Consider the following 56,822-nt stretch of genomic DNA (forward strand, 5'->3'; position numbering starts at 1 on the left):
ACGGAGGACCTGCGCCGACGGCACCGGGGCGTGCCTCGGCGGCAACGGGGCATCCGTCGACGACACCCGGGCGTCCGTCGACGACACCGGAGCGTCCGTCAGCGCCACGAGGACCTGCGCCGGCGGCACCGGAGCATCCGTCGACGACACCGGAGCGGGCGCAGACGACACCCCGGCGCGCGTCGGCGGCACCGGAACATCCGCCGGTATCACGGGGACCCGTGTCGGCGGCACCGGAACATCCGTCGACGTCCGCGGGGCCCGTGTCGGTGGCACGGGGGAATTCGTGGGTGCCGCCGGAGCGTGCGTCCGCGTGATCAGGGCGTCCGCGTGCGTCACCGGGGCATCCGTCGATGTCGGCGGACCGTCCGGTGGTGCGAAGGCCTCGGGGTTTCCGGGGGCGTCGGGCGGCCGCGGGGCCGCCGGGGTGCCGGTGGCGTCCCGGTCCGCGCGGCCGAAGCGGGTGCCGCGGGCGAACGCGCCCATACGCCGGGCGTTCTCCTCGGCCGACCGCGCGCTGACGTCCTCGGCGGACACGGCGGGCTCGGCGGGCACGGCCGGTGCGGCGGCTGGAGCCGCGGGAGCGGCGGCGGACGCCTGCTCCGGTCCGCGGCGCCGCCGCTTCGGCAGACCACCGGCCGTCGTCGTCTCGACGGGCTCGGCCGCCCGACGCGTGGGACGCAGCGGCGCCCGGGACGCCACCCCCGGACCCACCGGCCGCCCGCCCGCCCGCGAGGGCTCCGCCCGCGGCGGCACCTCCATCGCGGGGGCCAGATGAGTGAGCAGGTTCGACGGCAGGAACACCACGGCGCGGACACCCCCGTACGGGGACCGCGTGTCCACCGAGACGCGGAATCCGTACCGTGCGGCGAGCACGCCGACGACGGCGAAGCCGAACTGCGGCGGATCGTCGAGCCGGGTCACGTCCACCGGGTCACGGCCGGTCAGCAGCGCGGCGGCCCGCTCGGTCGCCTGGCCGTCCATACCGACACCGGCGTCGTCGACGACCACGCAGGCGCCGTTGTGCGCCGACTGGACGGTCACCTCGACGGTGGTGTTCGGCTGCGAGTGGCGTGCCGCGTTGTCCAGCAGTTCGGCGACGGCGAGGACCACCGGTTCGACCGCGCGGCTCTCGACGGCGACGTCGACCTGACCGTTGACGCGGACGCGCCGGTAGTCGCGGACACGGGAGGTCGCGCCGCGCACCACCTCCGTCAGCGCGGAGGTGCTGCGCTGCCGTCCGGGCCAGGAGCCGCACAGGACGGCGATGGCCTGCGCACGACGGCCGAACTGGGCGTTGGTGTGGTCGATTTCGAGTAGGTCGCGCAGCACGTCGGGGTGGTCGTGCCGGTCCTGCATCTCCGCGATGGACACCTGCTGCTCGTTGGCGAGGGCCTGGATCGAACGCATCGACGCCTTGAGCGCGGACTTCGCGGACTGGTCGGCGCGCGCCTGGGCGTGTCCCACCGCTTCAGAGAAACGTTCGAGGACGGTGTCGAGGTGCTTCGCGAAGTCCGTGCCGGTCAGCCGGACATCGAACGGGCCGGAAGCCGGGACACCCGCGGGAACGTGCTGGTGAGGGGCGTCCTCCAGGGCGGGCAGACGGATCTCGGCCAGGTGGCGCAGCTCCTCGTCGCGGACCCGCAGGTCCTCCGCGAGCCCGGCGGCCCGCCGGCGCTGTCGCCTGCTGATCCCTCGCTGGCGCAGCAGCAGCACGGTGACGGCGAGCAGGCCGGCGGCCAGGCACCAGGACACGGCCTCCGGTATCCGATCGTTCATGGTCCTCAAGTCCTCTTATCCAGAGACGCATTGCTGGGGTGGAAGCAAGAAAAGTGAGGGGTGGGGCGCGAGTTGGCGCGGCGCATGACGGTAGCCCCACGACGCTCTCCGCGCTTGCCGCGGTGCGCAAGGAAGTTGCCCTCATGCGCACCGGCTGTGTGCACTAGGCTGACACCGCGTGACTACCCTCACCCATGCGGGAGTTGATGGTGTCGTTGCCTGCGGGAAACTACCTGGTGGAGACCAGGTCGACGGGTGCGGTGGAACCGTGGGAGCGGACCGACTTCTGGAGCGCGCACATCGGGTCGTACCAGTCCCGGATGGGCTACCGGTACAGCGGTACCGCCGACTTCCGCGGTGAGACGGTGCGTCAGCGTACGGAGGCGTATCAACTCGTCAGGTTCCGGTCGGACGAGATCGAGTACAGCAGGACCGCACGGCAGATCCGTGAGGACCCCGACGGGGACTACCGGTTACTGCTCCCGCTGAGCGGGGAGATCGTCCTGCGTCAGGAGGGTCACGAGGCCCGGCTGACCCCGGGGACGGGCACGCTCGTCTCCTTCGGGTCGCCGTTCCAGTGCCTCCAGGATGCCTCCACCCAGGCGTTCGTCCTCACGATCCCGGCCCGCGAACTGGACGGCCCGCTGAACCGCAAGTCGCCGCTGGCCACCGGCCTCGACCTGAGCAGGGGCCTCGGCCGCGTCGTCCGCTCGATGCTCGACGGTCTGTACGCCGAGCGCGACGACCTCACCGACTCCCAGTTCAACGCCGTGTCCGACCGTGTGGTCGAGCTGCTGTGCATGCTCACCGCGGGCGACGACCGCCCCGACGGCGCCCGCCATCTGGCGGACGTGGAGACGGCCGTCCGCCGCCATGTCCGCGAGAACGCCGCCGATCCCGGCCTCACCGGCACGTCCATGGCGCACGCCCTCGGCTGGTCGCTGCGCCAGATCCAACTGGCCCTGCAGCACGCGGGCACCACCCCCCGCGACCTGATCCGCGAGGAGCGTCTGCGCCTGGTCCGCGAACGCCTCCGGTGCGGCGACTGCGAACGTCTGACCATCACCGATCTGGCCTACGCCTCGGGGTTCTCGTCGGCCAGCGCCCTCAGCACCGCGTTCCGGCAGCGCTTCGGGGTGAGCCCACGGGAGATGCGCAACGGCGTCCGTGGGACATGACAGGGCAGGGCCGCCCAGCCCGCCCCAGCCCGTACGTCCCTACGCCTGCCCGCCCTTCGCATGTCCGCCTGCCTGCCGTCCCGCCTGTCCGCCTGTCCGCCGACGGCATCTCGTCGGAACCCCTCCGACGCTCCCGGCCTGGGACAATCGACACAGGACGGGATCTCGGACGGAGACGGACTGCTTCTTCGGGAGTGGAGATGGATCTGCGGCAGATGGAGGTCGTGGTCGCGGTGGCCGAGGAGGGCGGTTTCACCGCGGCGGCCCAACGGCTGCACGTGGTGCAGTCCGCCGTGTCGAGCACGGTCCTCGCGCTGGAACGGGAGCTGGGCACCCCCCTGTTCGACCGCACCACGCACCGGGTGTTCCTGACCCCGGCGGGCGAGGTCTTCGTCCCGGCGGCGCGCGCCGCGCTGCGGGCGGCGGAACAGGCGCGGGCGACCGTCGACCTGGTCCGCGGACAGCTCCGGGGCAGGATCACGATCGGCACGACGCAGGGTGTCTGGGCCGACCTCCACCGGCCGCTGGCCGCGCTGCGCGCCGAGCACCCCGGCGTGGTCGTGCGCTTGCGGCAGACGTCCGTGACCGACATCCGGCACGCGCTGCGCGAGGGCACCGTAGACCTGGCCGTGGTCGCGCTCGACCGGCAGCGGCAGCGCGGTCTGGTGACCCGGCCGCTGTCGTACGAGGAGATGGTGCTGGTGTCCGCCCCGCGGCGGGCTCTCACCGGAACCGGCCCGGACGGCACGGTCACGCTCGCCGAGACCGCCCGGCTGCCCCTGGTGGACTTCACCCCGGGCTGGGCCATCCGCTTCGCCGTCGACCGGGCGTTCCGTGCCGCGGCCGTGGAACGGGAGACGACCTTCGAGGTCGACGACATCGTCGCCGCGGCCGAACTCGTCCGGAGCGACCTGGGCGTCTGCGTCATGCCCGCCTCGATCGCCGGACAGTTCCCCGACCTCAGCACCCACGCCTTCGCCCGGCACGCACCCCACTGGAAGATCATGATGGTCCACCCCCGCGGCGACACCCCGCCGGCGGTCACCGCGCTGCTGCGGCACATGCCCTGAGGACGTACGCGCTCCGTCGGTCCGGTGGCGGTGGTACGCACGCCGGTCAGGCGGATCCGGCGGGGTGGGCGGGCTGAGGGGTCAGGCGGGTCAGGCCCTTGCGGTCGTAGTAGCGGGTCATCGCGAAGCCGAAGACAAGGGCGAGCACGGCGCCGACGCCGATCATGAGCCAGGCGCGGCCCAGCCCGGCGTCGGCGCGCGCGTCGAAGAAGAGGATGGCGCGCACCCCGTCGCTGAGCTGGCGCATGGGCTCGAAGACCGACAGGAAGCGGTAGAAGCCGGGGACCGCCTGGAGCGGCACGGTGGCGCCCGAGGACGGCAGGCCCAGCACGATGAACACGAACATGGACACGAGCTGCCCGATCCCGCCGAAGGCCGCGTTGATCGCCTGGACGCCCAGTCCTACGGCCAGGCTGGCGCAGTAGGAGTAGATCCACAGCAAGGGCAGGTGGGTGGCGTCCATGCCGAGGATCGCGACGGTGGCCAGCATGACCAGGGAGACCGTGAGCACGGTGATCCCGGCGGTCATGACCATCTTCAGGAGCAGGGTCTGGGTACGGTTGATCGGCACGGTCGGGCGGCGGGTGTGCCAGGGGCCGATCTCGTTGTCGGCATAGCCCAGGGCCGTGTCGACGCCGGTACTGATGAGGTTGCCGCCGAGGAATCCGGCCAGTACCAGGAGCAGGGTGTAGTAGAACGCGCTCAGCCCGAGACCGCTGTGTGCGCCGATGGGGTGGCCGACCCGGGTGACGACCTGGACGGGATCGGCGAGGAGCAGTCGCGTGGTGGAGTCCGCCTTGGCGGTCACGGGCGACGCCGACAGTTCCTTGCCGATCGTCGTGGAGGCCTGCTGAGCGGCCGCTGTGGTGATCCGACTGGCCAGCGACGAACCGAGGCTGCCCGTACCGGGGTTGGTCAGCACCGTCATCGTGGGCCGGACCGTGGCGTTCGCCGTGGTCAGCGCGGTCAGGGAGTCGGTGAAGTTCCTGGGGACGACCAGGGCGCCGTAGATCCTGCCGGAGGAGAGTTCGTCCTGGGCCTGCGCGCGGGTGAGTCTGCGCCAGTCGGCCGTGCCGGAGGTGTCGCTCGCGACGATGGCCGCGGTGACCTGGGTGCCCACGTTCTGCCGCTGCCCCGGAGGCGGTTTGCCGGTGTCCTCGTTGACCAGTCCGATCGGCAGGTCGTGCAGATGCCGGCTCGGGTCGACGATGCCGCCCATGTAGAGCAGCGACAGCAGCAGCGCGAGCAGCCCCGTCAGCACGGTGGGCACCAGCCACAGCTTCGGACGGCGCAGGAGCGCTGCGGCACGCGCCTGGGCGGGCGCACCGACGCGGGCACCCCGGCCGGCGTCCGGGCCGCCAGGACCGCCGACGCGCGGGGCGTCACCGCTGCCCGTCGCCTTGGCGTCCTCGTCGCCGTCGTCCGCGGGCTGATTGCTGTCGGCGTCCATGGATCTCCGTAGGTTCCGGGGCGGCGCGGGAGCGGCGGTGGGCGCGCGGCCCGGCCGGGGAGTCCGGGGCCGCACGTCAGGTCAGGATCGGCTGTACGCGCGTCTCATGGACGGCGACTCGCCGAGTCCCCGGCGCCGGACGGCTCCACTCCCGGGTCCTACGGCCGAATCGGTACGGCCGAGTCGGTACGGCCGAGTCGTACGTACGGCCACACGGGAGGTGCAGAAGGCGCTCGCCCGCACGACGACCCGAGCACGGCCGCGTTCCCGCCCCTGCGGACCTCCGTCACCCGGGCCGGACGTCCCTCGTCCGGGTCAGCCGTTCGACGCCCCGGCCGACATCTCCGGCCGTGTCGCTCACACGCTGGCCCCACTTCCCCTCCCGGACACCGTGGCGTCACACCGAACGGGCACGTTTCCCCCGTCCCCGTTGCAACGCCTCGGATTCCGTCCGTCCGTACGCGGGCGTGACGCGGAAGGACGACGTGCGCCGTGTCCCTGCCCCCGCTCGACAGTCTCCCCGCCCCCACACCCACACCCACCTCCGTCGCCACCTCCGTCCCCGTCCCCGTACCCGCACCCGCACCCAGCGATTCACCTGGCGATGCGCCTGGCGCGGCCCACCCCCTTTCCGCGCATCCCCCTTCCCCCACCAGCTCCCCCTCCGCCACCCGGCGCACGGCCCTCACCCGGCTCGTCCGCCTGGTCCTGGCGCTGCTCCCCCTGCTGTTGATCGGAACGTGGGCGGCGCTGGACTGGCGCGCGCTGCGCGACGGCGTCACCCGTCTGGGTGCGGCCGATCCCTGGTGGCTGCTCGCCGGGGTCTTCTTCACCCTGCTGGGTTGGGTGGCCGCCGCGTGCGTCCGTCAGGGTGCCCTGCCGGAAAGGCTGCCGCCCGGCCTGCTGCTGGCGTCGCAGTTCGCCGCCGGCGCCGCCAACCACGTACTTCCGGCGAGCATCGGCGCCCATGCGGTCACTCTGCGCTTCCTGCAGAACCAAGGCATACCGCTGCCCCGCGCGACCGCCTCGCTCGCCCTGTACTCGCTGGTCAAGCCGGTGGCGAAGATGCCGGTGCTGATCCTCTTCCTGGTGGCCTTCGAGGACACCCTCCGGCTCGGCGAACTCGCGCCGGACCGCTGGACGCTGTTCCTGGCCGGAGGAAGCGTGGTGCTCGGTCTCACGACCGCCTGCCTGCTCCTGAAGATCGTCCGTCCGCTGCGCCGCCCGGCCGTCGACTTCCTGCGCACCGCGCTGACCGATGTCCGGATCCTGCACACCCGGCCCAGTCGCGTACTCGCCCTGTGGGGCGGGTCGGCCGCCACCCCGGTGCTCCAGGGAAGCGTGATCGCGTCGGTCGGCTTCTCACTCGGGCTGCCGTTGTCGTGGGCGCAGGTGGTGTTCGCGCTGCTGATCGCCAGTACCGCCGTGGGCGCCGTACCCGCGCCGGGCGGAATCGGCCCGGTGGACGCGGCCCTGGTGTTCACCATGGTCGCGCTGGGCGCCCCGATGGGCCTGTCGACGGCCACCGTCATCGGCTACCGCGTCCTGACGGTCTGGATCCCCCTGCTCCCGGGCACCCTCGTCCTCTCGGCCCTCGTCCACCGCAAGGTGCTCTGACTCCTCGTTCGCCCCCGGGGAGTCCCGTACGGCGAGCGGCGAAGCAGCGCTCGGGGGTGCCGCGGAGAAGACGGCACGCGACAAAGTCCTCGTCCACGCCTGGTGGGTCGTACGGATCGCCCGGGCCTGGTGGCGCCCCCAACCCGACCTAACCCGCACCCGAGCGAACGGCCGCCGTAAGGCGGCGGCCGTCGCGGTCCGGTGTGCGGGCCCCGGCCGGCCCCGGCTCAGCCCTCGTCGGGCGTCAGCCGCAACGAGATCGAGTTGATGCAGTACCGCTGATCCGTCGGGGTCGCGTACCCCTCACCCTCGAACACATGGCCGAGGTGCGATCCGCAGCGGGCGCAGCGCACCTCGGTGCGGGCCATGCCGTGCGAGCGGTCCTGGATCAGCTCGACGGCGTCGGAGTCCTTCGGGTCGTAGAAGGACGGCCAGCCGCAGTGCGACTCGAACTTCTCCGTGGAGGTGAAGAGTTCGGCGCCGCAGGCGCGACAGGAGTAGACGCCCTTCGCCTTGGTGTCGGTGTACTCGCCGGTGAAGGCGGGCTCGGTGCCCGCCTTGCGCAGCACCGTGTACTCGGCCGGGGTCAGCTCCGCGCGCCACTGCTCGTCCGGCTTTTCGATGTCGTACGACATGAAGCTCAACCCCTCACGCTCAAGGAGGCCCCGCTGGGGGCCATGGTCACTCGGACAGCCGGGCGAGGATCTCCGGTCCGAGATCCGTCACGTCGCCCGCGCCCATGGTGAGAACGAGATCACCGGGCTTCGTCATTCCCGCGACGACCGACGGCACCTCGGCCTTGTCGTGCACCGGCGTCACCTCCGCGCCCGCGGCCCGGGCGGCCGTGAGGATCAGTTCGCTGGTGACACCCGGGATCGGGTCCTCGCGGGCCGGGTAGATGTCCAGGACGACGGAGGCGTCCGCCAGCGACAGGGCCTCGCCCATCTCCTTGCCCAGCTCCTGGGTGCGGGAGAACAGGTGCGGCTGGAAGACCACGAGGATGCGGCCCGAGGCGCCGGCCCGCATGGCCTCCAGGTCGGCGGTCATCTCGGTCGGGTGGTGCGCGTAGGAGTCGATGACCTGGACTCCGGCCGCCTCGCCCTTGAGCTGGAGGCGGCGCTTCACGCCGGTGTACGAGGCGAGCGCGGGGGCCAGTTCGGCGGCCGGGATGCCGAGGGCGACTCCCGCGGCCAGCGCGGCGACCGCGTTGTGCGCGTAGTGGCGGCCGGGGACGGAGACCGTGAAGGTCAGCTCGGCGCCGTCCAGCAGGACCGTGACCTCGCTCTTCAGGCCGTGCGGGACCACGGAGAGCACCCGGACGTCCGCGTCGGCGGCATCGCCGTACGTCACCACGCGGACGTCCCGGCCCGTGACCCTGCGGGTCAGCTCGCGGGCGCCCTCGTGGTCCGCCGAGATCACCAGCGTGCCGCCCTCGGTGACACGGTCCACGAACGTCTCGAAGGACTCGTAGATCTCTTCCATGGACGCGTAGTTGGCGTGGTGGTCGAGCTCGACGTTGAGGATGATCGCGACCTCGGGCGCGTACTTGTGGAAGCTGCGGTCCGACTCGTCGGCCTCGGCGACGAAGATCTCGCCCTCGCCGTGCAGGGCGTTCGAACCGGGGGCGTCGAGGTCGCCGCCGATGGCGTACGACGGGGAGAGGCCGAGCGACGACAGGGACACGGCCAGCATCGAGGTGGTGGTCGTCTTGCCGTGGGTGCCCGCGACCGCGATCGGGCGCAGGTCGTCCATCAGGCGGGCGAGGGCGTCCGAGCGGTGGACCACCGGGATGCCGAGCTCGGCGGCCCGGGCGAGCTCCGGGTTGTCCGCGCGGATCGCGGAGGAGACGACGACGCAGGTGGCGTCGGGGGCGAGGTGGTCCCCCGCGTGCCCGATGTGGACCGTGGCGCCCAGCGCTCGCAGCGCCTCGGCGGTGGCGGACTCCTTCGCGTCGCTGCCCGCCACCTGGGCTCCGCGCTGCGCGAGGATCTTCGCGATACCCGACATCCCGGCGCCGCCGATGCCGATGAAGTGCGGTCGGTCCATCGCGGTAGGAAGGCCGGGTGCCATGCGTGTATCTCCCCAAGATCCGGTACGAAGGTGGGCGCGCTCTCCCGAGGAGAACGCGGACCCAGCCTATGGGGTACGGCGGACAGTGCCTCACAAGGGACACCGGCGTACCGGCCCCGGCCACCCGGGGCGGACGCCCAGCCGTCTCCCGAGGAACGCCAGGACAACGGACCACCGGCCGCACGCCCTGGGACGTCCCTGGACCGGATTCGCGCCCGCGCCGCTCATTCCCCGGGAACCGGCAATGGCGGAGCCGCGCCCCGCACCACTCCGGGGCAGCGGGGGCTGCGCCGCACGCGGCGCCCTCACGCCCCCGGACGCGACCCCGTACCCGCCGCGCCCCCGGGGCCCGGGGCTCGGGGCCCGCTCACGCCTTGCTGTGCGAGAACAGCTTCAGCACCGGGACGCCCACCTTGTGGCGGGCCCGCGAGGCCCAGTCGCGGTGGAAGAACTCCTCCACGTAGTGGGGGTCGGTCAGCACGATGACCTCGTCGGCCTCCACCTCGTCGACCAGGCTCTTCAGCGCGTCGAGCGGGTGGTCCTCGATGAGCCGCCCCTCGGCCGCGCTGCCGGACGAGCGCAGGGCCAGCAGCGACACCTCCAGCGCCTGCTCACCCTGGCTGGCGGCCGCCTCGCCCTCCGGTGTGTCGCCCTCGCGGGCCGCCTCGTCGATCTCGCCGAGCGCCACGTCGTCGATGGCCCGCAGCAGCCGGTCCGCCTGGTCGCCCCGGGGCTGGAGCAGTACGTGGAAGGCGACCGTCTCGTCACCGTGCAAGGTGGTGACGAACTCCACGTCGGCGGACGTCAGGGCCTTCTCGATCATCAATACGCTTGTGAACACGACAGGCGCCCTTCTCGTCCGTGGGCCGTCCCGGCCCCTGCGGAAACCATCCTGCCCCGTGACCGCACGGGTACTGCGCGATTTAGTGTGCCCACCGGAAGAGAAACGGAACCAGCCATTCCGACGGCTTGTCAGGGCCGACGGTATCGGCTGTACAGGAACCCGGCCTCTTCCAGCAAAGACACCAGTTCGAGCTGTCGCGGGACCGGCACCGAGGGTCCACCGGCGATCCGCTGGGCGTCGCCCGCGGCGAGCATCGGGGCCAGGGTCAGGCACATCTCGTCCAGCACGCCGGCCGCGATCAGCTGGCCCAGCAGCCGGGGCCCGCCCTCGGTCAGCAGCCTGGTGTGCCCGAGGTCGCCCAGAGCCCGTACGGCGCGGGCGGGATCGATCCCCCTGCCGTCCCCGGCGATCACCACCTGCGCGCCCGCCCGCTCGGCCGCCGCGATCCGGTCCGGGGCGGCCGCGGCACCCGTCAGCACCAGCGTGGGCACCAGGGGCGAGGTGAAGAGCGGCAGCGAGAAGTCGAGGTCGAGGCTCGCCGTGACCACGGCGATGGCGGGCGCGGGGCCCTGTCCGGCGGCCTCCCGGAGTGCCGCGAAGGCCTCACGCGCGCGTGCCGGCCGGTAGCCCTCCTGCCGCGCCGTCTCCGCCCCGACGACCACGACGTCCGCGAGACCGCGCAGGACGCCGAAGATCCGCATGTCGGTGGCGTTCGAGATGGGCTGCGAGCGCCCGTCGTGCTGGGCCGCGCCGTCGAGCGTGGACACCATGTTGGCCCGCAGCCAGGGCCCCTGGACCTGGGGGTAGGCGTAGGCCTCCGCCAGTTCGCCGAGTTCCCACTCGCGCTCCGCCACATCCGTCACGGAGGCCTCGGCGGAGGCCTGGGCTGCTGTTTCGTAGGTCACAGGGAACAGGCGTCGCATGACGAGCAGTGTGGCACGGCGCATAGAGTGGGGAACCGTGTCGTCCACCTCCACCGCCTCCGCGATCGACCCGATAGCCGAAGCGGCACCCCTGTCCCTGTGCGCCCGCGAGCCGCACGTCCCCGCCGACCGGCTCGTCGCCGAGATGGTGCCGCCGCCGCGCTTCGACTCGGTCCGGTTCGCCACGTACCTCCCGGACCCGAACCAGCCCAGCCAGACCGAGGCCGTGGGCGTCCTCGAAGGCTTCGCCGCGGGGCTGGGCGGGGCGCACGCCGTGGGCGCGCCCAAGCGGCGGCTGTTCGGCTTCGGCAAGGCGCCGAAGACACAGGCCGGCCCCCGGGGCGTCTACCTGGACGGCGGCTACGGCGTCGGCAAGACCCACCTCCTGGCCTCCCTGTGGCACGCGACCCCGGCGGAGCCCTCGCTCAAGGCGTTCGGCACCTTCGTGGAGCTGACGAACCTGGTGGGCGCGCTCGGCTTCCAGAAGACCGTGCAGACCCTCTCCGGGCACCGCCTCCTGTGCATCGACGAGTTCGAACTCGACGACCCGGGGGACACCGTCCTCGTCTCCACCCTGCTCGGCAAGCTGGTCGACGCGGGCGTCGCCCTGGCGGCCACCTCGAACACACTTCCTGGCAAGCTCGGCGAGGGCCGGTTCGCGTCCGCCGACTTCCTGCGGGAGATCCAGGGCCTGTCCGCGCGCTTCCGTCCGCTGCGCATCGACGGTGAGGACTACCGCCACCGCGGGCTGCCCGAGGCGCCCGCCCCGTTCTCCGACGAGGAGGTCACCAAGGCGGCGTACGCCACCGACGGCGCCTCCCTGGACGACTTCCCGCACCTGCTGGACCATCTCGCCCGTGTCCACCCGAGCCGGTACGGCGCCCTCACCGACGGGATCGGGGCGGTCTGCCTCACCGACGTCCAGCCCGTCCCGGACCAGTCGACGGCGCTGCGGCTCGTGGTCCTCGCCGACCGGCTGTACGACCGTGAGGTGCCGGTCCTCGCCTCCGGAATGCCGTTCGACCGGCTGTTCAGCGAGGAGATGCTGAACGGCGGGTACCGCAAGAAGTACTTCCGCGCGATCTCCCGGCTGACCGCGCTCGCCCGTGACGCGAAGGGCCTCGTGGAGGGCCGGGGAGTCTAGGACCTCGTTCAGGGCACCCCCTTCCGGGCACCTCCTCTTCCAGGCACTCCGCCGGCCCGCTACCCCGCGGGCGGATCCGGCAACAACCGTGCCTCCGCGACGTAAAGTGGAGATGTCAGACAGAACGGGCACCCCGGAAGGGGGTCGTCATGATCCAGGAAATCATCGTGGGGATCGTGGCGGCCGGGTCCGCCTCCCTGGTCTACGTCGCAGCCAGCGCCCGGGTCATCAAACAGTACGAACGCGGAGTGGTCCTCCGTCTCGGACGGCTCGCGGGAGAGGTCCGCCGCCCCGGCTTCACCATGGTCGTGCCGTTCGTGGACCGGCTGCGCAAGGTCAACATGCAGATCGTGACCCTGTCCGTGCCGGCCCAGGAGGGCATCACCCGGGACAACGTCACGGTCCGGGTGGACGCGGTCGTCTACTTCAAGGTGGTGGACGCGGCGAACGCGGTCATCCAGGTCGAGGACTACCGCTTCGCGGTCTCCCAGATGGCACAGACGTCACTGCGCTCGATCATCGGCAAGAGCGACCTGGACGACCTGCTGTCCAACCGCGAAATGCTCAACCAGGGCATGGAGTTGATGATCGACAGTCCGGCGATCGGCTGGGGTGTACAGATCGACCGGGTCGAGATCAAGGACGTGTCGCTGCCGGAGACGATGAAGCGGTCCATGGCCCGGCAGGCCGAGGCGGACCGTGAACGCAGGGCCCGGATCATCAACGCCGACGCGGAGTTGCAGGCTTCCAAGAAGCTGGCCCAGGCCGCCGAGGTGATGTCGGAACAGCCGGCCGCGCTCCAGCTGCGCCTGCTGCAGACGGTGGTGGCCGTCGCGGCCGAGAAGAACTCCACACTCGTCCTGCCCTTCCCGGTGGAACTGCTGCGCTTCCTGGAACGCGCGCAGTCCGGACAGCCTCCGATGCCGACGGAGCCGCAGCGGGCGCGACAGCCGGACGTACCGCCCGCGGAACCTCCCACCGTGCCGGACCGGATCAACGGAGTTCCGGAGGCGCTCGGCCTGTCGGAGGCGTTCACGGACACGGACGGGCTCGGGATCCCGGACGCGTTCGGAATCCTGCGCGCACCCGGAACACCGACGGATCCCGGGGAGCCGGACGGGTCCGGGGAAGCGGAGGAATCCGGGACGGGGCCGGAGCGCGCGGAGCCGGAGGCGCCCACGGGATAGATCCCGTGCCCGCCCCGGGTCTGCTCGACCCGGCCGACCCGGCCGCCCCGGCCGCCCCGGCCGAGCAGACCGACCCGGCCGAGCAGGCCCAGCAGGCGGACTGAGCACGCGGCGCGGCCCCGGAGAGACGCGGGCGGGTGACTCCGGGGCCGCGGACGGGCGGCACACCCTCGGCAATGACCGCATCATCACATTTATTCTCATATCGTCACACAATGAATCTCTCTCTACGGAGCGTCGCCGTGACCTGCACCGTGGGAGCACTCGGTGCCGCCCTCACCGCGTGCGGCGGGCCGGCGAGTCCGGCTGCCGCCCGCCGGGGACACCACGCGCCCACCACCGCCACCGCCCTCGCCAGCTCCGGCGCCACCGCCTCGCGACCGCCCACGCTCGCGCCCGGACCCGCCGGGCTGACGCCCGTCTTCAAGAACGGGCCGCGCACACGGGCCAAGACCGTCGCACTGACCTTCGACGCGGACATGACCGCGGACGAGGGGGCGCGGGCGGCGGCCGGTGAGCATTTCGACAATCCGCGGCTGATCGCGACGCTGCGGAAGTTCAAGGTGCCCGCGACCGTCTTCATGACGGGCCGGTGGGCCGACGAGTACCCGCGGGAGGCCAAGGACATCGGGCAGGACCCGCTGTTCGAGATCGCCAACCACTCGTACAGTCACTACGCCTTCACCAGCGACTGCTACGGGCTGCCGACCGTGCCCGAGGACAGGATGCGCGCGGACGTGGAGCGGGCGTACGACGCCTTCAGGAAGGCCGGGGTACGGAACGCGATGCCCTACTTCCGTTTCCCCGGCGGGTGTTACGACCAGCGGTCGCTGCGCGCGCTGAGCGCGGCCGGGGTCACCGCCGTGCAGTGGGACGTGGTGAGCGGGGACGCTTTCGCGACGGACGCCGACGCCGTGGCACAACAGGTCCTCGAGGGTGTGCGGTCCGGGTCCGTCGTCGTCATGCACTGCACCCGCAGCGCGGCGCCGACGACCGAGCGGGCCCTGCGGACGGTCGTTCCCGAACTGCGGCACAGGGGCTTCCGGTTCGTGAAGGTGTCCCAGCTCATCGGCGCGGCGGACGCACGGCACTGAGCATCCCCCGGTCCACCCGCCCCTCGTACGTCCCGGCACGCCCGTCCCCCGTACGTCCCGGCACTCCGCTCCTCCTGTGTCCCGGCCGCCGGTCACTCGTAAGCTGCGGGCATGAGCGACGACTACTGCGCGATAGGCGCCGACGGGCCGGCCGGAGAGTCCGTCGGCGGCCCCGACGCGGCGGGACAGGGCGGGCCGCCGTACGCGGAGTGCGTGCTGTGCCGTGAGCCCACCGAGTACCCGGAGTCACACAAGGGGATCACGCTGTGCCCCGTCTGCGCCTGGCAGGAGGCCCAGCGCACCGCGTGTTCGGGCTGACCGACAGGGGCGCGGCCTCGGGACGGGCGGCCGCGGGACCGGTGGACGGCCGCGAGAACCGGCCGTCCGTTCGGAACGGATCTTCCGCCTGGCAGACTGGTGGGCGTGAGCAGCGACCCGACCTCCGCCGAGGACAGCCCGTTCCGTACCGAGCCCACCGTGCGTGACAAGGCGCGGCAGTTCGTGCTGCCGCTGGTCGTCCACATCGAGAAGGCCGCTCCCCCGGCGCGCACCGACGCGCTGGAGACCGCGGCGCGGGCCGTACTGACCATCCTGAGCGACGAGCGTTCGCTCGGGGAGGGCGAGTGGGCGCAGGCGATGCGGGACTGGCAGGACGCCCGGATCCGCAAGGTCGTACGGCGGGCGCGCGGTGCCGAGTGGCGGCGGGCCGAGGCTCTGCCCGGCATCACGGTGACCGGGGGGTCCGCGGAGGTGCGGGTCTTCCCGCCGGTACCGCTGGACGGCTGGCCGAAGGATCTGGCGCGGCTCCAGGTGTCCGGTACGGACCTCGACGATCCGGAGCCGCCGGCACCGGCCGATCCGGCGGCGCCCGTGCTGTGGCTCAACCCGGAACTCGAGATGTCGGCCGGCAAGACGATGGCGCAGACGGGTCATGGCGCCCAACTGGCCTGGTGGGAGCTGTCGGAGAAGGAGCGGGCCGCCTGGCGCGACGCGGGTTTCGCGCTGTCCGTGCGCACCGCGGATCCGGCCCACTGGAGTGAACTGACGGCCTCGGAGCGGCCGTTGGTCCGTGACGCGGGGTTCACGGAGATCGCCCCCGGACTGACCGTCGCCGTCGAGGGGCACGACCGCGTCGGCGCCCTGCCGGAACGCACACCGGACTCGGCGGGCTGACAGCGGGCTGACGCCCAGGTGCTCTGCCCGGCTCCGGGCGCGGTCGACGTGGTGCGGGTGCGCACCTGCGCCCGGCCCGTGGGTCCGGAGCCTCAGTCGGCCAGCGTGCAGGCGAGTTCCGTGGTGACCCGGACGAGTTCGGTGTCCGGCTCGGCGAGCAGGTGCTGCAGGGTGCCGCGGTGGGCGCGTACGGCCTGGCGGGCTTCGCGTTCCCAGCCCACCCAGTTCTCGCGGCGGTTGAGGAGCTTGGGGTAGGCGGCGGCCGTGCGCTCCCACTGCCGGGCGTCCGCGATGTCCTTCAGGAGCTGGATTATCTGCACACGGCAGGTGACCTGGGGAAGTTCGGCGAGTTCCCAGAGGAAGGGGACGGTCGCGGCCGTCGCCTGCTCCACGACGAATCCGTACTGGCAGATTCGCTCCCGCAGGTCCTGGAGCGCGGCCCTGGCCGTCGCCGCGTCACCCCAGGCAACCGTGTTGAGCAGGAACGGGATGGCCTCCGCCGACCCCTTGGAGTCCTTGATCTCGTCCCACGACACGCGTTCCAGGTTTTTGAGTGGTGTTGCCATTTCCGCTCCCTCCGAAGGCGTCGGACAGTGTCAGGTGCTCGGGCGGGACCGACAGCCCGTCCGGACGATCACGCCCCCGAGGGAGGCTCCTGAGATGACGTCAGCACTCACCGCTGGCAACGAGGTTGACGCCACGGCTATTATCCACGCCGACAGCGTCTTCGTGCAATTGCACGAGAAATTGCACGAAGACGAGAGGCAGGGGCCGCGTGAGGTCCGGCCGGGGCCCGCGAGCGGGTGGCCGTCCGGGCGCACGGGCGGTGGAACGTCAGCAAGGAGAGTGCGCGTTGGTGCCATCAGTGCCGAACGGAGTGCGGGCGAGCTCGCTGAGCGTCCGCTGGATCAAGAGCAGGCACAGCAACGCCGAGGGCAACTGCGTCGAGGTGGCCTCTCTGGGCGACGGAGGCATCGCGGTGCGCAACTCCCGCGACCCCAATGGTCCGGCGCTCGTCTACACCCCGGCGGAAGTGGCCGCGTTCCTGGCCGGCGCGAAGGAGGGGGAGTTCGACCACCTGCTGTGAGACGGTCCCGGACCCGCCGAACTCCGTTGAAGCGGAAGGCCAGTTGTCCACTTCTGCCTCCCCCTGCGGCAGAGTCCGGCGCAGTGCGATAATTTTGACTGTCTTCTGCCGGTCGACTGGGAGTCAGGATGTCCGTCGAGTCACCCCGCGCCTCCCGCCTCGAACCGTATCTGAGCCGGCCGGAGCCCGCCCCCACTCTGCTGAAGATGCTGGTCGGCGTGCAGCTCGCCGGGGCCCGCGAGGACGCGGGCCTCTCCCAGGAACAGGCGGCGCGTTCCCTGGGGTTCAGCGGGGCGAAGCTGTCACGCATAGAGGCGGGCAAGGGCCGCAAGCCCCCCACGGAGGGCGACGTCCGGGCGCTGCTCGAGCTGTACGGGACCGACGACTACGAGGTGTCGGTCCTCCTCAGACTCCTGAAGCGCGCCGGTGAGCCGGGATGGTGGCAGCGCTACGACAAGCGGTTGATGCCCGAGTGGTTCGACCGGCTGGTCGGGCTCCAGGAGGCGGCCACCACCATCCGCACCTTCGAGATCCAGTACGTTCCGGGACTGTTGCAGACTCCCGACTACACCCGCGCCGTGGTGGAACGCGGCCTGCCGACGGCGCCGGCCGGTGAGGTACAGCGCCGGGTGGAACTGCGGATGCGCCGGCGGGAGCTGCTGAACCGGGCGGACCCCCCTCATCTGTGGGCCGTCGTCGACGAGTCCGTTCTGCTCCGGGTCCTGGGCAGCCGCGAGGTGATGCGCGCCCAGCTGGAGCACCTCATCGCGATGGCTCAGCGTCCCCATGTGATCGTGCAGGTCGTGCCGTTGGACGTCACGAACGCCTCGGCACCGGCCATCCCCGTCACCTATCTGCGCTTCGGCGGTGTCGAACTGCCCGACATCGTCTACCTGGAGCACATCAGGAGCGCCAACTTCCTGGAGGACCGCGACGAGACGGAGGAGTACCGCGTGGTACTGGACCGGCTCGCCGACGAGGCCCTCAGCCCTCGCGCATCCCTCGCGTTGCTGCGCGACACGGCGGACCGGCGCTACAACGCCTCGCACTGACGGGGCATCGCACCGGGTCACCCTTGGTCGATCCGGCGAGGACCCGCGGGGTGGGGCGCCGAGTGCGTGTCGCGCCCACGAAGACGCCGGCGGACCACCCGCCGCCACGGCGCCGCGAAGGGACCCGCCCCGCGGATCACGCGGCACACACAGGGACGGACGGGGAGCGGGCTCCGCCGGACCGGCCTAGCGGATGCGGCCGACCCCGCCGAACTCGATCCACTCCTGGGTGAGTTGGCGCGGCACGACGTCGGTGTCCGGACGCCAGGTGGACACTTCCACGAGTCCGGGTTCGAGGATGTCCATGCCGTCGAAGAACTCCGCCACGTCCTTCTCCTGGCGCACCCGGCCCCAGTGGCCCTGCGTCGCGGTGGCCATGAAGTCGGTGACGAACTTCCGGACCTCCGCGTCCTCGCTGACCAACTGGCACATGACCATGAAGCTGCCGGGCGCGAGCCGTTCGGCGACACGGCGGATCACGGGGAGGGGCCCGTCCGTCTCGCTGTCCGGGATGCAGTGGAACACCGAGTTGAAGAGCACGGCCACCGGCTGGGAGAGGTCTATCAGCCGCCGGGTGTCGGGGTGGTCGAAGATCGCCTCGGTCTCCCGCAGGTCGGCGTGGATGACGGCCGTGCGATCGTTCTGGTCCAGCAGGGCCCGGCCGTGCACCAGCACCATCGGGTCGACGTCGACGTACACCACCCGGGAGGCCTCGTCGATCTCCTGGGCGACCTGGTGCACGTTGTTCTGGGTGGGCAGGCCGGATCCGTGGTCGAGGAACTGCCTGATTCCGTATCCGTCCGCCAGCGTCCTGACCACCCGCTGCAGGAAGCGCCGGTTGTTCAACGCCAGCGCGCGGGTGCTGGGCACGACCTTGTCCAGCTCTTCGCAGGCCGCCCGGTCGGCGGCGTAGTTGTCCTTGCCGCCCAGGTAGTGGTCGTACATGCGCGCGGCCGTGGGCACCGTGGCGTCGATGGACGTGGACAGCTGCTCGCCAGGCTGCATCGTTCCCCCAGATCCGTGTCGCGCCAACCCGACTGGCCCGACCGGCAACCCATACTAGGGAAACGGAAGTTGGCCTTACCAGTCCTCGAAGGGAGGACGCGGTGAGGATCCCGTGCCGGCCCGCGCTCCCGGGTCAGCGGGGTGGCGTGAAATGGCCGATCAGCAGGGACAGCCGCCGCTCGTGGCCCGCCCGGGGCATGCGCCCGCCGCGCATCAGGGTGACCAGGCCGTGCAGACCGCTCCAGTAGGTCTCGGCGAGGACGGCCGGGTCGTCGTCCCCGGCGAGCGGCAGGATCGCCTCCCGCAGTTCGCCGAGGGCGTCCCGCAGGGCGGACGGCGCCTCGGCCATCACCAACGGCAGGTCGATGACGTGCGTGAACATCGCGTCGTACAGCGCCGGCCGGCGCTCGCCGAAGCCGGCATAGGCCGCGCCCACGGCGGCCAGGGCCGCGCCGGGGTCGGTCACCGCCGTGCGCGCGGCACGCAACTCCCTCGCCAGTTCGGCGAAACCCCGCACCGCGACGGCCGCCATGATGGCGCCCCTGCCCTTGAAATGGTTGTAGAGCACCGGCTGGCTGTACTCGATCTCGGCGGCCAGCCGACGCATGGTCACCGCGTCCCAGCCCTCGGTTTCGGCCAGTTCGCGGGCGGCCGTCACGATCAGCCCCTCGCGCTCAGCTCGTTCGCGCTCTCGGCGTGTCTGGATCGACATGGCTTCGATTCTAGCATCGCTAGCATTCATATCGTCGATACGCTATCGTCGCTCCTGTCCCTAGCGCCGCTAGCAAGGAGATCCGACATGCTCACTCCCACGGCCTACGGCCTGGCCATCGTGCTCGACCTCCTGGTCCTGTTCATCGGGGCGCGATTCCTGGTGCGGCCCGTGGCGGCCGCCACGGGTTACGGCGTCCCGGCCAAGCCGGGCGGCGACGCCGCCTATCTGGAGATCAAGGGGCTGCGCGACACCGTCTTCGGCGTCATGGGCCTGGCCCTGCTGGCCTTCGCCGGCGCCGGGGCGGAGGCCTGGTTCATGCTGACCGTGGCCCTGGTGCCGCTCGGCGACACCCTGATAGTGCTGCGCCACGGCGGCACGAGGGCCGTCGCCTTCGGCATCCACTTCGCCACGGCCGCACTCGTCCTCGTCAGCGCCGGCCTTCTCTTCGCCGTCTGACGCAGCCCGGCGGGCCCCCGAGCGCGCCGGGCTACGCTTGGCCCCCAAACGTGAAGGTGGGAGGTCCGGATGACCGGCACCCGGCTGGACGGCAGGGTCGAACGCGGCAACCGCACACGGCAGTCGGTCCTCCGCCGCACGGTCGACATCGCCTCGGCCGAGGGACTCGAGGCGCTGTCCGTCGGACGCCTCGCCACCGAGCTCGGGCTCAGCAAGAGCGGCGTCTTCGCCCTCTTCGGGTCCCAGCAGGAGCTGCAACTGGCCACCGTGCGCGAGGCCTCACGCATCCACGTCGAGCGCGTGAACCGCCCCGCGGCCGAGACCCCGGCCGGCGTCGCCCGCCTCCGGCGGCTGTGCGAACTCTGGCTGGAGTACTCGCGGAGCCGGGTCTTCCCCGGCGGCTGTTTCTTCTACGAGGTCGTCGCCGAGTTCGACGCCCGGCCCGGCCCCGTCCACGACGCGGTGGCCCGGGCCCAGCGGGCCTGGGCGGACCACGTCGAGCACACCGTCGCCGAGGCCCGCGACCTCGGCGAACTCCGCTCCGACACGGACGCCGCCCAACTCGCCTTCGAGCTCGTCGCGTTGGTGGAGACGGCCAACGCGCTCTCCGTCCTGCACGGCGAATCGACCGCCTACCGCAGGGCCGGCGTCGCGATCACCTCGCGGCTGCGCGCGGCGGCGACCGATCCGGGCCAGGTGCCCGAACTCCTCTGACCCGCAAGAGAACTGACGCCACGGCACACGTCATGACGTTCGGCGGGGTTCCGTGAAGACAAGTAGCACGATCGTTCGCTCAGTTTTATGCTCAGGGCGACCGGAACCCGGTCGGGGCGTCGACCGCCGGCCCACCAGTCCTCCGCCCCGGTCATCGGCGTGCCGGTGGTCTCGGCCCCGGCCGGCCCGGCGACGGCGTCGACGTCTCGTCGAGCCCTTCGGCGTTGCCGCCGGGCGAGGGGAACACCGCCCGGCCGCAGCCCTCGGACCCGGACGACGTGCTCCGGTAGCGGGCGCCCGAACCTCAAATGTTGCTCTGAACGTCCGCCCCGGTTGGTTCGGCCCACGCTTCCGGGGCCATGACTCCGTCACGCCGGAACACGGGCCGTCGTGGGGGAGCGACACGCAGGCGGGCCCGGTCGAGGCCGTGACGGAGGAGGGGACATGCGACAGCCGACGCGGCTGGGTACGGGAATCGGATGGCGGCCGGAGATCGCCGAGGCCGTGGAGCGCATGCCCGGCATCGACTGGGTCGAGGCCGTGGCGGAGAACGTGTGCCCCGGCCATGTCCCCGCGTCGCTGCTGCGGCTGCGCGAGCGCGGTGTCACGGTGGTGCCGCACGGGGTCTCCCTGGGCCTCGGCGGCGCCGACCGGCCCGACGAGTCCCGGCTCGTCGCGCTCGCGGAGCGCGCCGAGGCGCTGGGTTCCCCGCTGGTCACGGAGCACATCGCGTTCGTCCGGGCGGGCGGCCCGCTCACCGCGTCACCGCTGCTGGAGGCCGGGCACCTGTTGCCGGTTCCGCGCACCCGGGACGCGCTGGACGTCCTGTGCGAGAACGTCCGCGCGGCTCAGGCCGCGCTGCCCGTCCCCCTCGCGGTGGAGAACATCGCCGCACTGATCTCCTGGCCGGGCGAGGAGATGACCGAGGGCCAGTTCCTCTACGACCTGGCCGACCGCACCGGTGTCCGGCTGCTCATCGATGTGGCCAACCTCCACACCAACCAGGTCAACCGTGGCGAGGACCCCGCCAAGGCGCTCGACGAACTGCCCGTCGAGGCCATCGCCTACGTGCACGTCGCCGGCGGCTTCGAACGGGACGGTGTGTGGCACGACAGCCACGCCCACCCCGTTCCGCGACCCGTGCTCGACATCCTCGCCGACCTCGCGTCCCGGGTGACCCCGCCCGGGGTCCTCCTCGAACGGGACGAGAACTTCCCCGAACCGGCCGAGCTGGAACGCGAGCTGACCGCGATCCGGGCGACGCTGGAGCGGGCCTCGGCCGGAGCGTCCGAGCGTGCCGTGACCGTCCTGGTGGGCAGTTCGGTCGCTTCCTCGGCGCCGGTCCGCGCGGCCGCGCCGGTCGGGGCCCCCACGGTCGTCCCGCCGGTCACCCCAGCGGCATCCCGGACCCCGGGCGAGGCCGGAACCGGGCCCGACACCCCGGCCGGCACGAGTTCCCCCGCAGGATCCGGCAGGGGATCCGGCACCCGTGCCGAAGGCGCCGCCCGGCAGCGGCTGGCGCTGGCGCAGACGGCCCTGTTGTCCTCGCTCGTCGCGGGGACCCCCGTGCCCGAGGGCTTCGACCGGGTCCGGCTCGGGGTGCAGGCGCGGGCCCTCGCCGCCAAGCGGGCGGACGTCGTGGCGAAGGTGGCTCCGGAGCTGCCGGAGATCCTGGCGGACGGCTACCGGCCGGCGTTCCTCGCGTACGCCCAGAAGCATCCGATGACCGGCGGATACCGGCGCGACGCCCTGGATTTCGCCGAACATCTCCTGCTCGCGGGCCGCCCGGAGGGCGCGGAGACCCGGCGGCTGCGCGACTGGTGGCTGGAGCGATCGGGTCCGGCCCCGCTCCCGGGGCATGCCGTGGCCCGGCTGGCCCGCGCCACCCGCAGGGCGCTGCTGGGCCACTGAACCAGCGCGCCGACCGGGTCTCCACCCGCGCATCGGCCGGGTCTCCACCCGTGCGCCCGCAGCGGCGCGCCGCCTTGACGGGGCACCCCGACACACCTCGTCCGCAGAATGTGCCCGGAGTAACACCGCCACTTGTGAAGATGATGTGCGCGTCCGTTTCCTGTGATTTCAGGGCGGTATGACGTACGCCCGAACCACCGCAACCGGCGCCTTCCACCCTGCGCTCAATCCAGTCTTCCCGTACGGCAGTTGGCGTAGCGCCCGCAGTAGCATGCCAACCCGCGCCCGAAGCGCAATAGCGTGCGGTGCCGCAACAGGAGGCACCATGCGATCCGACAAGCGCACCGGACTGGTCAGTGGAACAGGGCTCATCATCGCCGCTCTGGTGGCGACCATGGTCGCGCTGGCCTTTCCGATCTGGTCGTACGCGGACCGTTCCGGCACCGGCCTGGACACACTGACCGCGCAGACCGTGCCGACCGCGTTCGGTCCGCTCTCGGCCCTGGACCGGGAGTTCGTCACCAGGGTCCGGCTGGCCGGGCTCTGGGAGCTGCCCGCGGGCCAGCAGGCCCAGGAGCGCGGCACCACCCCGGCCGTACGGAGGGCCGGCGAGCACCTCATCGAGGGGCACACGTTCCTCGACGCCCGCGTCCGCAACGTCGCCGCCCGGCTCGGCCTGGAACTGCCCAACCAGCCCAATCCGCAGCAGCGTCAGTGGCTGACCACGCTGAGCGCGGCGCACGGCATCGCGTACGACCAGGACTTCGCGAACATCCTGCGCAGGGCGCACGGCAAGGTCTTCGCCCTGGTGGCCCAGGTCCGCGCGAACACCCGCAACTCGCTCGTACGCGATCTCGCCGACGACGCGAACACCACCGTGCTCGACCACATCAAGGTCCTGGAGGCGACCGGTTACGTGGACTTCGACGCGCTCGCCGTGGACGCGGCGACCGCGAGCCCGCCGCCGCTCACCCACTCCGCCGCGCCGCCCGGCCCGGTCCGGTCACCGTCGTCGCCGGTCCCGGTGACCCCGTCCTCGGGCTATCCGCTCCCGCCGGCCGCCGCACGCCCCAACCCGACCGCCACCTCCTGAGCGCGCGTCCGTGCGGCTTCGGCCGCGCCGGGAGGCGCGGCAAACGGAACGTCACATACCCACAACGGCTCCGTCCCACATAGTGAATAGGGCATGGCGCCCGCCCGGCCCATCGCATAGAAAAACGCCATGTTCTGGGTCCTTCTCCTCCTTCTGGCCTGGGCGGCCGCGGGTGTCGCCTGCGCCCGGCTGTGCCTGGCGGCCGTCCGTGCCGCGACGCTCGACGCCGACATCGCGCTCGGGCACGACCTCACGCTGTACGAGGCGGCGTTCCTGTCCGGCGGCCCGGCCCGGGTGGCCGATCTGACCCTGGTGTCGATGGCCCGTCAGCATCGGCTGCTGCTCGCGCACACCGGCTGGGCGACGGTGGTCGATCCGCGCGGGCGCGACGACATGGAGCGCTCGGTCATCGGGGCCATCGGCCCGGAGGGCCAGTCCCGGATAGCGCCGGTGCGGGCGACCACCGCCGCCGCCGATTCGGTACGCCGACTCGCGGACCACCTGGTCGCGGCCGGCCTCGCCGTCCCCGACGGCGCCCGCACCACGGTGGCGGGGGCCGTCCGCCAGGTCCAGGCCGCCGCGGCAGCGGTCCTCGCGCTGGCCGCCGCGTCCCTGCTGCTGCCGGACCAGTCCCCCGGGAGCGAGGTCCCGGTGGCCGTCTGGTTCATGCTCCCGCTCATTCTGACGGTGAGCTGTCTCGCCATCGCCCGGATCGAGGTGCACCCGTACACCCGCTGGGCCTCTCCGGCCGGGCAGCGGCTGCTCGGCACCCTGGCCCGGCACTGCGACGTGTCCGGCGACGACCGCGCGTATCTGACCTCGGTCGCCGTACGCGGCGTTCGCGCCATCGGCGAGCCGGGGGTGCGGGCGGCCCTGGCACACCGGGACCGCGGCACCGGCCACGGCACTCGACGGCAAGGGGCTCACGAGGGGGGCTGAAGGGCGCCCCCGGGGGGCGCATCGGGGTCATTGGCGCCGACACCGGCGGCCGGTGCTTTACTTCGCCAACTGCCCGACGAAGCATCCCTTTTGTCGCTGCCGTGCGCTGAAGGGATTCGCGATGAGAGCTGCTGTCCTCCACGGAACCGCAGGGTCCATGCTCCTGACCGGCCTCGTCGCCGCTCCGGCGGGCGGCGCACCGGCCTGGCCGGGCCCGGCCGTCTCCGCCGAGGCGCGCGGCACCGCGATCGCCGCCCAGCGCGCCGGGGCCGCGGGCATCCGCTTCGGCACCTGCCCGAAGGTGGAGCATCTGCCGGCCAGCCTCCAGTGCGGCACGGTCACCGTGCCCCTCGACTACGCCCTCCCCGACGGCAAGCGGATCAGACTGACCGTCAGCCGGGTCAGGGCCACCGCCAAGGACCCGCACAACGCTAAGCACAAGGTGCCCCGGCAGGGCGCGCTCGTCTACAACCCCGGCGGTCCCGGCGCCTCCGGCATGTACTTCCCGCTGGTCGGCTTCCTCCCCGAATGGAAGCGGATCGGGGCCGCGTACGACCTCGTCGGCTACGCCCCGCGCGGTGTCGACCGCTCCGCGCCGCTGTCCTGCCAGGACCCGAAGCGCCCGCCGAAGGCTCCCTCGCAGTCACCGACGGTCCCCTCGGAGTCGTACAAGAAGGCGCGGATCGCGGAGGCGAAGGCGTACGCCCGCGGGTGCGCCCAGCGCTCTGGTCCCGCCCTGCGCCACTACACCTCGCTCAACAACGCCCGTGACCTGGACGTGCTGCGCGCCGCGCTCGGCGAGCGGAAGCTGACCTTCATGGGCGCCTCGTACGGAACGTACTTCGGCTCCCTGTACGCGACGCTGTTCCCCTCGCACGTACGCCGGATGGTCTTCGACTCGGCGGTGAACCCCGCGCCCGGGAAGGTCTGGTACCAGAACAACCTGGACCAGTCGGCCGCGTTCGAGGTCCGCTGGGGGGACTTCCGCGCGTGGATGGCCCGGCACGACAAGGTGTACGGGCTCGGCCGTACGCCCGAGGAGGTCCAGCGCTCCTACGAGAGGGCGCGGGCGCGGCTCACCGCATCCCCCGCGGGCGGCAAGGTGGGGCCCGCCCAGTTGCAGGGCGCGTTCCTGCAGGCGGGGTACTACGACGACTACTGGCCGCAGCGCGCCCTGGCGCTGTCCGCCTATCTGAAGGGTGACCCGAAGCCGCTGATCCAGGTGGCGGGACCGCATCCGGAGGCGGCGGCCGAGCAGGAGAACGGCAACGCGGTCTACACCGCCGTGGAGTGCAACGACGCGCCCTGGCCGACCGACTGGCGCACCTGGGACCGCGACAACACCCGTCTCGCGCGGGTCGCTCCGTTCGAGACCTGGGACAACGTGTGGATGAACCTGCCGTGCGCGTACTGGTCCGCGCCGCGGCAGAAGCCGCTCGATGTACGGACGCTGCCCGGGGAGCTGCCGCCGACCTTGATCCTGGCCGCCGAGCGGGACGCGGCGACCCCGTACGAGGGTGCCGAGGAGCTGCAGCGGCGGCTGTGGGGCTCGGTGCTGGTGACCGAGAACGGCGCCGGTACCCATGGGATCGCCGGCGGCCCCAACCAGTGCGTCAACGGCTATCTGGACGCCTATCTGCTGGAGGGCAGGCTCCCCGACCGGAACGCGGGGTGCGCACCGCACCGGGAGCCGACGCCGCAGGCACCGGACAACCGCGCCCGGGGCGCCGAGGGGGCGAAGAGCGCGAAGTCGGCGAAGGGCACGGCTTCGTCGACGGGCTCCGCGCGCCCGGGGACCGCGAAGAGCGTCCGGCGGGCGCCCTGACAGGGATCGCGACAACGTGAAGGCGGGCGTCCCCCACGGGGGCGCCCGCCTCTTGTGCCGGGACGGTCAGGCGAGGCCCGCGACCAGCTCGGCGACGTCCTTGCGGCGGCCGGTGTAGAACGGGACCTCTTCGCGGACGTGCATCCGGGCCTCGGAGGCACGCAGGTGGCGCATGAGGTCGACGATGCGGTGGAGCTCGTCGGCCTCGAAGGCGAGGATCCACTCGTAGTCGCCGAGCGAGAACGAGGCGACCGTGTTCGCGCGCACGTCGGGGTAGCCACGGGCCATCTTGCCGTGGTCGGCGAGCATCCGGCGGCGGTCCTCGTCGGCCAGCAGGTACCAGTCGTAGGAGCGCACGAAGGGGTAGACGCTCACGTAGTCGCGGGGCGTCTCGTCGGCGAGGAACGCCGGGATGTGCGAGCGGTTGAACTCGGCGGGCCGGTGCAGCGCCATGTTCGACCAGACCGGCTCCAGGGCGCGGCCCAGCTTCGTCCGACGGAAGAGGTTGTACGCCTCCTGGAGCTGGTCGGCGGTCTCGGCGTGCCACCAGATCATGACGTCGGCGTCCGCGCGCAGCCCCGACACGTCGTAGGTGCCGCGGACGGTGACGTCCTTCGCGGCGAGCTGGTCGAACAGCTCCTGGACCTCGGCGGCGTAACCGCCGCGGTCCTCGGGCAGCACGTCCTTCAGCCGGAAGACGGACCACAGGGTGTAGCGGATGGCCTCGTTGAGGTCCTTGGCCAGCTTGCCCTTGTTCGGGACCCTGCCGGACTCGGTGGTGGGGGCGTCGTCACTCATGGGGCTATTCTCCCGCGCCGCCGTGCAGGCTCTGCACCGGGTCGGCCCGCAGCGCGTCCAGGGCGCGGGTGTCGCCCTCGATCCGGTCGACGGCCGCGTACGCGGACGCGATGCAGGCGGGGATGCCGACCCCGTCGTACGCCGCGCCGCAGACCGCGAGGCCGGGCAGCTTGCCCACGTGCTCGCGGACGCGGGCCACGCGCGCGTGGTGGCCGACGGGGTACTGGGGCAGCCCGTCGTCCCAGCGCGTCACCCGGGTCTCCACCGGCTCGGCGTCGAGCCCGGTCGCCTCCCGCAGGTCGTGCCGGGACACCCGGACGAGGTCGGCGTCGGACCGGCCGAGCACCTCCGTCTCGCCGTACCGCCCGACGGAGGCGCGCAGCACCAGCAGACCGGGGTCCTGGTCGGCGATCCAGCCCCACTTGCGGGAGGCGAAGGTGGACGCCTTGATGGTGTGCCCGTCGACCGGCGGCACCAGAAAACCGCTTCCTTCGGGGAGGGTGATGCCCTCGCTCCGGTAGGCGAGGGTCACCAGGGCCATCGAGGCGTACTCCACGGCGGCCAGCTCGGCCGCCGCGGCGGGGGCCTCGGCCCGCAGCAGCGCGGCGGCGGCCGGGGCGGGCAGCGCGAGGACGACCGCGTCGGCGTGCAGGACGCGGTCTCCGGCGACGAGGCGCCAGGCCGCGCGGGGCGGCTCTCCGCTGCCGGGCCCGGCCGCCGCGGTCCTGCGCAGCTCGGTCACCGGCGTCCCGGTGAGGATCTCGCCCCCGCGTGCCGTCACCGACTCGGCGACGGCCGGCGGCAGTCGGCCCACTCCCCCGTCGATGCCCATGAACACCGGGCCGGTCTGCCCGGCGGCGGCCGCCTTGGCCTGGATCTCGCGGACGGCCTCGGTGAGGGACGTGTGCGTGCGGGCGGCGGCGTAGAGCTGGGGGACGGCGAGGCGGAGCGAGATGCGGTAGGCGTCGCCCGCGTACACACCGCCGAGGAGGGGTTCGACGAGACGGTCGACGACCTCGCGGCCGAGGCGTGCCGCCACGTACTCACCCACGGCGATGTCCTCGCCCACCTCCGTGCGGGGCAGGTCGGCCTCGCGCTCGATACGGCGCAGGCCCTCTTCCGAGACGACGCCGGCGACGGCGGACGCGCTGCCGGGGACACCCATGACGTGGCCCTTCGGCATGGGGCGCAGCGCTCCGCGGGTCCACAGGGAGGCCGTCGCGGTGGCGGGCGGCTGGAGACGGTCGCCGAGTCCGGCCTCGCGGGCGAGGTCGACGGCCTCCGGACGGCGGGCCAGCATCGACTCGGCACCGAGGTCCACGCGGGCGCCCGCGATCTCGCCGGTCAGCAGCTTGCCGCCGATCCGGTCCGACGCCTCCAGGACGGTGACGCGCGCGCCCCGCCCCAGCAGACGGTGGGCGGCGGCCAGTCCCGCGATCCCTCCGCCGACGACCACGACGTGTCCCGAACCGGTACGAGTGTCCTCTTCGCGCATGACTCCACCTTCTCAAACGCCTCCGCCACCCGTGGCAGGGAGCCCGGTGTCCCGCGTGAGTCCGGACCGTGATCGCATTGGGACCCGATCACGCCAACGTCCCGCACCGGCCGGGCGTCGAAGAACCGTCAGTCGTCACCACCCTGGGGGAGACCCGCATGCGCACAGACAGTCCCGGACATCCGCTCCGGCCCGTGTCACCCGTCCCGTCCGCCGCGTCCGCGGCGCCGGTACCGCCCGTCCGCCCGGTCGGTCGCGTCCGTCCCGCCCGGGTCTTCGCGGGGGTGTTCCTCGTCGCCGCGCTCGCGCTGACGGGATGCGGCTCGAACAACACGGAGACCTCCGGCGACAGCAAGGCGGCCGACCAGGCCGCGGGGAGCGCGAACGGCGCCGGGAAGGTGGCTCCCGGTGCCGCGGGGAGCGGCGGTTCGAGCAGCCGCAGGGCCGCCCCTCCCAAGGTGACCGCGAACAGCATCATCCGCACCGCCTCCCTGACGGTCGTGGTCAAGGAGGTGCCCAAGGCTCTGGACGACGCCCGCGCGACGGCCGAGAACGCCGGCGGCTACGTCGGCGACGAGACCACCACCCGCGACGGGCGGGGCCGCGAGCGCACGCGCCTCGTCCTGCGGGTGCCCAGCGAGCGGTACGACCAGGTGCTCGCCGATCTGGAGGGCACCGGCAAGGTCGTGGAGCGGACGGCCAAGGCGCAGGACGTCACCGATCAGGTCGTGGACGTGGGGAGCCGCGTCACGTCGCAGCGCGCGAGCGTGTCCCGGATCCGCGAGCTGATGGGCCGGGCGACCAAACTCAGTGATGTGGTCGCCCTGGAAGGGGAGTTGAGCACCCGGGAGTCCGACCTGGAGGCGCTGCTCGCCCAGCAGGCGTCGCTGAAGGACCGTACGAGCCTGGCCACGATCACGCTCTCGCTGTCCGAGACACCGGTGAAGAAGGCCGCGAAGAAGGACGCGGACCCGGGCTTCCTGGACGCGCTCTCCGGCGGCTGGAACGTGCTGGTCACCATCGTGCGCTGGCTGGTTCTGGTGATCGGGGCGGTACTCCCCTTCGCGGCGGCCCTGGCCCTGCTCGCCCTGGTGTGGTTGCGCGGGGTGAGCCCCAGGCTGCGTCGCCGCCCGGCCCCGGCGCCGGCTTCCGGCCCCTCCGGCGTTCCTGCCGCGAGTCCGTCACCGGCCCCGGTTCCGGTCTCCCGCCCGGCTTCGGACCCGGCTTCCGGACCGGTGCCGACGACCCCGGCCACGACCGCGCCGAAGCCCGTCCCGCCCACCCGTGACGGGTCCTCGGGCGGTGGCGGGGAGGACTGAAGTGCCGTGTCCCCGTAGCGTGTTCGCATGAGCATGAGCGGTACGAGCGGTAGGAGCGGGGCCCGGGAGCGGCTGGTCGTGATCGGCGGTGACGCGGCGGGCATGTCCGCCGCGTCGCAGGCGCGCCGGCTGCGCGGTCCTGACGAGCTGGAGATCGTGGCGTTCGAGCGGGGGCACTTCACGTCGTACTCGGCGTGCGGCATCCCGTACTGGGTGGGCGGTGACGTCCCCGAACGCGACCGGCTGATCGCGCGGACCCCCGAGGAACACCGTGAGCGCGCCATCGACCTGCGGATGCGTACGGAGGTCACGGAGATCGACGTGGCGGGTGCCCGGGTGCGCTCCCTGGACCTCGGGACCGGGGCCGAGGCGTGGACGTCGTACGACAAACTGGTGATCGGGACCGGCGCGCGTCCGGTCCGCCCGGATCTGCCGGGCGCCGACGCGCCGGGCGTGCACGGCGTGCAGACCCTGGACGACGGGCAGGCCCTGCTCGACACGCTGGCGGTGACGGAGGGCCGCCGTGCCGTGGTCGTCGGCGCGGGCTACATCGGCGTGGAGATGGCCGAGGCCCTCATCAACCACGGGTACGAGGTGACCGTCGTCAACCGGGGCAAGGAACCCATGTCCACGCTGGACCCGGACATGGGCCGCCTGGTGCACACGGCCATGGAGGGGCTCGGCATCACCATGGTCGACGACACCGAGGTCACCGCGTTCCTCACCGGTGCCGACGGGCGGGTCCGCGCGGTCGTCACGGACGACGCCACGTATCCGGCGGACGTGGTGGTGCTCGGGATCGGCGTGCGCCCCGAGACGACGCTCGCCCGCGCGGCGGGGCTGCCGCTCGGCGAACACGGCGGGCTGCTCACCGATCTGGCGATGCGGGTGCGCGGGCACGAGAACATCTGGGCGGGCGGCGACTGCGTCGAGGTGCTCGACCTGGTCTCGGGGCGCGAGCGGCACATCGCGCTGGGCACCCACGCGAACAAGCACGGGCAGGTGATCGGCTCCAACGCGGCGGGTGGGTACGCCACGTTCCCCGGTGTGGTCGGCACGGCGGTGAGCAAGGTCTGCGATCTGGAGATCGCCCGCACCGGGCTGCGCGAGAAGGACGCGCACCGGGCCGGCCTGCGGTTCGAGTCCGTCACCATCGAGTCGACGAGCCGCGCGGGCTACTACCCGGACGCCGCTCTGATGACGGTGAAGATGCTCGCGGAGCGCCGCACGGGCCGGCTGCTGGGCGTGCAGATCGTCGGCCGGGAGGGCGCGGCGAAGCGGGTGGACATCGCGGCGGTGGCGCTGACCGCGGGCATGACGGTGGAACAGATGACGATGCTGGACCTCGGCTACGCGCCGCCCTTCTCCCCGGTCTGGGACCCCGTCCTGGTGGCGGCGCGCAAGGCGGTGGCGAAGGTACGACACGGCGACCGGTGACGAGTCCCGCCCTTCATGGGCGACGGGGGTGCGACACGGCGGCCCGTCCCGGGCGCGGAAACAGGGAACGGCGCCCTGTCACGGGCACGCGAACATACGGCGCGACACCCTTTCCCGGACACGGGAACACACCCCACGGCGCCCTGCCACAGGCGCGGAACCGCACGGCACGACCCCCGTCCCGGGCGCGGGAAGCACAGAGCACGGCCCGCCGTCACGGACACGGCACCACACACGGCACGGCACCCTGTCCCGGGAACACACGGCACGACGCACCCTCCCGGGCGCGGGAACTACGGAGCACGGCGCACCGTCACGGGCGCGGGAAGGCGCGTCGGGCCGGCCTGCCCGGCGGGTGCCGCAGGGGGCCGACGGCGCGTGCAACCGGCCCGCGCGTCGGTTACGCGGACTCGTGTCCGGCCGTCCCGTTGATCCGGTCGATCGCCTGCCGGGCCTGCTCGGCCGGGGGCCGGGGCGGCAGCGAGGAGACCGAGGCCGCCGCCGTGACCGCGGGCGGGGTCTGGGCCGGCTTCGCGTGCGCCGCCGACCGGGAGGAGCGCAGACGGTGGCTGACGGCCTCGTCCAGGGTCACGGGCCGCTGCATCCGGGCCGCGAGCCGTCCGGCCTCCTGGCCGAGCGCGGCGACGTCCTCCCAGGGGAGGTGCAGCACCAGGGCGATTTCCGCCTCGCCGTCGGGCAGGGCATGCATCGGAGGAGTAACTCGGTCGCTCATGGCCTGTGTCCTCACGTCTTCACGTCGTCGCGTCGTACCCGCGCCGTGTCTTCGGCGCGGCGCGGGCGGTCGAGGAGACATACGGCCGCGGGGGCACAGGTGTTCAAAGTGTTCGATGTGTCCGGAGCGAAATCGTGTCGGCGGCCGAGGAGTTGGGCACGTCCCCGAGCGCGGCCGGGCACGGATTCACCCCGCGCATCGGGGGCAGTACTTCCTCGTGGTCATTCCCGTCCATGACGTGAACCCGGTGCGGCGCACGCCCTATGTGACGTACGCGCTGATCGCCGCCAATGTCCTCGTGTTCCTCTACACCCCCGGTCTCGCCGGATCGGTGGCGGGCGACAGCGCCCAGTCGCAGCTGTGCCATCTCCACGCGTTCATGGAGCATTTCGCGGCCGTGCCGCGGGAACTGATCCATCATCGGATGCCCCGGCTGGTGCCGACCGGCGAGGTCGGCGGCGGGCCGCACGGGTCGGGCTGCGTGGTGGGTCCGCCGGGCTACGACAAGTCGCCGCCGCTGTCGGTGCTCACGGCGATGTTCCTGCACGGGAGCTGGCTGCATCTGCTGGGCAACATGCTCTTCCTGCTGATCTTCGGGAACAACATCGAGGACCGGCTCGGACATGTGCGCTTCACGTTGTTCTACGTGGCCTGCGGTTTCGCGGCGGCGTACGGCTTCGCGCTGGTCAACGAGGACTCGGGCGACCCGCTGATCGGTGCCTCGGGGGCGATAGCCGGGGTCCTCGGCGCCTATCTGGTGCTGTATCCGAGAGCCAGGGTCTGGGTGCTCGTCCCGTTCCTGGTGTTCCTGCCGCTCCGGCTGCCCGCGTGGATCGTGCTGGGCTTCTGGTTCGTGCTCCAGGCGGCGTACTCGTCCGGCGCCGCCGTGCCCGCCGCGGGAACGGTGGCCTACGCGGCGCACGTCGTCGGCTTCCTGGCCGGCATGCTCCTGGCCTGGCCGCTGCGCCCCGGCACCCCGCCACCGCCCGAACCGCGCCGTCTGCTGTTCGGCAGACAGGCGCGGCACGGCTGGTGAGCCGACGGGTACGGGAGCCGGGCTAGCGGGCCGTCTGCGTGTGGACGTACTCGACCAGGCGGGTCAGCGCGTCCGGGTCCATGTTCGGCGGGACGCCGTGGCCGAGGTTGAAGACGTGGCCCTCAAGACCGGCGGCGGCGTCGAGCACCTCGCGGGTCTTGGTCTCCACGGCCTCGGTGGTCGAGAAGAGGACGGCGGGGTCGAGGTTGCCCTGGAGCGCCTTGCCGGGGCCGACGCGGCGGGCGGCCTCGTCGAGCGGGACGCGCCAGTCGACGCCGACGACGTCCGCGCCCGCCTCGCCCATGAGGCCGAGCAGTTCACCGGTGCCGACGCCGAAGTGGATGCGCGGCACGCCGTACGAGGCGACGGCGTCGAAGACCTTGGTGGACGCGGGCATCACCGAGCGGCGGTAGTCCGCGGGGGCGAGGGCGCCGACCCAGGAGTCGAAGAGCTGGACGGCGCTCGCGCCGGCCTCGATCTGCACCTTCAGGAAGGCGGTGGTGATCTCGGCGAGGCGGTCGAGCAGGTCGGCCCACAGCTGCGGGTCGCCGTACATGAGCGCCTTGGTGTGCTCGTGGTTCTTGGAGGGACCGCCCTCGACGAGGTAGCTCGCGAGGGTGAACGGCGCGCCCGCGAAACCGATGAGGGGGGTCTCGCCGAGCTCGGCCGTCAGGAGTCCGATCGCCTCGGTGACGTACCAGACGTCCTCGGGGGTCAGATCGCGCAGCTGGGCCAGGTCGGCGCGGGTGCGGATCGGGTTCTGGACGACCGGGCCGACACCCGGCTTGATGTCCAGGTCGACGCCGATGGCCTTCAGCGGGACGACGATGTCGCTGTAGTAGACCGCCGCGTCCACGTTGTGCCGGCGCACCGGCTGGAGGGTGATCTCGGCGACCAGCTCGGGCCGCGTGCAGGACTCCAGCATGGGAATGCCCTCGCGCACCTTGAGGTACTCGGGCAGTGAGCGGCCGGCCTGCCGCATGAACCAGACGGGCGTGTGCGGTACGGGCTCGCGCCTGCACGCCTTGAGGAAGGCGGACTCGTACGTGGCTGTCGGCTGCTGCCCGGCGGGGCTCTGGTTGGCGCTCACGACGGAAAGTCTCCCACGGTTCACGGGCACCCCCGTCCCGGGCTCCGCCGCACCCGCCGTCCCGGCTCCGGACCCGCGGACGGCCCGCCCGCGGAGCGGTGTCCGCGCGGCACGATCCGGACAGGGGTCCCCCGCACGGGTGTCTCTCCCTGCGCGCGGGCTCCGTTCCCCTTAATCTTCCCGGCATGGCTGCGGCTCAGGGACGACTGTCGGACGGCGCTGGCGGAATGGACGACGCGAAGGAGAAGAAGGAGGAGGACAGGAATGCGGCGGAGACGGCCCCGTTGCCCTTCCGGGCGGCCGTCGAGGCGCTGAAGGCCGCGCGGCTGCGGCCGGACATCGAGATCGACCCGACGCGACCACCGCAGCGCCTGGCCCCGTACTCGTACGCGCTCGAGGCCGCGGTCGTCGCCGACGACGAGGATCTGGCCGACGGCCGCCTCGTCCTGCTCCACGACCCGGCCGGGCACGACGCCTGGCAGGGCTCCTTCCGTCTGGTGACCCTGGTCCGCGCGGAGCTGGAGCCGGAGATGGCCGCCGACCCCCTGCTCCCCGAGGTCTGCTGGTCATGGCTGACCGGCGCGCTCCAGGCCCGCGGTCTCTCGTACGGCGAGGCGAGCGGCACCGTGACGCGCGCGAGCTCGCACTACTTCGGCGGGCTCGCGGAGCGCCCGGCCGCCTCGCAGATCGAGATCCGCGCGTCGTGGACACCCCGGGAGGGACTCGGCGGCGTTCCGGACACGGCCGCGCACCTCGCGGGCTGGTGCGACCTGCTGTGCCAGATCGCCGGACTGCCGCCGGTGACCCCGGGTGACGCCTCGGTCGTCACCCTGCCGCAGCGCCGGGGACCACAGTCCCGCTGACCCCCACAAGGGCGCGCGCCGACGCGCGCGCCCTTTCCGTTTCCTTACCGGCCGAATGTCGATACGACCACTTTCGGCCGCGTATCGACGTGGAACGACTCGGTTCGATCTTCGGATGATCGATCGCGTGTCCGAATTGCACGGATTGTTACTCACCACATCGTGATCATTCTCTAAAGGTCGATGGGTTTAGTGCCGAAGACGTCTGTGACCTTGAAAGCACGGTTCGTCCTGGCTCGCCCCCCAGAGCCGGTCCCGTCCCGCACCCCAGGAGGCCTGGTGTCCGTTCTCCTCGAGCAGCCCGCAAGCCTGGTCGCCTACCGCCCGAACAAGCCGACCGCCATGGTGGTCGTGGCCGACCCCCGGGTCCGCTCCACCGTCACCCGCCATCTGTGGGCGCTCGGAGTGCGCGACGTCATCGAGGCGTCGTCCGTCGCGGAGGCCCGTCCCCGAATCGGCAACCCGCGTGACATCTGCGTCGCCGACGTCCACCTGCCGGACGGTTCCGGCCTCACCCTCCTTTCCGAAACCCGAGCCGCGGGCTGGCCCAACGGCCTCGCCCTCTCCGCCGCCGACGACATCGGTGCCGTGCGCAACGCCCTCGCGGGCGGCGTCAAGGGCTACGTCGTCACCGGCACCCGTACGAACGTCGGGCTCCCCACCCGGCCCGGCGCCGCGCCCATCGGCTCGGCCGCCGCCCGTATGCACCGCCGCCCCCCGGGTGCCCCGAGCCACCCGGGCGGCTACCGCGAACTGTCCGGACGCGAGGTCGAAGTCCTTCGGCTGGTCGCGGAAGGCCAGTCGAACAAGGCCATCGGCGTCTCCATGGGCCTGTCCGCGCTGACCGTCAAGAGCCACCTGGCCCGCATCGCGCGCAAGCTCGGCACGGGCGACCGTGCCGGAATGGTCGCGGTGGCCCTGCGGACCGGAATCATCCACTGACCCCTCCCCCGACACCACCCCGACCGCCCCGCCCCGTGACCGCCTCCCCCGCGTGTGAACCGGGTCTTGCACGTACCTGACTGGTTTACGACCATCAGACGCCCGTCGACGGAACGTTCCGTCGGCGGGCGTTGTCCATACACAGATACTCTTGACAGGTGACCGACGCCCAAGAGACCGCAGCAGACAGCTCACTGCGAACCACCGGAGGCGGCCCTCCGGACGACGTCGAATCGGCGCCGACCCCTTTGCTCGAGCCCCGAGAAGGCATTCCGCCCGTGATCGCCGACGATGCCTCGCTCGCCGAGGTGATCGCCGCCTTCGCCGCCGGAACCGGCCCGGTGGCCGTCGACGCCGAACGCGCGTCCGGGTACCGCTACGGCCAGCGCGCCTACCTGGTGCAGCTTCGCCGTGAGGGCGCGGGCAGCGCGCTGATCGACCCCGTGGCCTGTCCCGACCTTTCGGGTCTCGGTGAGGCGATCTCCGGAGCCGAATGGGTGCTGCACGCCGCCACCCAGGACCTGCCCTGTCTCCGCGAGATAGGCATGATCCCCGCCGGTCTCTTCGACACCGAGCTGGCCGGACGGCTGGCGGGGTTCCCCCGGGTGGGCCTGGGCGCGATGGTCGAGAGCGTCCTCGGCTTCGTCCTGGAGAAGGGCCACTCCGCCGTCGACTGGTCGACGCGCCCGCTGCCCGAGCCCTGGCTGCGCTACGCCGCGCTCGACGTGGAGCTCCTCGTCGACCTGCGCGACGCCCTGGAGAAGGAACTCGACCGGCAGGGCAAGCTGGAATGGGCCCGGCAGGAGTTCGACGCGATCGCGCAGGCGGAGCCCGCGCCGCCGCGCAAGGACCCCTGGCGCCGTACGTCCGGGATGCACAAGGTGCGCCGCCGCCGGCAGATGGCCGTCGTACGGGAGCTGTGGGAGACCCGGGACCGGGTCGCGCAGCGCCGGGACATCTCGCCGGGCAAGGTGCTCGGGGACGCGGCGATCGTCGAGGCGGCGCTGGCGGTGCCCGCCAACATGCACGCCCTGGCCGCCCTGAACGGCTTCGGGCACCGCATGGGCCGGCGCCAGCTCGAGCAGTGGCAGGCCGCGGTCGACCGCGCGAAGGCGCTGCCGGACAACGAGCTCCCGCAGCCCGGGCAGCCGGTGACCGGGCCTCCCCCGCCGCGCGCCTGGGCCGACAAGGACCCGGCCGCCGCCGCCCGGCTCTCCGCCGCGCGGACCGCCGTATCGGCGCTGGCCGAGGGGCTGAACATGCCGCAGGAGAACCTGATCACCCCGGACACCGTGCGGCGCGTGTGCTGGGAGCCGCCGGCGACACCGGACACGGAGTCCGTGGGCGCCGCGCTCACCGCCTGCGGGGCGCGGCCCTGGCAGGTCGAGCTGGTCACACCGGTACTGGTGACCGCGCTGTCCCTGAAGACCGTCTAGGTCCACCGTTCGGCCGCCCCCGACGGCGGGTTCCAGGCGCTCCGCGCGCTCGGTTTACGCCGAACGGGTTCTTGAAGCGGAACCGACCCGTCGAACGGACGTCGAGATCACGCCAAGATCCTGGGCAGCCCGACCGCATCACCGGGCTTCCCGGATGTACGGACGCGGCGCGACGCCGTCGGGCAGGCCCCGGCGGCGCAGGCGGACCGGACGCCTTGATCTCGGCGATCTCGGCGATGCCCGCCACGCCCCCGGCACCCGCGGCACCCGTGACTGCCACGCTTTCCACGATCGCGACGACGTGGCGGACCCCGCTCCGCCCTGCGGTGCCGGACCCCGTACCCGGCGGGCCGGACCGGGGCGCCGACGCCTTTCGGATGTGACCTTCGCCGCTCCCGGCCTCGGGACTGGGCAGGTTGGTTACTCGTAAGTAGCATGGGTGCTGAGCGCGCGCTCAGGCGTGTGTCCGCGCAGCAGTGCCATCCCGCATCTGGAGGAGAGCCATCGTGCCTCGTACCGTCAGGGACGTCGTCTTCGTAGACGGCGTCCGCACCCCGTTCGGCAAGGCGGGCCCGAAGGGCATCTACCACGAGACCCGCGCCGACGACCTCGTCGTGAAGGCCATCCGGGAGCTGCTGCGCCGCAACCCCGGTCTTGACCCCAAGAAGATCGACGAGGTCGCCATCGCGGCGACCACGCAGATCGGTGACCAGGGTCTGACCCTGGGCCGCACGGCCGGCATCCTCGCCGGGCTCCCCCAGTCGGTCCCCGGCTACTCCATCGACCGCATGTGCGCCGGCGCCCTGACGGCCGTCACCGCCACCGCGGGCTCCATCGCGTTCGGCGCGTACGACGCCGTCATCGCCGGTGGTGTGGAGCACATGGGGCGCCACCCCATGGGCGAGGGCGTGGACCCGAACCCGCGCTTCGTCAGCGAGAAGCTGGTCGACGAGTCCGCCCTGTTCATGGGCATGACCGCCGAGAACCTGCACGACCGCTACCCGACCATCACCAAGCTGCGCGCCGACGAGTACGCCGTGCGCTCGCAGGAGAAGGCCGCCAAGGCGTACGCCAACGGCAAGATCCAGCAGGACCTGGTGCCGATCTCGGTGCGCAACACCAACGCGGAGGTCGGTGAGACGGGCTGGGGCCTGGTCACCGCCGACGAGCCGATGCGTCCGGGCACCACGCTGGAGAACCTGTCCGGCCTGAAGACCCCGTTCCGCGTCCACGGCCGCGTCACCGCCGGTAACGCGGCCGGTCTGAACGACGGTGCGACCGCGTCGATCCTCGCCTCCGAGGACTTCGCCCGCGAGAACAACCTGCCGGTCAAGATGCGCCTGGTCTCGTACGCCTTCGCGGGCGTCGAGCCGGAGGTCATGGGCTACGGCCCGATCCCGGCCACCGAGAAGGCCCTCGCCAAGGCCGGTCTGTCGATCGAGGACATCAACCTCTTCGAGATCAACGAGGCCTTCGCCGTCCAGGTGCTCGCGTTCCTGGAGCACTACGGCATCGCCGACGACGACGCGCGCGTCAACCAGTACGGCGGCGCCATCGCGTACGGCCACCCGCTCGCCTCCTCCGGCGTCCGTCTGATGACGCAGCTGGCCCGCCAGTTCGAGGAGCAGCCGGAGGTCCGTTACGGCCTCACGACCATGTGCGTCGGCTTCGGCATGGGCGCCACGGTCATCTGGGAGAACCCGCACCACAAGGACGCCGGAGGCGACAAGTGAGCACCGCTGAACTCCTGAAGGGCGCAGCCGAGCTGTTCCCCGACGAGGTCGTGACGTCCGCGAACGTACGCCACCTCGACCTGCCGTTCGGTGCCGGGCGCTTCGCGCTCATCACGCTGGACAACGGCTTCGACCACACCAAGCCGACCACCTTCGGCCCGGCGTCGCTGGCGAACCTCGACACCGCCATCGACCAGGTCGAGCGGGAGGCCGCCGCCGGTGAGATCGTCGGTGTCGGCGTCACCGGCAAGCCGTTCATCTTCGCGGTCGGCGCGGACCTGAAGGGCGTCGAGCTCCTCAAGGAGCACAAGGACGCGCTCGCCATCGGCAAGGGCGGCCACGAGGTCTTCAAGCGCCTGTCGGGCCTCGCGGTCCCGACCTTCGCCTACTACAACGGCGCGGCGATGGGCGGTGGCGTCGAGGTCGGTCTGCACTGCTCGTACCGGACCGTCTCCGCGGCCCTGCCGGCCTTCTCGCTGCCCGAGGTCTTCCTCGGTCTGGTCCCCGGCTGGGGCGGCTGCACGATCCTGCCGAACCTGATCGGCGCCGACAAGGCCGTCACGGTCATCATCGAGAACTCGCTCAACCAGAACAAGCAGCTCAAGGGCGGGCAGGTCTACGACCTCGGCATCGCCGACGCGCTGTTCGAGGGCGCGGACTTCCTGGAGCAGTCGCTGCTGTGGACGGCCTCCGTCCTCAAGGGCGAGATCGCCGTCGAGCGCCCCGCGATCGACCGCGGCGAGGCCTGGGACCAGGCCGTCGCGCGTGGCCGGTCCATCGCCGACGGCAAGGTGCACGGGGCCGCCCCGGCCGCCTACCGTGCGCTGGACATCATCGCCGAGGCCAAGGACGGCGACCTGCAGAAGGGCTACGACGCCGAGGACGTGGCGCTCGCCGACCTGATCATGGGTGGCGAACTGCGCTCCGGCATCTACGCCTTCAACCTGGTCCAGAAGCGTGGCAAGCGTCCGGCGGGTGCGCCGGACAAGTCGCTCGCGCGTCCGGTCACCAAGGTGGGCGTCGTGGGCGCGGGCCTGATGGCCTCGCAGCTCGCGCTGCTCTTCCTGCGCCGCCTCGAGGTGCCGGTCGTGCTGACCGACATCGACCAGGAGCGCGTCGACAAGGGTGTGGGCTACGTCCACGCCGAGATCGACAAGCTGCTGCTCAAGAGCCGCATCAACAAGGACAAGGCCAACCGCCTGAAGGCCCTGGTCTCCGGTGTGCTGGACAAGGCCGAGGGCTTCTCCGACGCGGACTTCGTCATCGAGGCCGTCTTCGAGGAGATCGGCGTCAAGCAGCAGGTGTTCGCGGAGGTCGAGGCGGTCGCCCCGGCGCACGCGATCTTCGCCACCAACACCTCCTCGCTGTCGGTGAGCGAGATGGCGTCGAAGCTGAAGAACCCCGAGCGGGTCGTGGGCTTCCACTTCTTCAACCCGGTCGCGATCCTCCCGCTCCTGGAGATCGTGCGCGGCGAGCAGACCGACGACGCCTCGCTGGCCACGGCGTTCGCCGTCGCCAAGAAGCTGAAGAAGACCGCGGTTCTCACCAAGGACGCCCCGGCGTTCGTCGTGAACCGCATCCTGACCCGCTTCATGGGCGAGATCCAGAACGTCATCGACGAGGGCACGTCGGTCGAGGTCGCCGAGAAGGCCATCGAGCCGCTCGGCCTGCCGATGTCTCCGCTGGTCCTGCTCGAACTGGTCGGTCCCGCGATCGGTCTGCACGTCTCGGAGACCCTCAACCGGGCCTTCCCGGACCGCTTCACGGTCTCCCCGAACCTCGCGGCCGTCGTCAAGGCGGGCAAGCGCGGCTTCTACGTGTACTCCGCGGAGAACGGCTTCAAGCCGGAGCTGGACCCCGAGGTCGCCGCGCTCCTCAAGCAGGGCGATGTCGTCCTCACCGAGGGGCAGGTCCGTGACCGCGTCCTGGACGCCGTCGCCCAGGAGATCGGGCTCATGCTCGACGAGGGCGTCGTCGCCGAGGCCCAGGACATCGACCTCTGCCTGATCACCGGCGCCGGCTGGCCCTTCCACCTGGGCGGCATCACGCCGTACCTGGACCGTGAGGGTGTCTCCGAGCGGGTGACCGGGAAGCGGTTCCTGGAGCCGGGGTTGGCGTCGGTTCCGGCGTAACGGCCTGACGGCACAAGGGAAGAGGGCCTCCGCGCGGTGCGCGGAGGCCCTCTCTCGTTCTCAACGCCCTTGGACCGGGGCCCGGTTCACCAGACCGGCAGGTCCGGGTAGTGCTCGCATGCATGCGCCGGAGCGGCCTTCCCGGGATTCGCCGCGGCTTCTAGCGGCTGCGGCGGCGGCCCTTGGAGCGGCGCGGGTAGGGGAAGAGCCGCGGACGTCGCTTGGCGGCCACGTCCTCGATCCAGCCGAAGAGCAGGATCGCCAGGCAGATCAGCGGAACGGCGACCACCAGCGCGGTCCACTGGCTCGCCAGCAACCACTGCGCGTGGTCGTAGAGGAAGGCGTTGTCCCACAGTTGGTCGATCAGCGGCTCGGTCAGCACCAGCGCGAAGGAGTGCCACAGGTAGACGCTGACCGCGCGGGAGTTGAGCAGGCTGATCACGCCGTTGAACCGCTCCAGCGGTTTGGGCCACTGCTCCCAGGACGGGCTCAGGTGGAGCAGCAGCAGCACCGCGCCGAACGACCAGATCGCCTGGGCGACCGGTACCGCTTCCAGATCGTGCCCGATCCGCGGGTTGTCCACCGGCGACTGCAGCAGCCACCAGTAGCCGAATACCAGCACCAGCGGTGCGAGGGACGGCACGACGTACTGCGGGATCTTGCGGAGCAGTCCCTCCTGGTGGGCCATGCCGAGCAGCCAGCAGGAGCCGAAGGTGGTGAAGTCGGTGGCGGCTTCCATCAGCCGGCCGGACTGGTCGACCAGTCCGGAGTTGATGAAGACCGCGAGCGCCAGCGGCACCAGCAGGGTGACCCAGGGCAGCTTCCGCATCGCCTTGAGCATGAGCGGCGACAGCAGGACGTACCAGAGGTAGGCGCGCAGGTACCACAGCGGCACACAGATCTGTTCGGCCCAGGAACTCGGCAGGTGCCCGCCGAAGGTGTGCAGCGAGGCCCCGAACGGCGGCTCGCTGAACGGCAGGACCCAGTAGGCCAGGTCGCCCCACCACCAGTTGGTGTGATGGTGGTCGGGCCTCCAGCCTTCCATGATCATCAGCGGCACCACGACCGCGCCGAACAGCCACATCGGCGGCAGCAGACGGCGCAGCCGGCCGCGGATCACGCTCAGTGCCGGCCGCTTGAGGGACCGCACCATCAGCGACCCGGCCAGCGCGAACATGACGCCCATGGAGGGGAAGACGATCGGCAGCCAGGTCCAGCTGAAGTTGTGATAGACCACCACGCGGACCAGGGCCAGCGCCCGCAGCAGGTCGAGGTAGCGGTCACGGCCGGGCTTCCGCGCGGGGGCGGCCTCCTCGGGCTGCGGGGCGCGCTGCGCGGACATCACGGCAGGGTCCGTCACCCGCAGGGCGACGGTGTCGAAAGAGCCTCGGGTGCCGTAGCCACCTTGTTCCGCGGTACTCATGAAGACATCGCCCCCGTTGTGACATCGAGCCCCACCTCACCGGTGCGCTTCAGCTTCTGCCAGCGCAACCTGCCTCCCGTCAGAGCGGTGATGGCGGACTGCATCAGCACCATGTACATGAGCACCCGGTAGACCACCTGCTGGGCCGGCAGCGTGATCAGATGCCACGCCTTCTCCTTGTCCAGCCGGAAGGACCACCAGGCGCAGACGGCCTGAAGGGCCATCACCGCGAACCAGGCGGCCAGGGTCTTGTACGCGTCGACGAAGACCACGCCGTAGACCATGCCGACGTCGAAGGCGGGCGCGAGCAGCGGGGTGACCACCATGAACAGGGCGACGAACGGCAGGCCCACCCGGCCGAAGTGGCCGGCCGCGCCGCGCTCCAGCAACGCGTGCCGGTGCTTCCACATCGCCTGCATGGTGCCGTAGCTCCAGCGGTACCGCTGCGACCACAGCTGCTTCATGCTGACGGGCGCCTCGGTCCAGGCGCGGGCGTCCTCCGCGTAGACGACCTTCCAGCCGGCCCGGTGCAGGGCCATGGTCACGTCGGTGTCCTCGGCGAGGGTGTCGTCGCTCATGCCGCCCGCCTGCTCCAGCGCCGAACGGCGGAAGCCGCCCACGGCGCCGGGGATGGTCGGCATGCAGTTGAGCACGTCGTACATCCGGCGGTCGAGGTTGAAGCCCATCACGTACTCGATGTGCTGCCAGGCACCGATCAGCGTGTCGCGGTTGCCGACCTTGGCGTTGCCGGCCACCGCGCCGACGCGCGGGTCGGCGAAGGGCTGCACCAGTTCCCGGACGGTGGCGGGTTCGAAGACCGTGTCGCCGTCCATCATGACGATCAGGTCGTACGAGGCCGCGGCCACACCGGTGTTGAGGGCGGTCGGCTTGCCGCTGTTCGGCTGCCGGATCAGCCGGACCATCGGCAGGCCGAGCTCCTCCACGATGGCGGACGTGTCGTCGGTCGACCCGTCGTCGACCACGATCACTTCGATGGGGTAGTCGCTTGTGGCCAGGGAGAGCAGGGTGTTGGTGATGCACTCCTGCTCGTTGTACGCGGGTACCACCACGGTGACCGGTTCGGTGACCGGGGCGCCCCAGGAGAAGCCCGGTTTGCGGATGCGCCGCACATGGATGGCCGAGAGCACCAGCATCAGCGCGAACCGCGCCATGACCAGCGCACCGACGACCGCGAGCAGGCCGACCAGCCACGGCATCAGCCGCACCGAGAAGGTGGTGCACCACAGGAACGCCTTGCCGACCCACAGGTTGTAGCTGGTGACCTCGGCGTTGGCGGAGCCGGTGCCGAGCGCCTCGCCGGTGGTCTTGAAGGTGTAGCCCTGGGCCTTGAGCTTGTCGATGACGACCGGCAGCGCGGCCAGCGTCTGCGCCCGGTTGCCGCCCGCGTCGTGCATCAGGATCATCTCGCCCTGGCCGGGGAGGTCGGGCATGGCGGACTTGACGATGGCGTCGACGCCGGGGCGCTTCCAGTCGTCGGTGTCCTTGTCGATGAAGGCGGTCAGGTACCCCTCCGACCCCGCCTGCTTGGTCACCGGCCACGACCAGTCGTCCAGCGCGTCCACGGTGGAGGAGTAGGGCGGGCGGAACAGGCTGGTGTGGATGCCGGCGACACCGGCCAGCGCGAGCTGGGTCTCGCCCAGCTCCCAGGTGAGCCGGCTGCCGGAGTGCAGCGCGAGGTCGGGGTGGGTGAAGGTGTGCAGACCGATCTCATGGCCGTCGGCCACGATCCGGCGGATCAGCGCCGGGTTGCGGGTGACCATCGCGCCGGTGACGAAGAAGTCGGCGCGGACGTTCTTCTCCTTCAGCACCTTGAGGATCTTCGGCGTCCACTGGGGGGACGGCCCGTCGTCGAAGGAGAGGACGACGGTCTTGCTCGGGATCGTGTAGCTGACCGGCTTGCTGTTCCTGCCGCCGCGCGCGTCGACGATCGGGCCGCCCTCCAGCACGCTGTTCGGGACGGTGACCTTGTCCACCGAGACGGCGATGCGCTCGTCGTGGAAGACCTCGTTGTTCGCCATGCCCCGAAGCACCATCAGCGCCAGCAGGGTCGCCAGTACGGTCACCGGCAGAAAGAAACGCAGGGGAGGTGCGGCGAGTCGGCGCGGCCGCGCGATGGACTGCCGGGGGCGTTGGTGACGGGTGCGGGACATGGACTTCCTGGTCGGTCGCGTCTGGCTACGGCGTGGTGGCGCCGGACACGGAGCTTGACGCCGCCGTACCGGCCGTCGGCGCAGCCGTAACTGACGCGGTGGTGCCGGACACGGAGCCTGACGCTGCCGTACCGGCCGCCGGGGTAGCGGTGACTGACGGGGTGGCGTCGGATCCGGTGGCGACGGACACGGAGCTCGACGCCGCAGTACCGGCCGCCGGCGTAGTGGTGACGGACGCGGTGACGTCGGATGTGGTCGCCGGGGCGGCGGTGCTCTTTCCGGGCTCGGCGACGCCGGGAGCCGCGGGAAGGGGCGCGTTCAGGTACTGGCTGGGCGGTGTGGTGTTCGCGCTGCCGGGGACGGTGAGCGCGGGCGCCTGCGACTGGGTTCCCACCAGGCCGGAGACCATCGCCACCACGAACCCGGTGCAGATGATGCCCAGCAGCCAGCCGAGGCCGCGCAAACGGCGGCCGCGCAGACCGGTCTGGTCCACAAAGACGGGAGCCGACTCGACCTCCGTGGAGGCACTGGTCATCGACAGCCTCGAGCTTCCTTCATCGTGTGACAACTGCCAGCTCGGTGCTGTGCTGAAAGTAGTGATCAGTGCGGAAAGGTGATCAATGTGCGTGGAAACGGAGATTAGCCGACCCGCCGCCGATCATGTAACAAGACTAGTATGAAGATTCGGTGAATGTCACGCGGGTCTCGTAGAGTTCGAGCGACGAAGCCAGTTTCCTGCTTGAACGGACCTTCACGCATGGCCATAGCCCGCCGCCGCAGCCGCTCGACGGTCGCCTCGATCCTCATGATCGCCGTCGCGTTCCTGGTGGGTGCCTGTGGCGGCGCAGGAAGCGGCGGTGCCAAGGCGGGCACGGCCGCCCCGCCGGCCGCGCACTTCCAGGTCTCGTCCATGCTCAGGCCGTCCGGCCGCGCGCTGGGCGTCGTCGACGACAAGACGCCCTGGCAGTACGGCATCGTCACCGCCTTCGCCAAAGAGGCCGGGCGGGCCCCTGACATCCGCGAGTACTACAGCTCCTGGGGCGACGACTTCGACGCGGAGGGCAACGCCTTCCTGTGGCATCACGGCCAGCTGCCCATGATGGCGCTGGTGCCCTCCGACACCTCGCTCGCCGACATCGCCAAGGGCAAGGACGACGCCTACATCCGCCGGCTGGCGGGTCAGATCGCGGCCTACGACGGCCCATTGGCCCTCTCCTTCGCCGGCGAGATGAACGGTCCGTGGAACTCCTGGGGTCCCCAGCACACCAAGCCCGTCGACTTCGTCGCGTCTTGGAAACATCTGCACGACATCTTCACGGCGCAGGGTGTCACCAACGTGATCTGGGTGTGGACTCCGCACGTGGTCGACTCGGGCACCACCGCCGCACTGCGTCCCTACTACCCGGGCAACGCCTACGTCGACTGGGTCGGCCTCATCGGCTACTACGGGCCGATCGACGGGGTCGCCTTCTCCAGCCTGTTCACCCCGACCCTGCGTCAGGTGGCGGGCTTCTCCGGCAAGCCGGTGCTGATCGCGGAAACCGGGGTGGCGCAGGGCACCGGCAAGGAGGCGCACATCCGTGACCTGTTCCGGGGTGCCACGAAAGCCGGCGTCATCGGGCTCGTCTGGTACGACCAGCGCAAGGACTGGCCAGGCGGCACGCAGTTGATGGACTGGCGGATCAGCACCTCGGTGGGTGCGCTGGCCGCGTTCCAGGTGGAGTCGGCCCGGAACAGCTTCGGTCATTCGTTCAAAAACGGCTGATACGCAGCAAGCAGGGCAAGCCGGGCACGAGCCCGCAAGGAACGACATTTATCACGGCGCATCACCGCGGCTGGCGCTTGCGGATGCCCGACCAGGGGAGATCACGGAGATGCCGACGGAATCGTCGCCGGGCCAGGGGGCTCCGCAGGAGGACTACGGCTGGGCCTTCCAGCCCCGCAAGTCGGCCCCCGGCCCGCAGCCGTACCGGGGACAGCAGCAGGCGGAGCCGGCCGCGCCGTGGGACGACAGGCCGTCGGCCGAGGCGTACGGCAGATCCTCCGGCACGCGGTGGGATGCCACCATGCCGCTGCGGTTTCCCGAGCCCCACGCCGCCGACGACGACGAGGCCATGCGCGCGCCGGGTCGCCGGATCCCCCCGCACACCCGGCGCGGCGGCGAATCGGCGGACGCGGAGTCCGGATACCTGTCGGAGGCGACCGCCGTCCTGGACCGGGCGGCCCTCCGCCACCCCGAGCCTGTCACCGCGCAGCCGCAGCCCTCTGCGGGCGCAAACGGCAAACGGGCCGGAAAGAAGGCCAGGCGGGTGGGCAGGATAGCCCTCGCTCTTGCCGTCCTCGGCGCCGGCGGCGCCGCAGCCGTCGTGTTCAAGCAGGAGGACGCCGCCACCGTTGCCTCGAAGCAGCTGACGCAGGTGTGGCACATACCGGCGCCCGCCGCCGACGACGCGCTGATCGGCAGCTGGCTCACCGACAAGCTGCTCGTCCGGGCCGGCAGCCGAGGCGGCCTGCGGGCCTACGACCTGACCGACGGCAAGCAGGTGTGGAGCGCCGCGTCCTCCGCGGGCGCCGCGGAGCTCGGCACCGTCCCCTGCGCCATGTCGCCGACCCTCAGTGCCCGGGGCATCGGCACGGTCGCCTTCGGCAAGGACGGCAGCAGCTGCACCTGGCTGGCCGGTGTCAGGGCGTCCACCGGCAAGATCCTCTGGTCCATGCCGCTGACCAGTGCCAAGCACCCCACGGCGGCGATCGCCACGACCTACGTGCAGGGCGATGTCGCCACCATCGTCAGCGAGAGCTTCCTCGGGGGCGTGGACGTCCGCACGGGCAGCCGCGTATGGGGCTACAAGGCCCGCGGTCACTACTGCAACGCCTACGACTCGGGCACCGAAGGCGCCGTGCTGGTGGACGACTTCTGCCTCGACCGGAAGGCCAGGTTCAGTCTCACCGCGTACGACGGCAAGACCGGGAAGGTGATCTGGCGCAAGCCCGAAACCGCTCACTCGGAGGTGACCCACATCCTGTCCGGCTCGCCACTGATCGCCGCCGTCCACACGGCGCGCCAGGACGCCGTGCGGGTTTTCGACGCCACCGGGACCGGCCGCAAACTGGCCGTGGGCGACGATGAGCTCACGACCGGCAACAACACCGGCGCCGACCACTCCGTCCGGCTCTACGGCAACGTCCTGGTCGCCCCGGCCTCGGCCGCCGGCAGGACAGTGATCGACGGCTTCAACACCGCGACCGGCGCCAAACTCTGGACCCACCCCTCCGCCGCGCTGGCCGTCCCCGCGTCCGGCGCGGACGACAAGGTGTACGCCGTCACCACGTCAGGTCCCCCGCAGCTCGTCAGCATCGACCCGCGCACTGGTCGCACCACCCCGGTCGCGGGCATCCCGGTGGGGACCGGCAAGGGGAGCTTCACCTCCGGCACGGTGTACGTCACCTCGGACGGCGGCGTGCTGGAACTCAACGCCCTCGGGTCGAACGGCGGCGTGCGGTTCTACCGGTAGGGCCTTCCCCGCCGATCAGGGTGAGGCCTCCGGCTTCCGGAAACGGCGGCGCCTGGCCTCTCGGCCGGGACTGTCTGGCCGATGTCGCCCGCCACCGGCGGGACTTCCTGACCCGTCGCGCGACAAGGTGTCCCTGGCGGGGGCCCGACCCCGCGCGTCCGCCCACCGGCTGGCACGCTCCACCGCCGTACTCGCCTTCGGTACGGCGGTGTCGGCGTGCGCTCCGGTGTGCGGCGGCCGTCGGCGTCAGACCGACCGCCATGCCTCCAGGGCGATCCCCGGTTCGTCCTTGCGGCGGGTGACCCGGAGTTCGCCGGTACCGGGAGAGAGCGTCGCGGCGACCACCCGGCCCTGCTCGTCCTCCGCCAACGCCAGCAGGGCGTCGGCGGGGAGTTCGGGTCCCGACTCCGTCCACCAGGCGCCCGCCGACTCGTCCTCGGTCGGGTAGGCGGCGAAGGCCACCCGTCCGCTCGCCGAGCGCTGGGCGAGCAACGTGCAGTCGTGGCCGTCGAGTTCACAGCGGATCACGCAGACGGGCCCCGGGCCGGCGGAGGCCAGGAGGGCCACCGGCTTGGTGCCGGGACGCCAGGCGCACACATCGCCCGATTCGTCGTCGGTGAAGAAGAGCGTGGTGGAGTCCGCCGAGGTCGCGAGCGCGCGCAGGCTGCCCGGTCGGACCGGCGCCTCCAGCGCCTCGTCCAGGGCCGGTGCCGTGCCGGCCTCCTGCTGGCGCCAGTGCATGACCCCGCCCGGGACGGCCGCGTACAGCTCGACACAGCCGGACTCCCCGGTCACGGCCGCGAGGTCCCCCTGGACCTTGCGCCCCTTCAGGTCGCACCAGGGCCCCCAGCCGCCCTTCAGCTTCTGGCCGATCATGCTCACGCCGCCGCCGCGGTTGCGTACGAAGACATGGGCACGCCCCTCCGCGTCGATCGCGACGGCGGGGTTGCCCGTCCGGTCGCCGCTGCCGTTGGGGTGACCGATGGGGTTCCAGTCGAGGGCGGCGAGGTCCGGCCGGTAGTGGGTCGAATGGACCAGTCCCGACTGGTCGCGGACCGTCGGACGCCAGGAGACCAGGTGGGTATAGCGATCGGGGCCCTGGCCCAAGGCCAGTACGGAGTGCAGGCGTTGGTCGCCGCCCACGGTGCGCGGAGGGTCCCAGGGACCACCGGGTCCGCGCTCCGCCCGGCAGTGGACGGTGGCCTCCGACAGCAGGTACGCACTCAGCCTGCCGTCGCGGCCGCGTATGAGCCAGTCGACGTTCACCGCTTCACTTTAATCGGGGGCGCGCCGCGCGTTCACCGGGGGCGGCCCGACGGCCGCCGCGGCACCGGCCGGCAGGCGGCGCCGGGCCGTGGGGTTCTGGCAGGGTGAGGACATGACGACTCTGCTCATCGTGGACGGCGCCAATGTGGTGGGGTCCGTGCCGGACGGATGGTGGCGGGACCGTCGTGGTGCCGCCGAGCGGCTCAGGGACCGGCTGACGGACTTCGCCGAGCGGGGCCTGCCCGGCCACCCGGGCCCGCTGGAGATCGTTCTGGTGGTCGAGGGCGCGGCCCGTGGGGTGGACTCCGTCCCCGGGGTCCGGGTCGACGAGGCTCCGGGCAGCGGCGACGACCGCATGGTGGAGCTGGTGGCCGAGGCGCCGGACCGCACCCGCCTGGTCGTCACGGCCGACCGCGAACTGCGGCGCCGGGTGGGGGAACTGGGCGCCGAGGTCACCGGGCCACGCACGGTACGCCCTCACCCTTGACCTCCCGGCCTCCTGACTCCGGATCCCTGACTCCGGATCCCGGGTTCCGGGTTCCGGGTACACCGCCGCCACGGGAAGCCGAGCCACAGTCCGTCGCCACGGACCACCAAGCCAGACCGCCGGCCCACAGGCCACCATCGGCGCCGGGCGCCACGCCGGGGGCGGACCGTCGCGACAGACCACCGGGGTACAGGCACATCACCGCCGCGGACCACCGGGCCACAGGCGGTCCGGGGCCGCCGGCCGCCGGTCTGCTGCGCGCCCGCCGCGCCGGCCCGGGGGGCATGCCCCGCTGACCGTGAGTCCGCGTCCGTCCGGCGCGCGTCGCGTCAGCGGCCCGCGCCGCGCTCTGTGCGCCGCCGTCCGGCTCCGGCCGGCGCTGTCCGTCGCTCGGGCGGGCCCTTCGCCTGCCCGGTACTCGTACACCCGTCGGCCCGTCCGCCATCGGCCGAAGGCCCGCCTGTCACCCGGATTCACCGGCTTCGCCGGGCACGGCGAAGCCCCGCCGCCGCCGCGCCGGAGCCGAACGTGCGGGGCCCGGGGCAGGACGGGTCGGCTACCCGGCGGTGCCGCCGGGTGGGTTGCGGGTCTCGGCGAGTGTCGTCTCCTCGTGCCGGCCGAGACGGCTGTGCGAGTGCCCGTAGAGGAAGTAGACGACGATGCCGATCACCATCCAGATCGCGAACCGCAGCCAGGTCTCGGCGGGCAGGTTCAGCATCAGCCACAGCGTCGCGAGCACCGACAGGAGCGGCACCCACGGCACCAGCGGGGTGCGGAAGGCGCGGGGCAGATCGGGGCGGGTGCGGCGGAGGATGACGACGCCGACGGCGACCACGATGAAGGCGAAGAGCGTGCCGATGTTGACCAGTTCGGCCAGCTCGCTGAGGCTGGTGAAGCCCGCGAGGATCGCGATGATCACACCGAGCAGGATGGTCGGCCGGTGCGGGGTGCGGAACCTCGGGTGGACGCGGGAGAAGAACCTCGGCAGCAGTCCGTCGCGGCTCATCGCGAAGAAGACCCGGGTCTGGCCGAGGAGCAGGATCATGCAGACCGTGGTCAGTCCGATGGCGGCGCCGAAGCTGATGACGCCCGCGTACCAGGGGTGCCCGGTGGCCTTGAAGGCGTCGGCGAGCGGGGCGTCCACGGACAGCCTGGTGTACTTCTCCATGCCCGTGACCACGATCGACACGAGGACGTAGAGCGTGGTGCAGATGACGAGCGAGCCGAGGATGCCGCGCGGCATGTCCCGCTGCGGGTTCTTCGTCTCCTCGGCGGCGGTCGCGACCACGTCGAAGCCGATGAAGGCGAAGAACACCACGGAGGCCGCGGTGAAGATGCCCATCACGCCGAAGTTGGTCGGCGCCCAGCCGAACATCAACTGGATCAGCGGCGTCTTGATGCCGCTGCCCGCCTCCACGGCCTGCGCCGGGGGGATGAAGGGCTTGTAGTTCTTGCCCTCGATGAAGAAGGCACCCGCGATGATCACGATCAGGACGACGGTGACCTTGATCGCGACGACCAGCGTGGTGATCCGGGCGGAGAGCTTCACGCCGACGACGAGGATGGCCGTGAGCACCAGCACCAGTGCGGCGGCGAGGATGTCGAAGCCGAACCCGTGGGCCCCGTCGCGCCCGCTGAGCGACTCGGGCATGTGCCAGCCCGCGTTGTCCATCAGCGAGCGCACATAGCCCGACCAGCCGACGGCCACCACCGCCGTGCCGAGCGCGAACTCCAGGACGAGGTCCCAGCCGATGATCCAGGCGGGCAGTTCTCCGAGGGAGGCGTAGGAGAACGTGTACGCGGATCCCGCGACCGGGACCGTGGAGGCGAACTCGGCGTAGCACAGAGCCGCCAGCGCGCAGGCGACACCCGCGGCGACGAAGGCCAGCGAGACCCCGGGCCCCGCGTTCTCCTTCGCCACTTTGCCGGTGAGGACGAAGATGCCGGTGCCGATGATGACACCGACACCGAACACGGTGAGGTCCAGAGCGGACAGCGTCTTCTTGAGCGCGTGCTCCGGCTCCTCAGTGTCCAAGATCGATTGTTCGACCTTCTTCGTCCTGAAGAGGGTGTTGCTCACGGACGTACCTCCCACGCTTGTCGTCCTCGACATGATCGAGAGGGCAGGTAGCACGTATCCCCCGACGCGGCCCGGTTCACGCAGATGGGCCGGTTCCACCACCCGTACAGGGTGCTGAAACCGGCCCATCGGCCCATCCTGTGCCGCTGTCAGTCGCGCGCGGGCTCCACCGCGTCCATGGCCTGCGCGGCGGTGCGCTCGTACCGGCCGTCGAGCTTGGCGACGAGACCGGTGACCTGCCGGGCGATGTCCGGCGCGGTCAGGCCGATCTCCGCCATGACCTCGGCGCGCGAGGCGTGGTCGAGGAAGCGCGGCGGGATGCCGAAGTCGCGCAGCGGGACGTCGACGCCCGCGTCGCGCAGGGCCTGCGCGACGGCCGAGCCGACACCGCCGACCCGGGAGTTGTCCTCGACGGTGACGACCACGCGGTGCTGCTCGGCGAGCGGGGCCATGGCCTCGTCGACCGGCTTGACCCAGCGCGGGTCCACGACGGTGGTGGAGATGCCCTGCCGGTCGAGGAGAGCGGCGATCTCCAGGCACATCGGGGCGAGCGCGCCGACGGAGACCAGCAGCACGTCCGGAGCGTCGGTGCCCGGCTCCCGCAGGACGTCCATGCCGCCGATCCGGCCCACGGCGGGCACGGCCGGGCCGACCGCGCCCTTGGAGAAGCGCACCACGGTGGGCGCGTCCTTCACCTCGACGGCCTCGCGGAGCTGGGCGCGGACCTGGTCGGCGTCGCGCGGGGCGGCGAGCCTGAGGCCCGGGACGACCTGGAGGATGGACATGTCCCACATGCCGTTGTGCGAGGCGCCGTCGGTGCCGGTGACGCCCGCGCGGTCCAGGACGAAGGTGACGCCGCACTTGTGCAGGGCCACGTCCATCAGGACCTGGTCGAAGGCACGGTTGAGGAAGGTCGCGTAGACGGCGAACACGGGGTGCAGTCCGCCGGTGGCGAGTCCCGCGGCGGAGACGGCGGCGTGCTGCTCGGCGATGCCGACGTCGTACACCCGCTTGGGGAATGCCTTGGCGAACCGGTCGAGGCCGACCGGTTGGAGCATCGCGGCGGTGATCGCGACGATGTCCTCGCGCTCCTTGCCGAGCTCGACCATCTCCTCGCCGAAGACGGAGGTCCAGTCGGCGCCGGAGGAGGCGATCGGCAGGCCCGTGTCGGGGTGGATCTTGCCGACGGCGTGGAAGCGGTCCGCCTCGTCCTGGAGGGCGGGCTGGTAGCCGCGGCCCTTCTCGGTGAGGCAGTGCACGATGACCGGGCCGCCGAAGCGCTTGGCGCGGGCGAGGGCCGACTCCAGGGCCTCGATGTCGTGGCCGTCGATCGGGCCGACGTACTTCAGGCCGAGGTCCTCGAACATGCCCTGCGGGGCGATGAAGTCCTTCAGGCCCTTCTTCGCGCCGTGCAGGGTCTCGTAGAGCGGCTTGCCCACGACCGGGGTGCGCTCCAGGAGGTCCTTGCCGCGGGCCAGGAAGCGCTCGTAGCCGTCGGTGGTGCGCAGGGTCGCCAGATGGTTCGCGAGGCCGCCGATGGTCGGCGCGTACGAACGCTCGTTGTCGTTGACGACGATGATCAGCGGGCGGTCCTTGGCGTCGGCGATGTTGTTCAGCGCCTCCCAGGCCATGCCGCCGGTGAGAGCGCCGTCACCGATGACGGCGACCACGTGGTCGTCCCTGCCGAGCACCTCGTTGGCCTTGGACAGGCCGTCGGCCCAGCCGAGGACCGTGGAGGCGTGCGAGTTCTCGATGATGTCGTGCTCGGACTCGGCCTGCGAGGGGTAGCCGGACAGGCCGCCCTTCATCTTCAGCCGGGAGAAGTCCTGGCGGCCGGTGAGCAGCTTGTGGACGTAGGACTGGTGGCCCGTGTCCCAGAGCACCCTGTCCTTCGGTGACTCGAAGACGCGGTGCAGGGCGATGGTCAGCTCGACGACACCGAGATTGGGGCCGAGGTGGCCGCCGGTCTTGGAGACCGCGTCGACGAGGAAGGTCCTGATCTCGCCGGCCAGCTGGTCCAGCTGCTCCAGGCTGAGCCGGTCCAGATCGCGCGGTCCCCTGATGCGGGTCAGCAGCGGCACCCGTGCCTCCTTGCAGTAGAGCTGTTGCCGGGCTTGGTCGAGTCTAATGTTCCGCCTTTTCGGGCGCGGGCCGGGCCTGGCGATGTACGCCACACGATCGGCCCAACCGGATGGGAACACGTGTTCCCGTCCGAACATGACTGTGCCCGGCGCCGCCCATGGCGCCGGGCACAGGGTCTTTCACAGGGAGGCCACCGCGCAGTGCCGTGGCGTTCCCCGCGGAGTGTTACGCGCGGCCCGCGGCCTTCTGGCTCTTCCGCGAGACGGAGTCGATGACGACCGCGCCCAGGAGCACCGCACCCGTGATCATGTACTGGATGGAGGTGTTCATGTTGAGCAGGTCGAGACCGGTCTGGATCGACTGGATGACCAGCATGCCCAGGAGGGCCGACCAAACGTTTCCGCGGCCACCGAAGAGGCTCGTACCACCGATGACGGCCGCCGCGATGGCGAGCATCAGCGTGTTGCCGCCACCGGCGTTCAGCGTGGCGCTCGCGGTCTGACCGGCGAAGAACATACCGCCGACCGCAGCGAAACCGCCGGAGATGGCGAAGACGGTGATGCGGACCATCGGCACGCTGATACCGGCGCGGCGAGCCGCCTCGATGCCACCGCCGACCGCGAAGATCTTGCGGCCGTACGTGGTGCGGCGCAGCACGAAGTCGACGACCACCAGGGAGGCGAGGAAGATCACCAGGGCGTTGGAGACACCGGAGGCGTTGTTCAGCACGGCGGCGGCGGCGAAGGACGCCACGGCGAGCGCTCCGACGCGCAGCGCGATCTCACTGGTGGGCCGGAAGGGCACACCGGCGGCCCTGCGGCGACGCTGGTCGATGAGCGAACCCACGAGCATCGAGGCGACACCGAGGCCGGCCAGCAGGTAGGCGCCGATGACGGCCTGGCCCATGAAGAAGGAGCTCTGGCCGAGCAGGTACACCGGGCCGCTGTCGGCCGGGATGTTGATGGTGCCGCTCGAACCGAGCAGCCACAGCATCAGGCCGTTCCAGCCCAGGAAGCCGGCCAGCGTCACGACGAAGGCGGGCACGCCGATCCGGGCGAAGAACCAGCCCTGCATCGCGCCGATGACGGCACCGGTCAGGACGGTCAGGAACAGGGCCAGCCAGGGGTTCACGCCGTGGTTGACCACGAACACCGCGAAGACCGTGGAGGCGAGGCCGCTGACCGAGCCGACGGAGAGGTCGATCTCACCGAGCAGCAGGACGAACACCAGGCCGATGGCCAGCATGCCGGTGGCCGACATGAAGTAGCTGATGTTCGACAGGTTGTCGGCGCTGAGGAACCGGCTGTTCTGCGTCTGGAAGATCGTCCAGATGATGATCAGACCGACGAAGACCGGCAGTGAGCCGAGCTCGCCACCCTTGATCTTGCGCTTGAACTCGGTGATGTAGCCCTTGAGACCCTCTTCGCGGACCAGCAGACGCGGGTCCACGACCGACACGGGAGCGGCAGTGGGGTCGTCGGAGGGAGCCACCGTGTTCTGGTGCTCCACCTCGGCCTCCGGCTTGGAAACCTTGGACGTGTCGCTCACTTTGCGGCCTCCGTGTTGCGACGCCCCGCACGACGGGTCACGGCATTGTCCGTGGCTCCGGTGATCGCGGCGATGATCTCTTCGTGGCTGGTGTCCTTCACGGAGAAGGAGCCGTTGTTCTTGCCCAGGCGCAGGACGGCGACGGTGTCCGCGACGGCCTTCACGTCAGCCATGTTGTGGCTGATGAGAATGACGCCGAGGTTGCGCTCGCGCAGTCGCTCGACCAGGTCGAGGACCTGCGCGGTCTGCTCGACACCGAGAGCGGCGGTCGGCTCGTCGAGGATGACGACCTTGGGGTCACCGATGAGGGCGCGGGCGATGGCCACGACCTGACGCTGACCACCGGAAAGGCTCGCGATCGGGATACGCACGCTGGGGATGCGGATGGAGAGTGTGCTGAGCAGCTCACGCGCCTTCTGCTCCATCGTGACCTCGTCGATGACGCCGCGGTGCAGCAGTTCACGACCGAGGTAGAGGTTGCCGACCACGTCGAGGTTGTCGCACAGGGCGAGGTCCTGGTAGACGGTCGCGACGCCGAGTCCCTGGGCGTCGTGCGGCTTGTTGATGCTGACGGGCTGACCGTCCCACTCGATGACGCCTTCATCGATGGGGTGGACGCCCGCGATGGTCTTGACCAGGGTGGACTTTCCTGCGCCATTGTCGCCCACCAGGGCGACCACTTCTCCGGGGTGGACCTCCAGCTCGACATCGGTGAGTGCCTGCACAGCACCGAATCGCTTGGAGACTCCGCGCAACGCCAGCACGGGCGTAGCGGACACGTGAACCATCTCCTTCGCCGCCTGACCGGCGGGGATGCCGCGCTCGAACTAACCGGCGCGGAGGGATGTGCGAAATGCACAAGGTTTACAAGATGAACATGCGCGAATCCGCCGCATTTCGCAACGGATCC

General features: G+C 71.6%; 48 protein-coding genes. 27 read left to right on the forward strand and 21 right to left on the reverse strand.

Annotated elements, in window-relative coordinates:
* The coding region (locus ACIQRL_RS14910; RefSeq protein ID WP_401331549.1) for an ATP-binding protein at window positions 1–1,779 on the reverse strand (1,779 nt) is incomplete at its 3' end.
* A gap of 194 nt (window positions 1,780–1,973) precedes the next feature.
* Between ACIQRL_RS14910 and ACIQRL_RS14915 the strand changes: the two genes are divergently transcribed.
* Both ACIQRL_RS14915 and ACIQRL_RS14920 read left to right on the forward strand, forming a co-directional pair.
* The gene (locus ACIQRL_RS14915; protein WP_401331551.1) at window positions 1,974–2,957 is read left to right on the forward strand and encodes a helix-turn-helix domain-containing protein; all 984 of its coding nucleotides are present in this window, start codon (window positions 1,974–1,976) and stop codon (window positions 2,955–2,957) included.
* 200 nt (window positions 2,958–3,157) lie between these two features.
* Window positions 3,158–4,027, forward strand: coding sequence for a LysR family transcriptional regulator (locus tag ACIQRL_RS14920; RefSeq protein ID WP_401331553.1), 870 nt, complete (start codon window positions 3,158–3,160; stop codon window positions 4,025–4,027).
* Between the two features lie 46 nt (window positions 4,028–4,073).
* Here ACIQRL_RS14920 and ACIQRL_RS14925 read toward each other — a convergent pair whose 3' ends face one another.
* A complete protein-coding gene (locus tag ACIQRL_RS14925) occupies window positions 4,074–5,477 on the reverse strand; it encodes a YhgE/Pip domain-containing protein (RefSeq protein WP_401331555.1) in 1,404 nt (467 codons plus the stop codon).
* Between the two features lie 492 nt (window positions 5,478–5,969).
* On the opposite strand from ACIQRL_RS14925, the gene ACIQRL_RS14930 reads away from it, so the two are divergent.
* Window positions 5,970–7,094 (forward strand): YbhN family protein, encoded by a 1,125-nt coding sequence (locus tag ACIQRL_RS14930; protein ID WP_401331557.1) that lies wholly within the window; start codon window positions 5,970–5,972, stop codon window positions 7,092–7,094.
* A gap of 227 nt (window positions 7,095–7,321) precedes the next feature.
* Here ACIQRL_RS14930 and msrB read toward each other — a convergent pair whose 3' ends face one another.
* The 4 genes from msrB to ACIQRL_RS14950 all read right to left on the reverse strand — a co-directional run bounded on the left by msrB (window position 7,322) and on the right by ACIQRL_RS14950 (window position 10,931).
* Window positions 7,322–7,729, reverse strand: a complete 408-nt coding sequence (msrB, locus tag ACIQRL_RS14935; protein WP_401331559.1) for a peptide-methionine (R)-S-oxide reductase MsrB — start codon at window positions 7,727–7,729, stop codon at window positions 7,322–7,324.
* Window positions 7,730–7,775: 46 nt separating this feature from the next.
* Window positions 7,776–9,164: a UDP-N-acetylmuramate--L-alanine ligase gene (gene murC, locus ACIQRL_RS14940; RefSeq protein WP_401331561.1), complete on the reverse strand. Its 1,389-nt coding sequence runs from the start codon at window positions 9,162–9,164 to the stop codon at window positions 7,776–7,778.
* Between the two features lie 367 nt (window positions 9,165–9,531).
* Complete coding sequence (locus ACIQRL_RS14945; protein ID WP_401331563.1) at window positions 9,532–10,005, reverse strand: indole-3-glycerol phosphate synthase; 474 nt, start codon at window positions 10,003–10,005, stop codon at window positions 9,532–9,534.
* Window positions 10,006–10,136: 131 nt separating this feature from the next.
* Window positions 10,137–10,931 carry a pyrimidine reductase family protein gene (locus ACIQRL_RS14950; RefSeq protein ID WP_401331565.1) on the reverse strand — a complete coding sequence of 265 codons (795 nt, stop codon included), beginning with the start codon at window positions 10,929–10,931 and terminating at the stop codon, window positions 10,137–10,139.
* Between ACIQRL_RS14950 and zapE the strand changes: the two genes are divergently transcribed.
* The 5 genes from zapE (at window position 10,930) to ACIQRL_RS14975 (ending at window position 15,529) form a co-directional block, all read left to right on the forward strand.
* Window positions 10,930–12,075: a cell division protein ZapE gene (zapE, locus tag ACIQRL_RS14955; RefSeq protein WP_401331567.1), complete on the forward strand. Its 1,146-nt coding sequence runs from the start codon at window positions 10,930–10,932 to the stop codon at window positions 12,073–12,075. The two genes, ACIQRL_RS14950 and zapE, sit on opposite strands and share 2 nt — an antisense overlap.
* Window positions 12,076–12,224: 149 nt before the next feature.
* Entirely contained in the window at window positions 12,225–13,262 is a 1,038-nt protein-coding gene (locus ACIQRL_RS14960) for a slipin family protein (RefSeq protein ID WP_401331569.1), read from the forward strand.
* A 215-nt stretch (window positions 13,263–13,477) separates the two neighbouring features.
* Window positions 13,478–14,356, forward strand: a complete 879-nt coding sequence (locus tag ACIQRL_RS14965) for a polysaccharide deacetylase family protein (RefSeq protein ID WP_401331571.1) — start codon at window positions 13,478–13,480, stop codon at window positions 14,354–14,356.
* 111 nt (window positions 14,357–14,467) lie between these two features.
* Complete coding sequence (locus ACIQRL_RS14970) at window positions 14,468–14,674, forward strand: hypothetical protein (RefSeq protein WP_401331573.1); 207 nt, start codon at window positions 14,468–14,470, stop codon at window positions 14,672–14,674.
* A 105-nt stretch (window positions 14,675–14,779) separates the two neighbouring features.
* Window positions 14,780–15,529, forward strand: coding sequence for a peptidyl-tRNA hydrolase (locus ACIQRL_RS14975; RefSeq protein ID WP_401331575.1), 750 nt, complete (start codon window positions 14,780–14,782; stop codon window positions 15,527–15,529).
* A 92-nt stretch (window positions 15,530–15,621) separates the two neighbouring features.
* On the opposite strand, the gene ACIQRL_RS14980 is transcribed toward ACIQRL_RS14975, so the two are convergent.
* On the reverse strand, window positions 15,622–16,095 hold the full coding sequence (locus ACIQRL_RS14980; protein WP_401331577.1) for a hypothetical protein: 474 nt from the start codon (window positions 16,093–16,095) through the stop codon (window positions 15,622–15,624).
* Window positions 16,096–16,385: 290 nt separating this feature from the next.
* Between ACIQRL_RS14980 and ACIQRL_RS14985 the strand changes: the two genes are divergently transcribed.
* Both ACIQRL_RS14985 and ACIQRL_RS14990 read left to right on the forward strand, forming a co-directional pair.
* Window positions 16,386–16,616, forward strand: a complete 231-nt coding sequence (locus ACIQRL_RS14985) for a DUF397 domain-containing protein (RefSeq protein WP_401331579.1) — start codon at window positions 16,386–16,388, stop codon at window positions 16,614–16,616.
* Window positions 16,617–16,744: 128 nt separating this feature from the next.
* On the forward strand, window positions 16,745–17,668 hold the full coding sequence (locus ACIQRL_RS14990; RefSeq protein ID WP_401331581.1) for a helix-turn-helix domain-containing protein: 924 nt from the start codon (window positions 16,745–16,747) through the stop codon (window positions 17,666–17,668).
* A gap of 186 nt (window positions 17,669–17,854) precedes the next feature.
* Here ACIQRL_RS14990 and ACIQRL_RS14995 read toward each other — a convergent pair whose 3' ends face one another.
* The gene (locus tag ACIQRL_RS14995) at window positions 17,855–18,673 is read right to left on the reverse strand and encodes an SAM-dependent methyltransferase (protein ID WP_401331583.1); all 819 of its coding nucleotides are present in this window, start codon (window positions 18,671–18,673) and stop codon (window positions 17,855–17,857) included.
* A 133-nt stretch (window positions 18,674–18,806) separates the two neighbouring features.
* Window positions 18,807–19,385 (reverse strand): TetR/AcrR family transcriptional regulator, encoded by a 579-nt coding sequence (locus ACIQRL_RS15000; RefSeq protein ID WP_401331585.1) that lies wholly within the window; start codon window positions 19,383–19,385, stop codon window positions 18,807–18,809.
* Window positions 19,386–19,472: 87 nt separating this feature from the next.
* Between ACIQRL_RS15000 and ACIQRL_RS15005 the strand changes: the two genes are divergently transcribed.
* The 6 genes from ACIQRL_RS15005 (at window position 19,473) to ACIQRL_RS15030 (ending at window position 26,326) form a co-directional block, all read left to right on the forward strand.
* Complete coding sequence (locus tag ACIQRL_RS15005; RefSeq protein ID WP_401331587.1) at window positions 19,473–19,844, forward strand: DUF4267 domain-containing protein; 372 nt, start codon at window positions 19,473–19,475, stop codon at window positions 19,842–19,844.
* Window positions 19,845–19,913: 69 nt separating this feature from the next.
* Window positions 19,914–20,558 (forward strand): TetR/AcrR family transcriptional regulator, encoded by a 645-nt coding sequence (locus ACIQRL_RS15010; RefSeq protein ID WP_401331589.1) that lies wholly within the window; start codon window positions 19,914–19,916, stop codon window positions 20,556–20,558.
* 444 nt (window positions 20,559–21,002) lie between these two features.
* Complete coding sequence (locus tag ACIQRL_RS15015; RefSeq protein WP_401331591.1) at window positions 21,003–22,469, forward strand: DUF692 family multinuclear iron-containing protein; 1,467 nt, start codon at window positions 21,003–21,005, stop codon at window positions 22,467–22,469.
* Between the two features lie 325 nt (window positions 22,470–22,794).
* Window positions 22,795–23,562 carry a DUF4142 domain-containing protein gene (locus ACIQRL_RS15020; RefSeq protein WP_401331593.1) on the forward strand — a complete coding sequence of 256 codons (768 nt, stop codon included), beginning with the start codon at window positions 22,795–22,797 and terminating at the stop codon, window positions 23,560–23,562.
* Between the two features lie 129 nt (window positions 23,563–23,691).
* A complete protein-coding gene (locus ACIQRL_RS15025; protein ID WP_401331595.1) occupies window positions 23,692–24,501 on the forward strand; it encodes a TIGR04222 domain-containing membrane protein in 810 nt (269 codons plus the stop codon).
* Between the two features lie 121 nt (window positions 24,502–24,622).
* On the forward strand, window positions 24,623–26,326 hold the full coding sequence (locus tag ACIQRL_RS15030) for an alpha/beta hydrolase (protein WP_401331597.1): 1,704 nt from the start codon (window positions 24,623–24,625) through the stop codon (window positions 26,324–26,326).
* A gap of 66 nt (window positions 26,327–26,392) precedes the next feature.
* Here the strand turns inward: ACIQRL_RS15030 and hemQ are convergent, their stop codons facing one another.
* Both hemQ and hemG read right to left on the reverse strand, forming a co-directional pair.
* A complete protein-coding gene (gene hemQ, locus ACIQRL_RS15035; protein ID WP_401331599.1) occupies window positions 26,393–27,124 on the reverse strand; it encodes a hydrogen peroxide-dependent heme synthase in 732 nt (243 codons plus the stop codon).
* Window positions 27,125–27,128: 4 nt separating this feature from the next.
* Window positions 27,129–28,619: a protoporphyrinogen oxidase gene (gene hemG, locus ACIQRL_RS15040; protein WP_401331601.1), complete on the reverse strand. Its 1,491-nt coding sequence runs from the start codon at window positions 28,617–28,619 to the stop codon at window positions 27,129–27,131.
* Between the two features lie 158 nt (window positions 28,620–28,777).
* On the opposite strand from hemG, the gene ACIQRL_RS15045 reads away from it, so the two are divergent.
* Complete coding sequence (locus ACIQRL_RS15045; protein WP_401331603.1) at window positions 28,778–29,938, forward strand: DUF4349 domain-containing protein; 1,161 nt, start codon at window positions 28,778–28,780, stop codon at window positions 29,936–29,938.
* 27 nt (window positions 29,939–29,965) lie between these two features.
* Window positions 29,966–31,375: an FAD-dependent oxidoreductase gene (locus ACIQRL_RS15050; protein WP_401331605.1), complete on the forward strand. Its 1,410-nt coding sequence runs from the start codon at window positions 29,966–29,968 to the stop codon at window positions 31,373–31,375.
* A 400-nt stretch (window positions 31,376–31,775) separates the two neighbouring features.
* Here the strand turns inward: ACIQRL_RS15050 and ACIQRL_RS15055 are convergent, their stop codons facing one another.
* Window positions 31,776–32,108 (reverse strand): hypothetical protein, encoded by a 333-nt coding sequence (locus ACIQRL_RS15055; protein ID WP_401331607.1) that lies wholly within the window; start codon window positions 32,106–32,108, stop codon window positions 31,776–31,778.
* Window positions 32,109–32,325: 217 nt separating this feature from the next.
* On the opposite strand from ACIQRL_RS15055, the gene ACIQRL_RS15060 reads away from it, so the two are divergent.
* On the forward strand, window positions 32,326–33,144 hold the full coding sequence (locus ACIQRL_RS15060; protein ID WP_401331609.1) for a rhomboid family intramembrane serine protease: 819 nt from the start codon (window positions 32,326–32,328) through the stop codon (window positions 33,142–33,144).
* A gap of 22 nt (window positions 33,145–33,166) precedes the next feature.
* On the opposite strand, the gene hemE is transcribed toward ACIQRL_RS15060, so the two are convergent.
* Window positions 33,167–34,234 (reverse strand): uroporphyrinogen decarboxylase, encoded by a 1,068-nt coding sequence (hemE, locus tag ACIQRL_RS15065; RefSeq protein ID WP_401331611.1) that lies wholly within the window; start codon window positions 34,232–34,234, stop codon window positions 33,167–33,169.
* A 185-nt stretch (window positions 34,235–34,419) separates the two neighbouring features.
* Here hemE and ACIQRL_RS15070 point away from each other — a divergent pair, with 185 nt between their 5' ends.
* The 5 genes from ACIQRL_RS15070 (at window position 34,420) to ACIQRL_RS15090 (ending at window position 41,340) form a co-directional block, all read left to right on the forward strand.
* Window positions 34,420–35,097 carry a DUF3000 domain-containing protein gene (locus tag ACIQRL_RS15070; RefSeq protein ID WP_401331613.1) on the forward strand — a complete coding sequence of 226 codons (678 nt, stop codon included), beginning with the start codon at window positions 34,420–34,422 and terminating at the stop codon, window positions 35,095–35,097.
* 279 nt (window positions 35,098–35,376) lie between these two features.
* Complete coding sequence (locus tag ACIQRL_RS15075) at window positions 35,377–36,039, forward strand: response regulator transcription factor (protein WP_019073943.1); 663 nt, start codon at window positions 35,377–35,379, stop codon at window positions 36,037–36,039.
* Window positions 36,040–36,197: 158 nt separating this feature from the next.
* Window positions 36,198–37,475 carry a ribonuclease D gene (locus ACIQRL_RS15080; protein WP_401331616.1) on the forward strand — a complete coding sequence of 426 codons (1,278 nt, stop codon included), beginning with the start codon at window positions 36,198–36,200 and terminating at the stop codon, window positions 37,473–37,475.
* Window positions 37,476–37,981: 506 nt separating this feature from the next.
* On the forward strand, window positions 37,982–39,208 hold the full coding sequence (locus tag ACIQRL_RS15085) for an acetyl-CoA C-acyltransferase (protein WP_261704412.1): 1,227 nt from the start codon (window positions 37,982–37,984) through the stop codon (window positions 39,206–39,208).
* On the forward strand, window positions 39,205–41,340 hold the full coding sequence (locus ACIQRL_RS15090; RefSeq protein ID WP_401331618.1) for a 3-hydroxyacyl-CoA dehydrogenase NAD-binding domain-containing protein: 2,136 nt from the start codon (window positions 39,205–39,207) through the stop codon (window positions 41,338–41,340). Before ACIQRL_RS15085 ends, ACIQRL_RS15090 begins: the two co-directional genes overlap by 4 nt.
* Before the next feature lie 160 nt (window positions 41,341–41,500).
* Here ACIQRL_RS15090 and ACIQRL_RS15095 read toward each other — a convergent pair whose 3' ends face one another.
* The 3 genes from ACIQRL_RS15095 to ACIQRL_RS15105 form a co-directional block, all read right to left on the reverse strand.
* The gene (locus tag ACIQRL_RS15095; protein ID WP_401331752.1) at window positions 41,501–42,682 is read right to left on the reverse strand and encodes an acyltransferase; all 1,182 of its coding nucleotides are present in this window, start codon (window positions 42,680–42,682) and stop codon (window positions 41,501–41,503) included.
* A 77-nt stretch (window positions 42,683–42,759) separates the two neighbouring features.
* Window positions 42,760–44,934, reverse strand: a complete 2,175-nt coding sequence (locus ACIQRL_RS15100; protein WP_401331620.1) for a glycosyltransferase — start codon at window positions 44,932–44,934, stop codon at window positions 42,760–42,762.
* A 25-nt stretch (window positions 44,935–44,959) separates the two neighbouring features.
* The gene (locus ACIQRL_RS15105) at window positions 44,960–45,469 is read right to left on the reverse strand and encodes a hypothetical protein (protein ID WP_401331622.1); all 510 of its coding nucleotides are present in this window, start codon (window positions 45,467–45,469) and stop codon (window positions 44,960–44,962) included.
* Between the two features lie 222 nt (window positions 45,470–45,691).
* Between ACIQRL_RS15105 and ACIQRL_RS15110 the strand changes: the two genes are divergently transcribed.
* Complete coding sequence (locus ACIQRL_RS15110; RefSeq protein ID WP_401331624.1) at window positions 45,692–46,699, forward strand: glycoside hydrolase family 26 protein; 1,008 nt, start codon at window positions 45,692–45,694, stop codon at window positions 46,697–46,699.
* 109 nt (window positions 46,700–46,808) lie between these two features.
* Complete coding sequence (locus ACIQRL_RS15115; RefSeq protein ID WP_401331626.1) at window positions 46,809–48,449, forward strand: PQQ-binding-like beta-propeller repeat protein; 1,641 nt, start codon at window positions 46,809–46,811, stop codon at window positions 48,447–48,449.
* A 246-nt stretch (window positions 48,450–48,695) separates the two neighbouring features.
* Here ACIQRL_RS15115 and ACIQRL_RS15120 read toward each other — a convergent pair whose 3' ends face one another.
* Entirely contained in the window at window positions 48,696–49,715 is a 1,020-nt protein-coding gene (locus ACIQRL_RS15120) for a hypothetical protein (RefSeq protein WP_401331628.1), read from the reverse strand.
* A 112-nt stretch (window positions 49,716–49,827) separates the two neighbouring features.
* Here ACIQRL_RS15120 and ACIQRL_RS15125 point away from each other — a divergent pair, with 112 nt between their 5' ends.
* On the forward strand, window positions 49,828–50,202 hold the full coding sequence (locus ACIQRL_RS15125; protein ID WP_401331630.1) for an NTP pyrophosphohydrolase: 375 nt from the start codon (window positions 49,828–49,830) through the stop codon (window positions 50,200–50,202).
* 556 nt (window positions 50,203–50,758) lie between these two features.
* On the opposite strand, the gene ACIQRL_RS15130 is transcribed toward ACIQRL_RS15125, so the two are convergent.
* The 4 genes from ACIQRL_RS15130 to ACIQRL_RS15145 all read right to left on the reverse strand — a co-directional run bounded on the left by ACIQRL_RS15130 (window position 50,759) and on the right by ACIQRL_RS15145 (window position 56,700).
* Window positions 50,759–52,282 carry an amino acid permease gene (locus tag ACIQRL_RS15130; RefSeq protein WP_401331634.1) on the reverse strand — a complete coding sequence of 508 codons (1,524 nt, stop codon included), beginning with the start codon at window positions 52,280–52,282 and terminating at the stop codon, window positions 50,759–50,761.
* A gap of 149 nt (window positions 52,283–52,431) precedes the next feature.
* Window positions 52,432–54,363 carry a 1-deoxy-D-xylulose-5-phosphate synthase gene (gene dxs, locus ACIQRL_RS15135; RefSeq protein ID WP_401331636.1) on the reverse strand — a complete coding sequence of 644 codons (1,932 nt, stop codon included), beginning with the start codon at window positions 54,361–54,363 and terminating at the stop codon, window positions 52,432–52,434.
* 226 nt (window positions 54,364–54,589) lie between these two features.
* Entirely contained in the window at window positions 54,590–55,912 is a 1,323-nt protein-coding gene (locus ACIQRL_RS15140; protein ID WP_401331638.1) for a sugar ABC transporter permease, read from the reverse strand.
* Window positions 55,909–56,700, reverse strand: a complete 792-nt coding sequence (locus tag ACIQRL_RS15145) for an ATP-binding cassette domain-containing protein (RefSeq protein ID WP_328552899.1) — start codon at window positions 56,698–56,700, stop codon at window positions 55,909–55,911. Before ACIQRL_RS15145 ends, ACIQRL_RS15140 begins: the two co-directional genes overlap by 4 nt.
* Window positions 56,701–56,822: the final 122 nt, after the last annotated feature.

Source organism: Streptomyces sp. NPDC091209, from assembly GCF_044757755.1.
Classification (GTDB): domain Bacteria; phylum Actinomycetota; class Actinomycetes; order Streptomycetales; family Streptomycetaceae; genus Streptomyces.

Excerpts from the sequence above, each read along its gene's own strand:
- ACIQRL_RS14915 (WP_401331551.1), top strand. The coding sequence starts at position 1,974 with ATGCGGGAGTTGATGGTGTCGTTGCCTGCGGGAAACTACCTGGTGGAG.
- ACIQRL_RS14920 (WP_401331553.1), top strand. The coding sequence starts at position 3,158 with ATGGATCTGCGGCAGATGGAGGTCGTGGTCGCGGTGGCCGAGGAGGGC.
- ACIQRL_RS14925 (WP_401331555.1), bottom strand. The coding sequence starts at position 5,477 with ATGGACGCCGACAGCAATCAGCCCGCGGACGACGGCGACGAGGACGCC.
- msrB (WP_401331559.1), bottom strand. The coding sequence starts at position 7,729 with ATGTCGTACGACATCGAAAAGCCGGACGAGCAGTGGCGCGCGGAGCTG.
- murC (WP_401331561.1), bottom strand. The coding sequence starts at position 9,164 with ATGGCACCCGGCCTTCCTACCGCGATGGACCGACCGCACTTCATCGGC.
- zapE (WP_401331567.1), top strand. The coding sequence starts at position 10,930 with ATGACGAGCAGTGTGGCACGGCGCATAGAGTGGGGAACCGTGTCGTCC.
- ACIQRL_RS14950 (WP_401331565.1), bottom strand. The coding sequence starts at position 10,931 with ATGCGACGCCTGTTCCCTGTGACCTACGAAACAGCAGCCCAGGCCTCC.
- ACIQRL_RS14960 (WP_401331569.1), top strand. The coding sequence starts at position 12,225 with ATGATCCAGGAAATCATCGTGGGGATCGTGGCGGCCGGGTCCGCCTCC.
- ACIQRL_RS14965 (WP_401331571.1), top strand. The coding sequence starts at position 13,478 with ATGAATCTCTCTCTACGGAGCGTCGCCGTGACCTGCACCGTGGGAGCA.
- ACIQRL_RS14970 (WP_401331573.1), top strand. The coding sequence starts at position 14,468 with ATGAGCGACGACTACTGCGCGATAGGCGCCGACGGGCCGGCCGGAGAG.
- ACIQRL_RS14980 (WP_401331577.1), bottom strand. The coding sequence starts at position 16,095 with ATGGCAACACCACTCAAAAACCTGGAACGCGTGTCGTGGGACGAGATC.
- ACIQRL_RS14990 (WP_401331581.1), top strand. The coding sequence starts at position 16,745 with ATGTCCGTCGAGTCACCCCGCGCCTCCCGCCTCGAACCGTATCTGAGC.
- ACIQRL_RS14995 (WP_401331583.1), bottom strand. The coding sequence starts at position 18,673 with ATGCAGCCTGGCGAGCAGCTGTCCACGTCCATCGACGCCACGGTGCCC.
- ACIQRL_RS15000 (WP_401331585.1), bottom strand. The coding sequence starts at position 19,385 with ATGTCGATCCAGACACGCCGAGAGCGCGAACGAGCTGAGCGCGAGGGG.
- ACIQRL_RS15005 (WP_401331587.1), top strand. The coding sequence starts at position 19,473 with ATGCTCACTCCCACGGCCTACGGCCTGGCCATCGTGCTCGACCTCCTG.
- ACIQRL_RS15010 (WP_401331589.1), top strand. The coding sequence starts at position 19,914 with ATGACCGGCACCCGGCTGGACGGCAGGGTCGAACGCGGCAACCGCACA.
- ACIQRL_RS15015 (WP_401331591.1), top strand. The coding sequence starts at position 21,003 with ATGCGACAGCCGACGCGGCTGGGTACGGGAATCGGATGGCGGCCGGAG.
- ACIQRL_RS15020 (WP_401331593.1), top strand. The coding sequence starts at position 22,795 with ATGCGATCCGACAAGCGCACCGGACTGGTCAGTGGAACAGGGCTCATC.
- ACIQRL_RS15025 (WP_401331595.1), top strand. The coding sequence starts at position 23,692 with ATGTTCTGGGTCCTTCTCCTCCTTCTGGCCTGGGCGGCCGCGGGTGTC.
- ACIQRL_RS15030 (WP_401331597.1), top strand. The coding sequence starts at position 24,623 with ATGAGAGCTGCTGTCCTCCACGGAACCGCAGGGTCCATGCTCCTGACC.
- hemQ (WP_401331599.1), bottom strand. The coding sequence starts at position 27,124 with ATGAGTGACGACGCCCCCACCACCGAGTCCGGCAGGGTCCCGAACAAG.
- hemG (WP_401331601.1), bottom strand. The coding sequence starts at position 28,619 with ATGCGCGAAGAGGACACTCGTACCGGTTCGGGACACGTCGTGGTCGTC.
- ACIQRL_RS15045 (WP_401331603.1), top strand. The coding sequence starts at position 28,778 with ATGCGCACAGACAGTCCCGGACATCCGCTCCGGCCCGTGTCACCCGTC.
- ACIQRL_RS15050 (WP_401331605.1), top strand. The coding sequence starts at position 29,966 with ATGAGCATGAGCGGTACGAGCGGTAGGAGCGGGGCCCGGGAGCGGCTG.
- ACIQRL_RS15055 (WP_401331607.1), bottom strand. The coding sequence starts at position 32,108 with ATGAGCGACCGAGTTACTCCTCCGATGCATGCCCTGCCCGACGGCGAG.
- ACIQRL_RS15070 (WP_401331613.1), top strand. The coding sequence starts at position 34,420 with ATGGCTGCGGCTCAGGGACGACTGTCGGACGGCGCTGGCGGAATGGAC.
- ACIQRL_RS15095 (WP_401331752.1), bottom strand. The coding sequence starts at position 42,682 with ATGTCCGCGCAGCGCGCCCCGCAGCCCGAGGAGGCCGCCCCCGCGCGG.
- ACIQRL_RS15100 (WP_401331620.1), bottom strand. The coding sequence starts at position 44,934 with ATGTCCCGCACCCGTCACCAACGCCCCCGGCAGTCCATCGCGCGGCCG.
- ACIQRL_RS15105 (WP_401331622.1), bottom strand. The coding sequence starts at position 45,469 with ATGACCAGTGCCTCCACGGAGGTCGAGTCGGCTCCCGTCTTTGTGGAC.
- ACIQRL_RS15110 (WP_401331624.1), top strand. The coding sequence starts at position 45,692 with ATGGCCATAGCCCGCCGCCGCAGCCGCTCGACGGTCGCCTCGATCCTC.
- ACIQRL_RS15115 (WP_401331626.1), top strand. The coding sequence starts at position 46,809 with ATGCCGACGGAATCGTCGCCGGGCCAGGGGGCTCCGCAGGAGGACTAC.
- ACIQRL_RS15125 (WP_401331630.1), top strand. The coding sequence starts at position 49,828 with ATGACGACTCTGCTCATCGTGGACGGCGCCAATGTGGTGGGGTCCGTG.
- ACIQRL_RS15145 (WP_328552899.1), bottom strand. The coding sequence starts at position 56,700 with ATGGTTCACGTGTCCGCTACGCCCGTGCTGGCGTTGCGCGGAGTCTCC.